This is a genomic window from Acinetobacter sp. ANC 3903, assembly GCF_002135315.1.
Classification (GTDB): domain Bacteria; phylum Pseudomonadota; class Gammaproteobacteria; order Pseudomonadales; family Moraxellaceae; genus Acinetobacter.
In genome coordinates, this window is the sequence record NZ_NEGA01000009.1 from 115343 (window position 1) to 166366 (window position 51024).

The 51024-nt window shown below is 41.8% G+C and carries 43 protein-coding genes and 1 pseudogene (1 of these 44 running past the window's edge); 25 read left to right on the top strand and 19 right to left on the bottom strand.

Features of this window, described 5'->3' with window-relative positions; genetic code table 11:
* Window positions 1-3368: the 5' portion of a phosphoribosylformylglycinamidine synthase gene (gene purL / locus B9T29_RS09015; RefSeq protein WP_086175597.1), read on the bottom strand. 466 nt of this gene lie to the left of the window's left edge; the window shows 3368 of its 3834 coding nt (coding positions 1-3368); the start codon lies at window positions 3366-3368; its stop codon lies off the left edge, out of view.
* Between the two features lie 450 nt (window positions 3369-3818).
* On the opposite strand from purL, the gene B9T29_RS09020 reads away from it, so the two are divergent.
* The 3 genes from B9T29_RS09020 to ruvB all read left to right on the top strand — a co-directional run bounded on the left by B9T29_RS09020 (window position 3819) and on the right by ruvB (window position 7137).
* Complete coding sequence (locus tag B9T29_RS09020) at window positions 3819-5159, top strand: deoxyguanosinetriphosphate triphosphohydrolase (RefSeq protein WP_086175598.1); 1341 nt, start codon at window positions 3819-3821, stop codon at window positions 5157-5159.
* A gap of 122 nt (window positions 5160-5281) precedes the next feature.
* Window positions 5282-5884, top strand: coding sequence for a Holliday junction branch migration protein RuvA (gene ruvA, locus B9T29_RS09025; protein WP_086175599.1), 603 nt, complete (start codon window positions 5282-5284; stop codon window positions 5882-5884).
* A gap of 251 nt (window positions 5885-6135) precedes the next feature.
* Window positions 6136-7137: a Holliday junction branch migration DNA helicase RuvB gene (gene ruvB / locus B9T29_RS09030; RefSeq protein ID WP_086175600.1), complete on the top strand. Its 1002-nt coding sequence runs from the start codon at window positions 6136-6138 to the stop codon at window positions 7135-7137.
* A 179-nt stretch (window positions 7138-7316) separates the two neighbouring features.
* Here ruvB and B9T29_RS09035 read toward each other — a convergent pair whose 3' ends face one another.
* A complete protein-coding gene (locus B9T29_RS09035; protein ID WP_086175601.1) occupies window positions 7317-7898 on the bottom strand; it encodes a hypothetical protein in 582 nt (193 codons plus the stop codon).
* Window positions 7899-8211: 313 nt separating this feature from the next.
* Between B9T29_RS09035 and B9T29_RS09040 the strand changes: the two genes are divergently transcribed.
* The 7 genes from B9T29_RS09040 to pal all read left to right on the top strand — a co-directional run bounded on the left by B9T29_RS09040 (window position 8212) and on the right by pal (window position 14768).
* A complete protein-coding gene (locus B9T29_RS09040) occupies window positions 8212-9561 on the top strand; it encodes an amidohydrolase (protein ID WP_171264019.1) in 1350 nt (449 codons plus the stop codon).
* Window positions 9562-9805: 244 nt separating this feature from the next.
* Window positions 9806-10216, top strand: coding sequence for a tol-pal system-associated acyl-CoA thioesterase (gene ybgC, locus B9T29_RS09045; protein ID WP_086175603.1), 411 nt, complete (start codon window positions 9806-9808; stop codon window positions 10214-10216).
* 25 nt (window positions 10217-10241) lie between these two features.
* On the top strand, window positions 10242-10940 hold the full coding sequence (tolQ, locus tag B9T29_RS09050) for a protein TolQ (protein WP_086175604.1): 699 nt from the start codon (window positions 10242-10244) through the stop codon (window positions 10938-10940).
* A complete protein-coding gene (gene tolR, locus B9T29_RS09055; RefSeq protein ID WP_086175605.1) occupies window positions 10940-11389 on the top strand; it encodes a protein TolR in 450 nt (149 codons plus the stop codon). Before tolQ ends, tolR begins: the two co-directional genes overlap by 1 nt.
* A gap of 3 nt (window positions 11390-11392) precedes the next feature.
* Window positions 11393-12661, top strand: a complete 1269-nt coding sequence (gene tolA, locus B9T29_RS09060) for a cell envelope integrity protein TolA (protein WP_086175606.1) — start codon at window positions 11393-11395, stop codon at window positions 12659-12661.
* A gap of 206 nt (window positions 12662-12867) precedes the next feature.
* A complete protein-coding gene (tolB, locus tag B9T29_RS09065; RefSeq protein WP_171264020.1) occupies window positions 12868-14151 on the top strand; it encodes a Tol-Pal system beta propeller repeat protein TolB in 1284 nt (427 codons plus the stop codon).
* Between the two features lie 47 nt (window positions 14152-14198).
* On the top strand, window positions 14199-14768 hold the full coding sequence (pal, locus tag B9T29_RS09070; protein ID WP_086175608.1) for a peptidoglycan-associated lipoprotein Pal: 570 nt from the start codon (window positions 14199-14201) through the stop codon (window positions 14766-14768).
* 39 nt (window positions 14769-14807) lie between these two features.
* Here the strand turns inward: pal and B9T29_RS09075 are convergent, their stop codons facing one another.
* On the bottom strand, window positions 14808-15002 hold the full coding sequence (locus tag B9T29_RS09075; RefSeq protein ID WP_086175609.1) for an NF038105 family protein: 195 nt from the start codon (window positions 15000-15002) through the stop codon (window positions 14808-14810).
* 186 nt (window positions 15003-15188) lie between these two features.
* Here B9T29_RS09075 and B9T29_RS09080 point away from each other — a divergent pair, with 186 nt between their 5' ends.
* The 5 genes from B9T29_RS09080 to B9T29_RS09100 all read left to right on the top strand — a co-directional run bounded on the left by B9T29_RS09080 (window position 15189) and on the right by B9T29_RS09100 (window position 18486).
* The gene (locus tag B9T29_RS09080) at window positions 15189-16163 is read left to right on the top strand and encodes a class 1 fructose-bisphosphatase (protein WP_086175610.1); all 975 of its coding nucleotides are present in this window, start codon (window positions 15189-15191) and stop codon (window positions 16161-16163) included.
* Between the two features lie 54 nt (window positions 16164-16217).
* On the top strand, window positions 16218-16994 hold the full coding sequence (locus B9T29_RS09085; RefSeq protein ID WP_086175611.1) for a TrmH family RNA methyltransferase: 777 nt from the start codon (window positions 16218-16220) through the stop codon (window positions 16992-16994).
* A 166-nt stretch (window positions 16995-17160) separates the two neighbouring features.
* The gene (locus B9T29_RS09090; protein ID WP_086175612.1) at window positions 17161-17775 is read left to right on the top strand and encodes an RNA polymerase sigma factor; all 615 of its coding nucleotides are present in this window, start codon (window positions 17161-17163) and stop codon (window positions 17773-17775) included.
* Window positions 17772-18092 (top strand): hypothetical protein, encoded by a 321-nt coding sequence (locus tag B9T29_RS09095; protein ID WP_086175613.1) that lies wholly within the window; start codon window positions 17772-17774, stop codon window positions 18090-18092. Before B9T29_RS09090 ends, B9T29_RS09095 begins: the two co-directional genes overlap by 4 nt.
* Complete coding sequence (locus B9T29_RS09100) at window positions 18082-18486, top strand: DUF3106 domain-containing protein (protein ID WP_086175614.1); 405 nt, start codon at window positions 18082-18084, stop codon at window positions 18484-18486. Before B9T29_RS09095 ends, B9T29_RS09100 begins: the two co-directional genes overlap by 11 nt.
* A 60-nt stretch (window positions 18487-18546) precedes the next feature.
* On the opposite strand, the gene B9T29_RS09105 is transcribed toward B9T29_RS09100, so the two are convergent.
* The 4 genes from B9T29_RS09105 to cxpE form a co-directional block, all read right to left on the bottom strand.
* On the bottom strand, window positions 18547-20958 hold the full coding sequence (locus B9T29_RS09105; protein ID WP_086175615.1) for a CSLREA domain-containing protein: 2412 nt from the start codon (window positions 20956-20958) through the stop codon (window positions 18547-18549).
* 10 nt (window positions 20959-20968) lie between these two features.
* Window positions 20969-22783 carry a rhombotarget A gene (gene rbtA, locus B9T29_RS09110; protein WP_086175616.1) on the bottom strand — a complete coding sequence of 605 codons (1815 nt, stop codon included), beginning with the start codon at window positions 22781-22783 and terminating at the stop codon, window positions 20969-20971.
* 119 nt (window positions 22784-22902) lie between these two features.
* Entirely contained in the window at window positions 22903-23607 is a 705-nt protein-coding gene (gene hda / locus B9T29_RS09115) for a DnaA regulatory inactivator Hda (RefSeq protein WP_086175617.1), read from the bottom strand.
* Between the two features lie 9 nt (window positions 23608-23616).
* Window positions 23617-24843: a chloramphenicol efflux transporter CxpE gene (gene cxpE, locus B9T29_RS09120; RefSeq protein ID WP_086175618.1), complete on the bottom strand. Its 1227-nt coding sequence runs from the start codon at window positions 24841-24843 to the stop codon at window positions 23617-23619.
* Between the two features lie 134 nt (window positions 24844-24977).
* Here cxpE and purM point away from each other — a divergent pair, with 134 nt between their 5' ends.
* Both purM and purN read left to right on the top strand, forming a co-directional pair.
* A complete protein-coding gene (gene purM / locus B9T29_RS09125; RefSeq protein WP_086175619.1) occupies window positions 24978-26045 on the top strand; it encodes a phosphoribosylformylglycinamidine cyclo-ligase in 1068 nt (355 codons plus the stop codon).
* A gap of 9 nt (window positions 26046-26054) precedes the next feature.
* Complete coding sequence (gene purN / locus B9T29_RS09130) at window positions 26055-26684, top strand: phosphoribosylglycinamide formyltransferase (protein WP_086175620.1); 630 nt, start codon at window positions 26055-26057, stop codon at window positions 26682-26684.
* A gap of 77 nt (window positions 26685-26761) precedes the next feature.
* On the opposite strand, the gene B9T29_RS09135 is transcribed toward purN, so the two are convergent.
* Window positions 26762-27565 (bottom strand): alpha/beta fold hydrolase, encoded by an 804-nt coding sequence (locus B9T29_RS09135; protein ID WP_086175621.1) that lies wholly within the window; start codon window positions 27563-27565, stop codon window positions 26762-26764.
* A complete protein-coding gene (sppA, locus tag B9T29_RS09140; protein ID WP_086175622.1) occupies window positions 27562-28587 on the bottom strand; it encodes a signal peptide peptidase SppA in 1026 nt (341 codons plus the stop codon). The genes B9T29_RS09135 and sppA overlap by 4 nt, the downstream gene beginning before the upstream one ends.
* A 131-nt stretch (window positions 28588-28718) precedes the next feature.
* Here sppA and B9T29_RS09145 point away from each other — a divergent pair, with 131 nt between their 5' ends.
* The gene (locus B9T29_RS09145; RefSeq protein ID WP_086175641.1) at window positions 28719-29687 is read left to right on the top strand and encodes a lysophospholipid acyltransferase family protein; all 969 of its coding nucleotides are present in this window, start codon (window positions 28719-28721) and stop codon (window positions 29685-29687) included.
* Between the two features lie 22 nt (window positions 29688-29709).
* On the opposite strand, the gene B9T29_RS09150 is transcribed toward B9T29_RS09145, so the two are convergent.
* The 3 genes from B9T29_RS09150 to B9T29_RS09160 form a co-directional block, all read right to left on the bottom strand.
* A complete protein-coding gene (locus tag B9T29_RS09150) occupies window positions 29710-32157 on the bottom strand; it encodes a DNA internalization-related competence protein ComEC/Rec2 (protein ID WP_086175642.1) in 2448 nt (815 codons plus the stop codon).
* An 84-nt stretch (window positions 32158-32241) separates the two neighbouring features.
* On the bottom strand, window positions 32242-32925 hold the full coding sequence (lolD, locus tag B9T29_RS09155; RefSeq protein ID WP_086175623.1) for a lipoprotein-releasing ABC transporter ATP-binding protein LolD: 684 nt from the start codon (window positions 32923-32925) through the stop codon (window positions 32242-32244).
* Window positions 32918-34153: a lipoprotein-releasing ABC transporter permease subunit gene (locus tag B9T29_RS09160; protein WP_086175624.1), complete on the bottom strand. Its 1236-nt coding sequence runs from the start codon at window positions 34151-34153 to the stop codon at window positions 32918-32920. The genes lolD and B9T29_RS09160 overlap by 8 nt, the downstream gene beginning before the upstream one ends.
* A gap of 23 nt (window positions 34154-34176) precedes the next feature.
* Here B9T29_RS09160 and B9T29_RS09165 point away from each other — a divergent pair, with 23 nt between their 5' ends.
* Window positions 34177-34746: a PilZ domain-containing protein gene (locus tag B9T29_RS09165; protein ID WP_086175625.1), complete on the top strand. Its 570-nt coding sequence runs from the start codon at window positions 34177-34179 to the stop codon at window positions 34744-34746.
* A gap of 5 nt (window positions 34747-34751) precedes the next feature.
* Here the strand turns inward: B9T29_RS09165 and B9T29_RS09170 are convergent, their stop codons facing one another.
* Together B9T29_RS09170 and B9T29_RS09175 are read right to left on the bottom strand one after the other, a co-directional pair.
* Entirely contained in the window at window positions 34752-35663 is a 912-nt protein-coding gene (locus tag B9T29_RS09170) for a DMT family transporter (RefSeq protein ID WP_086175626.1), read from the bottom strand.
* Window positions 35664-35675: 12 nt separating this feature from the next.
* Window positions 35676-36146 (bottom strand): YaiI/YqxD family protein, encoded by a 471-nt coding sequence (locus B9T29_RS09175; RefSeq protein ID WP_086175627.1) that lies wholly within the window; start codon window positions 36144-36146, stop codon window positions 35676-35678.
* Window positions 36147-36417: 271 nt separating this feature from the next.
* On the opposite strand from B9T29_RS09175, the gene B9T29_RS09180 reads away from it, so the two are divergent.
* A complete protein-coding gene (locus B9T29_RS09180) occupies window positions 36418-37347 on the top strand; it encodes a hypothetical protein (RefSeq protein ID WP_086175628.1) in 930 nt (309 codons plus the stop codon).
* A 490-nt stretch (window positions 37348-37837) separates the two neighbouring features.
* On the opposite strand, the gene B9T29_RS16285 is transcribed toward B9T29_RS09180, so the two are convergent.
* Window positions 37838-38017, bottom strand: coding sequence for a hypothetical protein (locus B9T29_RS16285; RefSeq protein WP_171264011.1), 180 nt, complete (start codon window positions 38015-38017; stop codon window positions 37838-37840).
* Complete coding sequence (gene serC / locus B9T29_RS09185; RefSeq protein WP_086175629.1) at window positions 37992-39071, bottom strand: 3-phosphoserine/phosphohydroxythreonine transaminase; 1080 nt, start codon at window positions 39069-39071, stop codon at window positions 37992-37994. The genes B9T29_RS16285 and serC overlap by 26 nt, the downstream gene beginning before the upstream one ends.
* 421 nt (window positions 39072-39492) lie before the next feature.
* On the opposite strand from serC, the gene B9T29_RS09190 reads away from it, so the two are divergent.
* The 5 genes and pseudogenes from B9T29_RS09190 to gltP all read left to right on the top strand — a co-directional run bounded on the left by B9T29_RS09190 (window position 39493) and on the right by gltP (window position 45911).
* Complete coding sequence (locus B9T29_RS09190; RefSeq protein WP_228146588.1) at window positions 39493-40914, top strand: TolC family protein; 1422 nt, start codon at window positions 39493-39495, stop codon at window positions 40912-40914.
* A gap of 241 nt (window positions 40915-41155) precedes the next feature.
* Window positions 41156-42106 (top strand): annotated as a pseudogene (locus tag B9T29_RS09195) (HlyD family secretion protein); the annotation flags it as partial.
* Window positions 42107-42108: 2 nt separating this feature from the next.
* The gene (locus B9T29_RS09200) at window positions 42109-43239 is read left to right on the top strand and encodes an ABC transporter permease (RefSeq protein WP_086175632.1); all 1131 of its coding nucleotides are present in this window, start codon (window positions 42109-42111) and stop codon (window positions 43237-43239) included.
* An 8-nt stretch (window positions 43240-43247) separates the two neighbouring features.
* Window positions 43248-44345: an ABC transporter permease gene (locus B9T29_RS09205; RefSeq protein ID WP_086175643.1), complete on the top strand. Its 1098-nt coding sequence runs from the start codon at window positions 43248-43250 to the stop codon at window positions 44343-44345.
* A gap of 270 nt (window positions 44346-44615) precedes the next feature.
* Complete coding sequence (gltP, locus tag B9T29_RS09210; RefSeq protein WP_086175633.1) at window positions 44616-45911, top strand: glutamate/aspartate:proton symporter GltP; 1296 nt, start codon at window positions 44616-44618, stop codon at window positions 45909-45911.
* 39 nt (window positions 45912-45950) lie between these two features.
* On the opposite strand, the gene B9T29_RS09215 is transcribed toward gltP, so the two are convergent.
* The 3 genes from B9T29_RS09215 to B9T29_RS09225 all read right to left on the bottom strand — a co-directional run.
* Window positions 45951-46796, bottom strand: coding sequence for a hypothetical protein (locus B9T29_RS09215; RefSeq protein ID WP_086175634.1), 846 nt, complete (start codon window positions 46794-46796; stop codon window positions 45951-45953).
* 82 nt (window positions 46797-46878) lie between these two features.
* On the bottom strand, window positions 46879-49890 hold the full coding sequence (gene gyrA / locus B9T29_RS09220; RefSeq protein WP_086175635.1) for a DNA gyrase subunit A: 3012 nt from the start codon (window positions 49888-49890) through the stop codon (window positions 46879-46881).
* Window positions 49891-50464: 574 nt separating this feature from the next.
* Window positions 50465-51024 (bottom strand): electron transfer flavoprotein subunit alpha/FixB family protein (locus B9T29_RS09225; RefSeq protein ID WP_213033303.1); only part of this gene is annotated, 560 nt, incomplete at its 5' end.

Genomic DNA, 51024 nt, shown 5'->3' on the forward strand with positions numbered 1-51024 from the left:
ATTTGACAACCGTTACAGATACCTAGAGAGAAAGTTTCTGAACGATGGAAGAATTTCTCGAACTGGTCACGAAGTTTAGGGTTGAACAATACTGATTTAGCCCAGCCACCGCCTGCACCCATGACGTCACCGTAAGAGAAACCGCCACAAGCCACAATACCTTCAAAGTCATCCAGGCTGATACGACCAGCAAGCAAGTCGCTCATGTGTACGTCAACAGTATTGAAGCCAACTTTGTCAAATGCCGCAGCCATTTCCACATGACCGTTTACGCCTTGTTCACGTAAAATCACCATGTTTGGACGGCGTGAGTTGATGTACGGTGCTTCAACAGGTTCGTTCAAGTCAAATGTAGGCTGAGCAATAATACCTTTATGGTTCTTGTCTGTAATCAAAGCAAACTCAGAATCCGCAGTTTCTACGTTGTCACGTAGACGCTGGATTTGATGCGATACTTCAGTCCAAGCTACTTGTAGATCAGCACGTTCAAGTACCAGACCATTGATAGTCAATTGGTCAGTATTGTTCACTTTACCTACTACAGAGATTGCATCTTTAAGTGAAGATTCAGCGATTTCTGCCTGTAATGCTTCCCAATCAGCAGTAGTGATTTGCAGAACTGCACCAATTTCTTCAGCAAACAGGCTTGCAGTAGATTGATCTTCTAAAGCCACACCTAAGCGTGAAGCGAACATCATTTCTGCAACAGTCGCCAACAAGCCGCCATCACCGATGTCATGGTAAGCCTTGATCAAGCCACGGTTATTCCAGTCTTGAACCAATGCGAAGAATGCTTTGAAGTCTTCAAAGCTGTCTACATCTGGAGTTACAGAACCAATGGCTTTATACACCTGAGCCAGAATCGAACCGCCTAGACGGAACTGACCTTTAGACAAGTCGATACGTACCAGCACTGACTCTTCATTTTTCAGTTCAGGAGTCAATGTTTGACGTACATCAGTCACCGGAGCAAATGCAGTAATTACACCAGACATTGGAGATGTTACTGCTTTATTTTCGCCTTCGTCGTTCCAGGTTGTACGCATAGACAATGAGTCTTTACCTACAGGAATGGCAATTCCTAGTGCAGGACACATTTCCATACCAATGGCTTTAACACCTTCGAATAGAGCTTGGTCTTCACCTTTTTGACCTGCTGCAGCCATCCAGTTTGCAGACAATTTAATGTCGCTGATCTGGTCGATTTTTGCAGACATGATGTTGCTGATTGATTCAGCTACAGCCAAACGTGCAGAAGCTGCCGGATTAAGAAGTGCTACTGGTGGACGTTCGCCCATCGCCATTGCTTCACCTGTGTAACCGACCAGGCTTGTTGTAGTTACCGCAGCATCTGCTACAGGCACCTGCCAACGACCTACCATCTGGTCACGCGCAACCATACCGGTAATTGAGCGGTCACCAATGGTGATCAAGAATGATTTAGAGGCAACGGTTGGGTTTTTAAGTACACGGAAAATTGCATCTTTCAAATCCACTTGAGCGGCATCAAAGTCATCGCCTTTGCGTTCAATCGTTTCATATGAACGGCTCATGCGTGGTGTACCGCCAAGCATTACTTGCATTGGCATATCCACGGCTTTGTTTTCAAACAATGGATCTTCAACGGTTAAGTGACGTGCTTCAGTCGCTTCACCCAACACTGCAAACGGACAACGTTCACGTGCACAAAGTGATTCAAACAGGCTTAAAGAACTTGGACGAATCGCCAATACATAACGTTCTTGCGCTTCGTTTGACCAGATTTCCATTGGAGACATGCCTGGCTCAAGCGATGGAATCTTACGCAGGTTAAGTACTGCACCCAATTCATGGTCGTTGACCAGCTCAGGCATCGCATTGGATACACCGCCCGCACCCACGTCATGTACAGACACGATCGGGTTGTAATCTTCCATGCGCCAGCAGGCATCAATCACTTCCTGGCAACGGCGTTCCATTTCAGGGTTTTCACGCTGTACAGAAGCGAAATCCAGGTTTTCACCCAACTTACCGCTATCTACTGAAGATGCAGCACCACCACCCAAGCCGATCAGCATCGCTGGACCGCCAAGCACGATCAGTAAATCGCCTGGTTGAATCGCATCTTTTTCCACATGGTCAGGACGGATGTTACCGTAACCACCGGCAATCATAATGGGCTTATGGAAGCCTTTGACTTCGCCATTGACGTTTTGTTCAAAAGTACGGAAGTAACCGTTTAAGGCTGGACGACCAAATTCGTTGTTAAACGCAGCACCGCCCAATGGGCCTTCAATCATGATTTGAAGTGGAGATGCCATACGTGATGGCTTGCCGTAGTTTTCTTCCCAAGGCTGTTCAAAACCTGGAATGTTCAAGTTTGAAACAGTGAAACCGGTTAAACCTGCTTTAGGTTTACCACCACGACCTGTTGCACCCTCATCACGAATCTCACCACCTGAACCAGTCGCAGCACCGGCAAATGGTGCAATCGCTGTTGGATGGTTGTGAGTTTCCACTTTCATTAAGATGTGAGCGGCCTGGCTCTTGTATTTATAAATGTGGTGACCGGTTGCTTCGTCTTTTTTAGGATAGAAGCGCTGCGTATCAAAGCCCACGATTACAGAAGCATTATCTTTATAGGCAGATAAAACGTCTGCTGGAGATTCTTTATAAGTATTTTTGATCATTTGGAACAATGACAATGGCTGTTTTTCACCATCAATTGTCCATTCAGAACCAAAGATTTTATGACGGCAATGCTCTGAGTTCGCTTGCGCAAACATCATCAGTTCGATGTCATGTGGGTTACGACCCATCTTGATAAAGGCTTCGGTCAAATAATCAATTTCTTCATCAGAAAGTGCGAAACCAAATTCAGAGTTGGCCTTAACCAGCGCTTGTTTGCCCTGACCTAAAATATCGATGCTATTTAAAGGCTTTGGTGCAGTCTCAGAGAATAATGCCGCAGCATCTTCAATTTGATTAAACACACTTTCGGTCATGCGGTCATGCAAAACCTGTTTAACTTGATCAGATACTTCAGAAATACCCTTTAAAGTAAACAAAACACCGCGTTCTAGGCGGTGTATCGGGGTATTACAGTTGGCAAAAATATCAGTCGCTTTAGAAGACCACGGCGAGATCGTACCTAAACGCGGTGTAACTAAAATTTGAATTTCATCATTTGCCGCTTGGCGAACTTCAAAAGAAGCACCATCGTTTAATAATTGTAATGCAGATTGATGCTGCTGCTCGTTGAGCGCTTGATCAAACAGATAAATCCATTGACTTTCAATTGATTGAACAGAACTCATTGACGCAAGACGGTTTAAGAGTTGAGTTTTCTTAAAAGAAGAGTGTGCTGATGCACCGGCCACGATAAACATGCTGATTTTGGCTCCACGGGCAGGTCTTTTGGACCATACCGCCAATGTGACTTAGAGAGAGCGCATATTCTACTGTGTATTGGCAAAATCAGCTAGATAGAAATTCACGAATGTGCCATCAATTCGCTCAAGAACACGCAAGAATATTTTATTTTTCAGATAAAAATTTTGAATCTTATATAAATTTAAGCCTGCACTATGTTGTTTCTAAATATTATTGCAACGACTTGAGTTTATTCCGAATCTTCAATTAGCCATTAACATTATGGCATCGTCTTCGAATCTTATTTTTTATCTCAATAGATACCATATTGTCGATTTATTCATATCATCTGCAATAAATCCATCTGTAGGCTGTTTTTATCAGAAAGACAAATCATGTCGTGCTGCTCTAGTCTATGGCAATTTTTTTTGGCATGATGAATTCAGGTCTTCACTGAATAACGATAAATGGAACAAATGCGTTGGTTAGAACTGCTTTCGACAGTTCGTATGGGTAGCAAAAAACAAAGTTCAGAACAGGCACGTAGCCCATTTCACAAAGATTATGACCGCATTATCTTTTCGCAAAGTTTTCGACAATTAAACCGTAAAACCCAGGTTCACCCGCTGACACAGCACGATGGCATTCACACCCGTTTAACCCATTCGCTTGAAGTGTCGTGTATTGGACGCTCCCTAGGCATGCTGGCCGCGGAAAAAATCAAAGATCAACTCCCGATTTGGATTTCCCCTGCCGATGTCGGTGCCATTATTCAGGCCGCATGTTTGGCGCATGATATTGGCAATCCGCCCTTCGGACATGCCGGTGAATATGCCATTCGTGAATGGTTTGATGATGCCTCACATGGCAATTTTCTGGAAAAACTCACTCCAGAAGAACAGGCCGATGTGCGCCAGTTTGAAGGCAATGCCCAAGGCTTACGTTTGCTGACTAAAATTGACTACCACCCAAATGATGGCGGTATGCGCCTGACCTATGCAACTTTAGGCGCTTATCTTAAATATCCGTGGCTGTCTAAAACAATTGCCTCACAAGGCGATCGTCCGGCCAGTCAGCGGGCAAAATTCGGTTGTTATCAGTCCGAAAAAGAGATTTTGAAGCAAATTGCTGAACAGCTGGGTTTAATTCAGTTGGGTGAATATCATTATTGCCGTCATCCACTGACCTATTTACTCGAAGCTGCAGATGATATCTGCTATGCCCTGATTGATCTGGAAGATGGCATTATTTTAAATATGCTGTCTTATGAAGAAGTTGAACCGATTTTCCTTGACCTGATTGCAGATTATGGCAGACCTAAAGAACTGTCTATGCCCACCACAACCTGGCAGCAAAAAATTGCTGCTTTACGTGGCCGGGTGATGAAACGACTGGTGGATGAAGTCACGACCGCCTTTGCCAGACACCATTTTGAAATTTTATCAGGTCAACTCAAAGGCAGCTTGTTGCAATATTGTTCCGAAGATATTGAACGTGGCATTGACCGAGCGAAGAATCTGGCGCGTGACAAGATTTTTGAACATCCGCAAAAAGCCGGTTTGGAAATTATTGCGCATCAGAGCCTGCAAAATATTTTAGATGCCTTTATTCCACTGACGACGCCACACAAGACTTTAAGCTTTAAAGAACAACGCCTGATGTCGATGTTGCAACGTGCAGGGGTAAATTTTCAAAGTAACCACTATGAAAATATTATGCAGGTGCTGGATATTATTTCTAAGTTCTCTGACCATCAGGCCTATAACCTGTCACAAGAGCTACAAGGCAATAAAGCAGGCTTGATATAAAGATTTTGCAGATATTTTGGCTGAAATTTCTGCTTATTTTAAAGAATTATGCGTGTGTATTTTGCCTTTCCTGCAAATGCTCACTACTATGCAAGCAACGATAGATAAGTGAAAAACTCAAAATGATTGGATGTCTCATTGGTGAAGTACTGGCTTTAGAAGCACCGACAGTATTATTAAATGTCAATGGTGTAGGCTATGAGGTAGACACACCGCTTTCTACATTTTGCCAATTACAGAAAGGCCAAAAAGTCACCTTATGGACGCACCTCGCCGTTCGTGAAGATGCTCAGCTTTTATATGGCTTCTTGAATGCTCAGGAAAAAATCATCTTCCGTACCCTGCTCAAAGTCAACGGCGTGGGGCCTAAAATGGCGCTCGGCATTTTATCGACCTTAAGTGTAGAAATGCTGATTCATACCGTTGAACATGAAGATATCAACAGCCTGATGAAAGTTCCGGGTGTAGGCAAGAAAACTGCTGAACGCTTGATGATTGAACTGCGTGACCGTTTTAAAGCGATGTCTGCCGGCATTGCCAATAATCCTGCATCAGCACAGCAAATCCAGTTTAGTGGTAACTCGGCTGTTGCTGAAGCCGAAGCCGCCTTGCAATCTTTAGGTTACAAACCTTTAGAAGCCCAGAAACTGGTGAATGCAGCCAAAGGTGACTTCACCGAAGCATCAGATATTATTCGCGCTGCATTAAAATCGATGAATAAATAACTGGAATATGACTTAAATTTAAATAAGTCTAACTATTTCCGTATTATCGCTACACGCTAAGCGACACGGATGTCGCTGGTTCAACTGCGGTACAAGGATGTATCGTCAGTTGAACAAAGGGGTTTTGTTACTTTTGTCCCGTCAAAAGTAAGGCATCGCCTACGTGAAAATCTTAGGATTCAGATCCATATTTGAGGCTGTATGAAAAACAGCAATTCAAAGGATCACCAAAACATTGGTAATTAAACGTTATGCAAGACCGTCTCATCAGTGGTTCTGAAAAACCCGAAGATCATTTTGATCGTGCCATTCGCCCGACTTCCCTCGATGACTACATTGGTCAACCGGTGGTACGCGAGCAAATGGAAATCTTTATTGGCGCCGCACGCGGACGTGGTGAAGCACTCGACCATACTTTAATTTTTGGCCCACCCGGTCTAGGTAAGACCACACTGGCCAATATTATTGCCCGCGAGATGGGCGGTAATTTAAAGTCAACTTCAGGCCCTGTGCTAGAACGTGCCGGCGATCTGGCTGCCATGCTGACCAATCTGGAAGAAGGTGACGTTTTATTTATTGATGAAATTCACCGTCTTTCTCCAGTGATTGAAGAAATTTTGTATCCAGCCATGGAAGATTACCAGCTGGATATCATGATTGGTGAAGGCCCTGGCGCACGTTCCATTAAACTGGATTTGCCACCGTTTACCTTGGTTGCAGCAACTACACGTGCAGGCTTGCTCACCTCGCCGCTACGCGACCGTTTTGGTATTGTGCAGCGTTTAGAATTTTATTCAGTTGCAGACCTGACGCACATTGTTTCACGTTCAGCCAGCTTAATGGACGTTCCGATGACGGCTGATGGTGCAAAAGAAATTGCCCGTCGTGCTCGTGGTACACCGCGTATTGCCAACCGTTTACTGCGTCGTGTTCGTGACTATGCGCAAGTGAAAGGTACGGGTGAAGTCACTCAGGATATGGCTCAACGTGCACTGGATATGCTGAATGTAGATAAAGATGGCTTGGATACCTTGGACCGTCGTTACTTAAGCATGTTATTAGAACGTTTTGATGGGGGCCCTGCCGGTGTAGAAGCTTTAGCTGCGGCAATGGCAGAAGATTCGGGTACATTGGAAGATGTGATTGAGCCTTATCTGATTCAGCAAGGTTATACCATGCGCACTGCACGAGGTCGTATTGCTACTAATATGGCGTATGTGCAGTTTGGCATGACACCACCAGAGCCGAAGTGATAAGTAATTTGAAAAGGCAGCTTAGGTTCATTAGTATTTCATAGCTTAATTTAAGCAAGCTTTGGATATACGTGTGGCAGGGATGCCACACGTTAGCCATCCATATTTGAAGGAGTGCATACAACCTAGTTCTATTAACTTATTTTCCTTACAAAATCATATCCGTACTTAAAAAAGATCTAAGACTTAGAAATCACCCTCACCTCTTCCACCAGCATCAACTCACACGCACCATTCCCTGTATCTTCACGACTTAAAGAACTGCGCCACTTCCAGCCATCCGCAGCCGTGACTTCAACCAATTGCCCTTTTAAATAAATCAAATCATCCTGATCAATCTCTTTCAGCTGTTTTGCAATCTGTTTCGATGCCGGAATCAAATGCGTATTGGCACTTTGTGCTGAAATTTCATTGACCGGAATGGGCGGTGCATTTTCATAACGCCAGTAATACCAGCGGTTGCTCTGACTAATCGACAACTGCTTATAAACAGCAGGATTGGTCATGCTGCCCCATCCCAAAGCAAAATCAACTGGACTAAGTTCCGCCTCTCGACCGAAACTATAGTCTTCTCTTGATAAAACCCGAAACTCGCCAGCATACGCTTCAAGATTTTTCATACTATAGCCATCAAACTGATGGATTCCTTGAGCAGATTGATAATCAGCAGCCTCTGAAATACCTTTATCCGGTTTCAGCCAGTAATTCCACAGTGCAAACCCCAAGGCTAAAATAATTATGTATTTCAAAAAGCGACTCATCTAAATCTCGTATGTTTAGTTATGCTGTAATAACTTAATAATAAATGGAATCGGATTAAATCTCGGGGTCACAGATCCGAAAATTGACTTTTACAACAACCACAATTTATAAAAGCGAATTCCAAAGTAAGATACATAAATTTACAAAGTAAAAGTATCAATAAAAACCTTATATTCCAATCACTAAAATAAAGTATACCTTAAAAGTATATTTAAGATACCTACAGAGTTTTGATTAAATTTAAAACAATATGCAATTCTAAAAAGTCACTTTAACTATTTCAAACTCTTAAGGTTCTCCCAAGATATGAACATGTACAAGCAGATCTCCCTTTGTCTTCCACTTATCTTTTGTAGCCAACTCAGCCTTGCTGACTGGATTGATGATTCCGTTAAAAATGTAGAAGCCCACACCATTAAGCTGCGGGAACATATTCATCAGCATCCTGAACTTGGCAACATGGAATTCAAAACTTCTGAGCTGGTACAAAAAGAGTTGAAATCCTATGGCATTGAAGTGCGTAAAGGTTATGCCAAAACCGGTGTAATTGGTGTACTGAAAGGCGCTAAACCGGGTCCAGTCATGGCACTCCGTGCAGATATGGATGCCCTTCCAATTGAAGAAAAAACTGCACTTCCTTTTGCCAGCAAAGCCAAAGCCATGTATCAAGGTGTAGAAACGCATGTCATGCATGGCTGTGGTCATGATGCGCATACAGCCATGTTGCTGGGTGCAGCCAAAGCACTCGCTGCCAACAAAGATAAAATTGCAGGCACCGTGGTATTCGTATTCCAGCCGGCTGAAGAAGGCGGGGCCGATGTCGATAACTTTAGCCAAGGACATTTAATCGGTTCACGTAAAATGATTGCCGATGGTGCATTGAACAATCCTAAACCGGAAGTCATTTTCGGTATGCACGTGATGGCAGGTATGCCTAGCGGCAATATTTTATATAAAGATGGTGCGATTCTGAACAGTGCCGATCATTTACGCATTCAAGTGAATGGTAAACAAGTCCACGGCTCCATGCCTTGGCTCGGTCGTGATCCGATCTATGCATCATCACAAATGATCAATAACATGCAAAGTCTGGTCAGCAGAAAGGCGGACTTGACCAAAGGTATGGGCGTGGTGAGTATTGGTAGCATTCACGGTGGTACAACAGGTAACGTCATTCCAGATCAAGTCAATATGGTGGGTACGATCCGCTCCAATAATGAAGATGTGCGCCAAGGAATATTAAAAGACCTACCGAAAATGATTGAGCATAATGCCGCAGCAAATGATGTCACTGCAAAAGTGGAAATTGCACCATACGCGCCTGTGACCACCAATGACAAAACCCTAACCAAGCTGATGCAGCCTACACTGGCTCTGGTGAATGGTGAAGACAAATTGCATGTACTGGACAACAATGCCAGTGCCAGTGAAGATTTTTCTTATTATGGTCAGCTCATGCCATCCTTGTTTGTTTTTGTAGGCGCAACGCCTGCCGATCAGGACATGGCCAAAGCCGCACCTAACCATAACCCTTTATTTATCGTCGATAATGCGACTTTAAAAACCGGGGTAGAAAGCCATGTACGCTTTATTCTGGATTATCCAAAAGTTGCCGAACAGGTACAGGCAGACTGGAAAAAGATGCAAGCTGCAAAAAAATAAAGTCTATTTTTTAAAAAGTGAGCATCCTTTGCTCACTTTTTTTATATCTAAAGGTTTTGAGGATTAAATAGAGAATAGATTTCATTTGAAACCTTGTGCCATTGGACTCAACTCTCATAATGATAAACTGCAATGCGTTATACAGCTTGACTCTTGGCAAAAAAAACGTCATTTTTCACAGTTTTTTTAATCCGCTAAAAGTACAGCTAAAACCATAAAACTGAATTGAAAAATGGGATCCATCATGGCGAATAAATTCGAATTCAACATTCGTGTATATATTGAAGACACCGATGCAGGTGGCATTGTCTATCATGCTAACCATATTCGTTTTATGGAGCGTACGCGTACTGAATGGTTACGTGCGGCAGGTGTTGAACATTACTGGCACCAAAAAGATTATCACTTTGTGGTCCATAAGATTAATGTAAAATATGCGCGTCCTATCCTGATGGATGACCTAATTACTGTTACCGCGAGTGTAGTTTCGTGTAAAGCGACATCATTTGTATTGCAACAAAATATTTATCGTGGTGAAATCATGCTTGCATCTGGTGAAGTCGAGTTGGCATGTATCAGTGTAGACGGCATGCGTCCAACACGACTTCCTGAGGAAATCCGTACACTAATTCTGAAAGAGTTAGGACAAGACTAAAAAAATTTATTGGCACATTGTAACTATGGCAACACAACTAGAATCTTCGCTACACGTATCAGATCTTATTTTACAAGCAAGTCCTGTCGTTCAACTGGTAATGCTGCTGCTCCTTCTGGCATCACTATATAGTTGGTATCTGATTGCCAAGTTACATATGAGTTATAAAAAAGCCCAGGCAGATGATGAACATTTCCAAAAAATCTTCTGGTCGGGTGCCGAATTAAATACCCTTTACAACAACGCCCAGCTCAATTCCAAACGTGTTGGTCTGGAAGATATCTTCTATCAGGGCTTGGGTGAATTTTTAAAGCTGACAAAACGCAATGCACCGGCCCAGCAAAGCATTGAAGGCACAGAACGCCTTTTACGCGTTGGCCTAAGCCGTGACCAGGGTAATCTGGAACAAGGTTTGGGTGTATTGGCAAGTATTGGTTCAGTTGCACCTTATGTCGGCTTGTTCGGTACCGTTTGGGGCATTATGAATGCCTTTATTGGTCTGGCAGATGTTGACCAGGTGACACTGGCCACCGTTGCTCCGGGTATTGCTGAAGCATTGATTGCCACTGCTATTGGTCTGTTTGCAGCCATTCCGGCTGTTTTGGCATTTAACCATTTCACTGCTAAAGGTGAAGCTGTCTATTCAGACCGTGCTTTATTTGCCGAAGAAATGGTGGCGCTATTACAACGTCAAACTGTGGGTTCTACACAGGAAAATGACTAATGGCGATTCAACGTTCCGGACGCTTTGAGCGTATCAAAAAACCGTTAAAAAGTGACATGAATGTCGTCCCTTATATCGACGTCATGCTGGTACTTCTGGTAATTTTTATGGTCACTGCACCCATGATTACGACCGGTGTAAAAGTTGATTTGCCTCAAGCCAATGGCACCCCCATGCAGGCCGAAGACCGCCCTGCCATTGTCACGCTTGAATCAGATGGCACCATTAAACTTGAAGATAAATCACATAGTAATGATGTGCTCACACTCAATGAATTAAAAGCCGTGCTGACTGAATCGCAACGTGAAGCGTCAGAACAGAAAAAACAAATGAGCGTACTGATTAACGGCAGTGAATCTCGTCCTTATGGTGAAGTCATGAAACTCATGTCTGCCCTACAGGATGCAGGATTAACTCAAGTAGGTTTACTGACTGAGCCATTAAAATAATTTATGAAAGATTTCACAAAGCCACAATCTAAAGAAAAAACGATTGCGCTTGGATTTACCATCGGTGTCCATGTGGTGGCAATGACTGGCTTACTTTTTTTAGGCATGAGTAAACCACCTGAGCCTCCTAAAAAGATCACGACGGTTTTAGTTAAACCTGAAGATTTATTGCCAGCTGAACCCGTACCTGTGGAACAAACCGATTCAGCAGAAACTACCCATGAAAAAGTAGCAGAACAGGTTCAACAAACAGCAGAACCAAATGTTGAGCCCGCTCCTGTAATACCAGTTGCCCCACCAGCTCCAGCTCCAGCTCCAGCTCCAGCTCCAGCTAAACCTGATACAAATAAAGCAGCAGAGCAAGCCAAAGCCGCTGCTGAAGCCATGCAAAAAGCCGAAAAACAAGCTGCTGAAAATGCAAAAATTGCTGCGGCCAATAAACTAAAAGCGCAAGCTGAGGCAGCCGAAAAAGCCAATGTAAAAGCTGCGGCTCAAGCTAAGGCTGATGCTGCTGCAAAAGCGGAAGCAGATGCCAAACGTAAAGCAGATCAGACTGAACGTGCGAAAGCAGAAAAAGTAAAAGCGGATGCATTAAGAAAGGCAGAAGCGGATAAACAGCGTGCTGAAGCCACCGCAAAAGCCAAAACTGATGCTGCAAATAAAGCCAAGGCTGACGCTGCTTCCAAAGCCAAGGCTGACGCTGCTTCCAAAGCCAAAGCCGATGCGGCTAACAAGGCAAAAGCTGACGCTGCTGCCAAAGCTAAAATAGAGGCAGCGAATAAGACCAAAGCTGATGCTGCTGCAAAAGCAAAAGCGGATGCCACTGCAAAAGCTAAGGCAGATGCGGCCAATAAAGCCAAAGCCGACGCTGCTGCTAAAGCTGATGCCGCTGCTAAAGCTAAAGCGAATGCAGAAGCCCGTGAACGCGCAGCTGAAGAGGCCAAAGCATCATCTGCTAAACAAGCTGCCGAAGAAGCCGCGACTAAAAAAGCTGAAGCCAAGAAAATTGCCTCAACTGCAAAACGTGATTTCACCAATAAAGTTCATCGAGCTTGGGATGTTCCTTCAGGTTCAATTGGAAAAACTGCTAGTGCCCGCGTGACTTTAAGTGATAGCGGTTCAGTTCAATCGGTGATTGTTAACTCGAGCGACCCTGACATGAAAGCCAGTGTAGAAGCAGCCGTTCGGGCAGCTGCACCTTATCCAATGCCTTCAGATCCCGATGCACGACGTGAAGCAAGAACTTTTACTTCAAGCTTTACGGCGAGATAACTAGAAGCCACATCAAATTTTGGTTGATGTGGCTTTTTTTGGCATTTAAACTGGACAGTCGATAAAACAGCTAAAATTTTATTCACTTTTCACAGTCTTATAACAGTTTAGTCCTTATGATGTGCTTTCAATCACTCAAAATCATGCCATTATGTGACACAAGCAGACCCACAATAATTTATATTTTTTAGAGTACGTAGCGGATGATGGAAATGACGCGTAAACATCTACTTTGCCTAACCGTTTTAACAGCTTTAAGCCCAGTTTTAGCGACACAGTCTTATGCACAATTGCATTTGGAAATTGCTAAAGCACCAGAAGAAGCACCAAAAATTGCCATTATTCCGTTTAATAATGATCAAAGCATCTATCCTATTGTCGAAAATGACCTGAACCGTTCCGGTAAATTTTCCAGCGCTTCCAAGAATCTCCCTGCAACAGCGAGTATGAATAATCCAAATGCCGAAGCCTGGAAATCTGCCGGTGTACCTTATGTGGTGACCGGTACGGTAAAAACTACCGACAATGGCAGTTTTGAAGTTCATTACCAGCTCTACGATATCGAAAAACAGCAGTATCTATTAAATGAATTATTGACTGTCCCTGCGTCACGTATCCGCCAAGCTGGCCACATGATTAGTGATGCAATTTATCAGGCATTAACGGGTATTGCAGGGGACTTTAGCGGGCGTATTGCCTATGTGCTGCGCAACCCGGCAACACCTGAACAGCGTTATACCTTGCAAATTGCCGATACCGATGGTGAACAGCCTAAAACTATTTTGACCTCACGCGATCCGATCTTGTCACCGGCCTGGACACCTGATGCCAAAAAAATTGCCTACGTTTCATTTGAAACAAAACGCCCGGCAATTTATGTACAGGACTTAGCGACTGGAAAACGTGAAAAACTGGCCAGCTTCCGTGGTTTGAATGGTGCACCAAGTTTCTCGCCGGATGGCAAGAGCATGCTATTTACTGCTTCCCTGCATGGCAATCCAGAAATTTATCAGATGAACCTGGATACGCGTGAACTACAGCGTATGACCAATGACAGTGCGATCGATACCGAAGCACGCTACGCTCCAGATGGTAAATCCTTTATTTTTACCTCAGACCGAGGTGGTTCACCGCAAATTTATAGCTATAATTTTGCAAATAGCACCAGTAAACGCCTGACTTTCCGCGGTGCATTCAATGCACGTGGGACATTAAGTGCAGATGGTAAAAAAGTTGCACTGGTACATCGTCCAAGCGGTAGTAACTACAAGGTTGCCATTCAGGACATCAATACTGGTATTACCAATATCCTCACCCCGACCAGTCTGGATGAATCACCAAGTTTCTCACCAAATGGTCAGATGGTGGTCTATGCCACACGTGAAGGCAACCGTGGCTTATTGTCCATCATGTCACTGGATGGCCGTTTCCGCATGAACTTGCCAAGTGAACAGGGCGAGGTTCGCGAACCGGCTTGGGCACCAAAATAACAATTTAATTTTATTAATCTAAAGTAATGATAATCATGGAGATAAAGATGAAAGCAGTTCAATTATTAGTACTTCCTGTTCTTGCTACAGCATTGGTAATGACTGGATGTGCCAGCCGCAAGCCTGCTGCTGAAATTCAGGCAGGACAAAATCCGAGCGGAGCCACTACCGTCAGCACTGAAGGTCTAAGTGAAGATGCAGCCTTGAATGCACAAAACCTGGCAGGTGCGTCATCTAAAGGTGTTACTGCGGCAAATAAAGCATTTTTAGCGAAACGTGTGGTTCACTTCGACTATGACAGTAGCGAACTGTCAAACGACGACTACCAAACCCTTCAGGCACATGCACAATTCCTTGTCGCCAATGCCAATTCTAAAGTGGCTTTAACTGGCCATACTGATGAACGTGGTACCCGTGAATACAACATGGCTTTGGGTGAACGTCGTGCCAAAGCGGTAGAAAGCTTCCTCATTACCAATGGTGTCGCTGCAACTCAATTAGAAGCAGTGAGCTATGGTAAGGAAATGCCAATTAATGCAGGTCATGATGAAAATGCATGGAAAGAGAACCGCCGTGTAGAACTTAACTACGAAGCAGTTCCCCCTCTATTAAAATAAGAGATCCAATAAAAAAGCGCTCAATCTTGAGCGCTTTTTTTAAGCTTTTTCAGATTCTTCGGAATCTTGTTTCGGGCTTTGCATAGATTCTATCAAATCATGCTTGTTGAATTTTTTATATTCCGCTTTCACTTCATAACCTTTCCAGGCTTCTTTCACTTTTTCGGCAGAAATATCTTCTAAATTCATAGCTTCATTTGGCGTTGGAGTCGCATCAAACTTTTGCGTTGTCATAACTGTGCTCCTATCACGTTTTCCATAACCTATAGACCTCAACATAGCATTTTTTACAGAACTTACAAGAGTAAAATCACGACAAATAGTCGAGTTTAATTGTTCTTTTGCTGCGTTCTCATCTAAAATGGTTGCCCATATTCTTTTGATAATTTTTTATCATTTTTTAATTGGAGTTTTCCTGTCATGTCATACCTCAGCCTTTCCCAATATTTACAACAACAAAACGGGAATCTAACGCCTGAACTGGCTCAAGTTATTGAAACGATTGGTAATACATGTAAGGACATCGATCAATTATTGCAAAAAGGTGCTTTAGCTGGCGTTCTAGGTAGTGCGCAACACGAAAATGTTCAAGGTGAAGAACAAAAGAAACTTGACGTTATTTCAAATGATTATTTAATTGATGCGTTAAAAGTACATGCTGAAGTTGGCGGTTTAGCATCTGAAGAATTGGATGAATTCACGCCTGCGCAAGAAAATGGGAAATATCTTGTATTGTTTGATCCATTGGATGGTTCTAGCAACATCGACATCAACATGTGTGTAGGTACTATTTTCTCAATTCTTCCTGCAAAACATGCAGTAACACAAGCTGAAGACTTCTTGCAAGCAGGTACCAACCAGGTTGCAGCAGGTTATGTACTCTATGGCCCCTCAACCATGATGGCACTTACTGTCGGTGCTGGCGTTGTATTCTTTACTTTCGACCCTGAAACCAAAGAATTCTTGCTCACTAAAGATGCGATTACTGTAGCTGCCGATACTAAAGAGTATGCCATCAATGCATCGAATCAACGTCACTGGGAAGCACCGGTAAAACGTTATATCGAAGAATTGCTTGCAGGTAAAACAGGCCCGCGTGAAAAAGACTTTAACATGCGTTGGGTGGCGTGTATGGTGGGTGATATCCACCGCATTCTTTGCCGTAGCGGTATCTTTATGTACCCATATGACACTAAAGATCCGAAAAAAGCCGGCCGTTTACGTTTAATGTATGAAGCGAACCCGATGAGTATGCTGATGGAACAGGCAGGTGGCGCATCTACAACGGGTCGTGTACGTATTCTAGAGATTCAGCCGACTGAACTTCATCAACGTGTACCTGTGGTGATTGGTTCTAAAAATGAAGTTGACCTCGTAACGCACTACCATAATTAATTTTTTATAGCGGAAGTAAGTCCTGATGACTTGCTTCCGTGGATTTGATCTCCCATGCCTACTATTTTTCTAGAATCAAAAGATAATCCTAAAATTAAGCATTTACGCGGCTTAATTGAACAAAATTCATATCGTAAAAAACAAGGTCAAACCGTACTTGAAGGTACCCATTTGTGTTTGGCCTGGTTAGCAGAAGATAGAAAAATCAAATCTATTTTTACCACCGAACAGGCTTTAAACCATCCTGATTTTGACCGGATTGCTGAACAATACCAAGGTGCAGTGTTTGTCATTAGTGAATCCTTGTACAAGGATTTAAGTACCTTGGGTACCACACTTGCTTGTCTTGCCATTGTCGATTTACCCAGTTCACGCCATGCCCTCGATTTTACGGCTGACACCTTAATTCTGGAAAATATCCAAGATCCGGGCAATGTCGGTACTTTGCTCCGCTCTGCAGCTGCAGCAGGTATTCAGCAAATTGTCTGTACCAAAGGTTCAGCTTCACTGTGGTCGCCACGGGTACTGCGTGCCGGAATGGGTGCACACTTCTCCTTGCACACTTATGAAAATGTGACACTTGAAGATATTTTGGATCAATTCAAGATTCCTGTTTACGTGACCAGTTCACATGAATCAGAGAGCTTATATTCCAAGGATTTAACCCAATCTTGTGTCTGGGTTTTAGGCAATGAAGGTCAAGGTGTTTCTGAATACGCCCTTGAACATGCACAGGCAGTTTCGATTCCCCAACCTGGTGGACAAGAGTCTCTAAACGTTGCCATTGCGGGTTCTGTCTGCTTCTTTGAAATGGTTCGTCAACGGTTATAAACGTCTCATTCGTTACTTTATTTTAAACATCCCTCGTCAATGTTTAAAAATAGATTACACTAGAAAAATAATAATTTTTTTGTCAACCAAACCATTATTTCCAGCGTTATAGGTATATGAATATGGAAATAATGGTGGGTATCCAATGACAGGATTTTCCATCTCTATGGATTCAGCACCGAGACAGTCTCAGTCGGAAAATTTGAGTACTCTGAAGAGTACGGCTGAACGACGCCTGAAAATTTTTATGCAGGATGTGACTGGACGTGCTTTAGTCATGATGGAGAGTGCAACCCAAGGTCAACAAGGCATTGCAATGGATCTCGTGCAGGAAGCATTTATTTCCTTGCATAAGGCATATGCCGATAAGTCGACCGATGAGTGGTATCCCCTGTTTTACACCATTTTGAATCATAAACTCCAAGACTGGCGTAGAAAAGAAGTCCGTCGGGCACAACCTTTTTCTTTTTTTAAAAAGGTAAGCTTGGATGATGACGATATCGAACTGAATGATATTGTTGACGAAAGTACACCTAGTCCATTCGATTTTCTTGATCAAGCCGTAACTGCCGAAGAAATACAGGAAGCTATCGCTCAGCTTCCTGTTCGTCAGCAACAAGCTTTTATGCTGCGTGCTTGGGAAGGTTTTGATACACACACGACTGCACAAATTATGGAATGCAGTGAAGGGAGTGTAAAAACCCATTATCACCGTGCTATTCAAGGTCTCCGAGCTTCGTTAGCACATTTGAATCCATATCGTGGAGGGTCATCAGAATGAAGCAAGATGATTTCTTAAAACAAGTTACTTCCAAACTCGATGGACTCGCACAACATCACAAAGCCAAACCTACTGTGATGAATCATGTGATTGAAGAAATTCAAGCGCGAGAAACATCCCGTTATGGACTTTGGAAAATGTCAGGGTTTGCTCTTGCCGCTGCAATTGCAGGATTCGTGGTGTTCCCAGATTCCATTGAAATGGCAACAAAACCTCAAAATCAGGTTGTGGTGACTCCGAAACTCTCTCCGCAAATGGTTGAAGATTTGGAGATGCTCATGGTTTTAGGTGAGGATAAGGTTCCACATGGCAGCTAAAAAATTAGCATTTGCTTTTTGTGCTCTCGGATTTTTACAAACCAGCTTTGCTGGCTTCGAACGTTTTTGGATTTTTTCCAAAGATGCCGACACACAAATAGCAGAAACCTGGGATACATTATCGGATAGTGAACAGCGCGCACTTATTCAGCGCTACCAATCACTCAAAGAAATACCTGAAGCACAAGGCACAACCCTACAGCAACGTATGGATTGGTTTACCCAGCTTCCAGAGCAAGAAAAACAAAAAATGCGTGAAACCTGGCAAAAAATGAGCAGCCAAGAACGTAAAGAGTTGGGTATCCGTATGCAAAAGGCCACACCCGAAGAACGACCTCTGATTCGCGCTGAATATATCAGTAAATATTTGCCCCAAACTGTAACCCATCATTAATTTGATATTATTGAAAAAGATTAAACTCATAAAAAAGCCGCTGAAATCAGCGGCTTTTTATTATTTCATTCGATAACGTCGATATAAACCTAAGCTTGCTAGAACAAATATCCCATAAATTCCAAATGAACCACCACCTGATGATGTATTGGTATTTTCAACAGTGTTCATCAAAAAGATAGTAGCAGTATTTGATCTCAGTTCCTCAGCATCATATATTTTATAAGTCACCGGATAATCAAATCGACTTAAATTATTTTTAACTGCGAAATGTAATTTTCCACCATAACATATCTCGCCAGCATGACTACCAGGACAAGGACCTTGTCGTTCTGCAGTTAAGGTTAAGCCTGCTGGTAATTTCTCAATATGAATCGGAATTTCACCAATTTCTTTATCAGAATAAAATGATTTTTTAGCAGTTGATAAATGAGTTGTTGAACCATCTCCATCATCGCTATCATTTTCCAAAGGATTAACAGTAATTTCTAAGTTAGAACTTGGACTAATAGAATAAGTATCATCATTTGCAATAGGTGCAATGTTAGTAAAGCGTGCCTGTAAAATCCCTGAAGATGAAATACCTGTTGCTTTATTTAGAATCGTATACTTACAATATTCTGCCTTTGAAGCTACAGTTTCTTTACCGTCTAAACGGTACATAATGATTCTTTTTAGGTCTGGCTTCCATTCACATTTTAAATTTGTATCAACTTTAATACTTGATAAATCTATACCACTTTGTGAGCCATTAAGGTCACCTACCCCTTGAGCTTCTGCAGTTATTTCATAATTATCACTATTTAGGGCTTTAAGTTGTCTAGCACCAGCCCCGGTAACTTCTACTTCATCTGGTAGTGCAAGCTTAAAAGGATCAACATAAATAGTACGATATTGCTGATATTGTTTTGTATATTTAAGCAGGTTTTCTGCCTTATTTAAATCATCGTTATACATCGTTAAATAATCAGGATCAGTATCTTTATTATTCACCAATGCTTTTAATTGTTCATAATCTGCTTGCAAAGCATTAATAGTAATCACAGCAGAACTATTAATCAAATCTCCAATATCGGCTGCAGTAAGATGCATCATTTCTACAGAACCAATATCACAGCTATTGGTTAACGTAGGATTAAATACTAAAGTTGAACTAGTAACACGTTCAATTGCTCTTTGATCAACTTCACTACACCCTGTTGCTAAAACATCCACTAGATCAGTATTTGTTTTATTATCTTTTGGATAATATAACGGTAAATACAAATTATAGTCTGAACCTTCCTGATAACTTGATAATATTGAAATCATACTAATGTTTGAAACGTCTATATTATTAGCAATATTTCTTGTACTTCCATTATTGCTAGCAGGATCAGGTAAAGTACACTTACTCACTCCATTTAATTCTACTGCATTATTAACTGCGGTCATATCTATATTATTTAGAGCTATATTTTTAGAACTTGTATAACTACAAGACTCTCCCACATTATAAGCAAGTACATTAAAATTTAAATTTTTATTACCATTTTCATCATAATACAATATATTATTTGCTGTGTTTTCTACTATCGTATTACTGTTTAAAATCAAAGAGGATAATGAGCTTAAAGGATGCCCAGTAGAGTCTACATTATTAATAATTGAACTATTGCTACTACTAGCAATATTTTTTGCGATAGTATTTGCACTTAAATTTGCCACAACATAACCACAAAAATCTAAAGTACTTGAACTATTATTCAAATTTCCATTTGTGACAATACTGCTATTGGTAATACTGATATTAGCTTTGGTTTTAATTAAATTTGCTGTACAGTCCATAGCCAGAACACTGCCAGTAATAGCGTTATTTCCTTCTACTAAAGTGTGATTAAGTGATAGAGACTTTTCAGAATTTTGCGCAACAAAATAAACTGCCCCACCACTTTTTTCTGATTTAGATGCTGTAATTGCACTATTATCCATAAATAATGGACCAGCCACATATAAAGCTCCCCCATCCCCTTTAGAATAGCCTTTTGTTAGCTCTACATCCAGAAGTGTTAATGCAGATTCACTTCCTAACGTATTAAAGAGACGGGTCTTATTTTGCCCACTAATTTTACTTACTAATTTCCCCATAAGTGGATAATCATTTGTTAAAGGACTCTTTTTACCCCAATCTGCTGGAGATTTTCCTTGTATAATGATTTGGCTTGTGGGATTAATTTCTTTTTCTAATTTATATTCTCCAGCTTCTAGTTGAATAATATCTTTTTGACCATTTAGTGTGTTTCCAGCACTACAACCACCATAAGCTTTATTTAAACTTGCAGCTTGAACTGCCTCACGCAATGAACATTTATCAGCGTTTATATTATCTTCATCATCAAATGTATTCACATAAATTGTCTTATTCTCTGCTGCAATTAATGGTATCGCAGACAAAACCATTATGCATAGTAATCCTTTCTTATAATTTTTCATGGCTATATCCTTATTTTTTAAAGCGACGCAATCCAAATAAACCCAAGACCACTATTACGCTAAAAATCCCAAATGAACCGCCGGAAGTTTTAACTGATTTATCTTCCATGTTATTTTCAGCTTCCTGCACAATTTGTACATTTACTTCCATATAAGGTTTACTTTTATTAAAGCGAGTAGAGGAAGTTACAACACGAATCGTGAAAATATCAGCCCCACGCCATGCACCATTTGGGGTATATACCAGATTCCCATCCAAATCAATTGTGAGTTTTCCTTTAGAAGGAGTCTGTGTTTGCACAATCATTAAACATCCATCTTTCCATGGCTCACCAGTTTGATTTTCCGGGTAAATTTTGTCACATTCTTCTTTGGGTATAGGATCACTATCTCCCAACATATCGGCAATAGAAATTTTAGCAACTTGCCCAATCAACAAATCCTTACCCACCAAACCAATTGTGGCGGGTACAACAATTTCAATAGCCCCACGATCACAATTTTCTGCTTCTACATCTCTGCTTTTACCACGTTGATCAGAACCTTCGCATCCGATATATACATCTGAACTTGTTACTCGTGCTCGCCCTTTATTCACGATTAAAGAATTAGCAAGGCTTGAATAGGAAAGTAAAATACGTGGACGGAAATAACCCAGGAAACTATTTTCAGACTGTTTATATGGACATAAAATTGACTGATCATCATCTTTCAATGATAAACAATTTCCTTCTATGTCATTTCCTGCAAATAATTGAGTACCTGTCCAAAATTCATTCTGATAATTTGCTGCCCCACTACCACAATCTTGGGAAACAACATTATTTAATAAAAAACTATGATCATTATTAAAACGACAGTCTAAACGACCCCCAGTAACTGGGTATGGGTTTCCTAAAAGGATACTATTACTTAAATAAGCTTTTTCTCGCGCCGCATTAAATATTAAACCAGCAGTATTTGCGACAATCGTTAAGTTATTTAATCCCATACCATCAATTACATTCGCCACAGTACCTATATTCTTAAAAAAAGTACTGTTTGATATAGTGTATTTAACGAATGGAAATGCAGCAATTTCTGTATCTTCAAGTTGCTGAGCTGAATAAATATTCGCAGAAGTATTAGAACGTGTTTCATTCCCGGAAAAGACTGTGTTCATAATTTTAAACCCAGGCTTTTGACTGTAAATGATTCCACCTTCATCTGCGTGATTGTTTACGATTAAACTATTACTGATTTCTATATAACTGGCAAATGCTGGATGAGCAGTATTTATAGCTACATTATAAATCGCACCACCTTGTTCAGCATAACCACCTGATAATTTGACATAATCTAAGTACAAGCTTTCATTGTTATAAATTAAACCGCCATTTTGAGCACAATTTTGGTCAGTACAACCTGCTAAATTTACTTCTTTTAAATTAACAGTAAATCTTTTCTCAGCATCAGCATCATCTATATAAAAGATTTGATCTTTCCCAGTCATCTGAATAGTTGCATTATTTAAACCGGGAATAGCATCTTCATTCACATTCGTTTCATAAGTGGTTTTAATTGTTAATTCGGCTTTAATAGGTAACTTTGAAGTAATTTTATAATTAGCTTTCTTTTCCAAAAGAATTGATGAGGTAGAATTTTCCCCACCACAACCATTATAACCTTCCTTAGGCATTCCCCGATTAACGTATTCTATTGCTTCACGTAATGAGCATTCCTTGTCATCTTTGGTAATATCTTCTGTAGTATTCACGATAATATCGGCACTATAAGCATGTCCTGCAACGCATAACATCCCTATACCTATGCTCCGTTTGAGCATACCTTTCTCCTTGTATTCTTTTATATATTTTTATTCTTAAGTTGCACATTCCCTGCAACATCGAACTATTTTGCTGTACTTTGTCACAGCTTGAATAATTTCTCAAGATTTTTTATTGTTTACCGATATTCATCAATCAAGGCATAAATTTGTCTCAAATTTGCATGACTAATTTTGGTCTTCTCACCTTTTAACAGTTGAATCAGTTGTTCTAAAGTTTGCAATAAAATAGAAGTCTGATGAGGCCCATGCACCAGTAAATAATCGATAATTTGTTGATCTATATGAATTCCGCGGCGTGATAACACTGAGGTGACCAGTGCATAGCGGTCAGCATATAAACTTCCCGATGGTACTTTAACACTGACTGCCTGGGTCAAACGTGACTGTAAATCTGGTAGTTCAAGTTTTAATTCAATCGGTGCCACTCGGGAAGAAAAGACCAACTGCCCACCGCCTTCATTATTGTAATTAATTAAATGAAAGACTGCTTTTTGCCAATGTGGAACACCACTAATCGCCTCAATATCATCTAATGCCACCAGATCATATTGATCTAATGAAGTAATCGCTTCAGTGGGTGCATCCAGCAATTCAAGCAGTGAAACCTGAATTGCCGACTTGCCAATTTCCAGATAAGAATCACAAATAGCAGAAAGTAAATGGCTCTTGCCAGATCCTGCACCACCATATACATAAAAGCGGTTCATTAAACCCGCATGTAATTGTCGAACTGCATCAATAACATGTCCCCATCCCGGCCCAGAAAAATCGCTGATTCTGGCATCCAGTTGAGGTTCAATATCTAATTGCAGTTGACGCATATATGAGCTTTAACCTTCAGATTCTTTATTATCTATCAGTCCAATCTTACTCGATTTTTCAGCATCTTGCAGATTTTTTACAGGCTGATCTTTTAGCTCTACATCAACATTCACCTGCTCGCTTTCAATTGAAACCGATCCGATATCTGCATTCTGTATCACCACTTGAGGTTGCCCATAAATACGACTCTTTTCATAGCACTCACGCGCATGACGTAACAGCACCACAATGATGGCGGCTACTGGCAAAGCAATCAACATGCCCAAGAATCCCGCAAGCTGGGCACCAGCCAATACAGCAAACACCACAGCGACAGGAGACAGACCAATTTTATCGCCCAATAAGAAAGGTTGCAGGATATACCCTTCAACAGCCTGACCGATCATAAATACTACACCGACCAAGAGCAATTGCATCCAGTCCAGTCCAAATTGGAACATTGTCGCAATAACTGCCGCAATAATACCCACAGCAAAACCCAGATAAGGAATAATACTGGCCAGACCTGCAACCATGCCTATAATCAGACCGACTTCAAGTCCAATCATTTGCAAGCCCCCTGCATAGACCACGCCCAGCAAAAGCATCACCAGAAATTGACCTTTGACAAAAGCACCTAAAACACTGTGACATTCACTTACAATATTTAAGGTTACCTTTTCATATGGGCGGGGAATCAATCTGCGGAAACTGTCCAGCATACGATCCCAATCCAGCAAAAAATAAAAGGCAATGATTGGAATTAATATGATGGTTCCACCAATTTGAATAAAATTCAGGCCAGACTGGGCGACTTTTAGCACCAGTGCTTGAACACTGTCTGCGCTGTAATTGGTTTGAATATAGTCCATAATTGCTGAGGACATCTGCTCGGTATCGATTTCCATCGGTGCGAGGTTAAATGTATGAGACAACCAAGGCAGGACGGTATAGTTCAACCAGTGAATGCCTGCGGGAATGCTGGTTTTAGCATACATCAGCTGTTTCCAGACCAATGGAGCCAGATACCACATTGCCCAAGTCACTACGACCCCAATCCCTATAAAAACCACACTAATTGCTAGCCATCTTGGCAAGCCAATTTTATGTAATTTATCCACCAATGGACTGAATAAATAAGCAATTAAAAATGCCCCTATAAAAGGCAATACCACCGGTTTAAGCAGATACAGAACCCAAAGGATAAATGCGATTGCTGCAAGTATAAAAATGCGTCGTGAAGTGCGGTCGACCATAGAAACTCGCCTTTTTTCGGTTTATTTGTTCTAGACAGTAAAATATTTTAATAAAGATAGCATTTTAGTGCATAAATAACATAAGAGTTTCGTATATTCGGGTATAATCGCGGCGCGAATGCGGAGACTTCATTATGAGCAACTCAACTTCCCCTAACACTGGTTTAAGCTATAAAGATGCAGGTGTCGACATTGAGGCGGGCGACTTACTCGTCGATCGTATCAAATCTGTCGCAAAACGTACTTCTCGTCCTGAAGTAATGGGCGGACTAGGCGGTTTCGGTGCACTTTGTAAAATCCCTAAAGGTTATGAAGAACCTGTTCTCGTATCTGGCACAGATGGTGTTGGTACAAAATTACGTTTGGCATTGAATTTGAACCGTCATGACACAATTGGTCAGGACCTGGTTGCAATGTGTGTCAACGATCTTCTTGTATGTGGTGCTGAACCATTATTCTTCCTCGATTACTATGCAACTGGTCATCTGAATGTTGACGTAGCAGCAAACGTAGTGACTGGTATTGGTAAAGGTTGTGAGCTTGCAGGCTGTGCATTAGTCGGTGGTGAAACTGCTGAAATGCCAGGCATGTATGAAGGCGAAGACTATGACCTAGCAGGCTTTTGTGTAGGTATTGTTGAGCAAAGCAAGATTATTGATGGCTCTAAAGTCAAAGCGGGAGATATTTTGATTGGAGTTGCTTCATCAGGTGCTCATTCAAACGGATACTCTCTACTTCGTAAAATCTTTGATGTAAAAAATGTTGATTTAACACAAATCGTGGATGGTCGACCATTAGCAGACACTGCAATGGAACCTACACGTATTTATGTTAAATCTATTCTTCAGTTGCTTAAAGAAGTTGATGTTCATGCCATGGCGCACATCACTGGTGGCGGTTTACCAGGTAACTTGCCTCGTGTACTTCCAAATGGTGCTCAAGCTGTAATTAACGAATCTTCATGGCAATGGCCAGAATTGTTTAAACTTCTTCAAAAAGAAGGTGGTGTTGAACAGTTCGAGATGTATCGTGCATTCAACTGTGGCGTAGGCATGGTGATTGCTGTCGACGCTGCGGATGCTGAAAAAACCATTGAAGTTTTAACTGCTCAAGGCGAAAAAGCTTGGAAAATTGGTCATATCCAAGAAAATGCTGAATCAGTGGAAGGTGCTGACGAAAAAATCCGTGTGGTTTTTGCATAAGTACTTCGCATGATTAAAATTGCTGTCCTTGTTTCAGGAAGTGGAAGTAACCTGCAAGCCCTGATTGATGCCAATCTTTCAGGCCAAATTGTCGGTGTTATTTCCAATAAACCTGAAGCTTATGCTTTGGAACGTGCTGCAAAAGCCGGGATTCAAACTGCGGTTATTGAACATAAGCAATATCCCAACCGTGAAGCCTTTGATGATGTGATGCATCAACAATTGCTGGATTGGGATGTTGATCTGGTGATTCTTGCAGGCTTCATGCGCATCTTAAGTGCCAAGTTTGTCAAAGACTGGGAAGGGAAAATGCTCAATATTCACCCGTCCCTACTGCCTTACTATAAAGGCATGCATACCCATCAACGTGTACTCAACACAGGTGATGTATTGCATGGCTGTACGGTTCACTACGTCACTGCTGAACTGGATGCAGGTCAGGCACTGGCGCAAGGTGTACTGAAAGTGAATTTGCATGATAATGCTGTTTCTTTAGCAAATCGCGTACATGTGCTTGAGCATGTGATCTACCCACAAGTGGTGGAATGGATTTGTACAGGAGCAATTCAGCATACTGCGCAAGGTGTGCTGTATCGCGGTCAGGCAATGAAAGAACCGGTACAATTCTGCAAGTTTTAAAGATATTAGCTCATAAAAAACGCATCCCCGGATGCGTTTTTTATTGCTTTGTTTTTATTCATCAACTGGCACAGAAATTAGGCCGACTGCTGTTGAATTAATTGCTTGATTAATGCAGCAACTTCAACTGGATGTTCCAGCGGAAACATATGCCCACCTGGTGTCAGAGTAAACGGAATACCAAATTTCTTTTTGACCTGCTGTGGAAATTTGCGGGGTAAAAATGGACTTTGTTCCGGTACCACCAGGTGCACTGGTCGCTTTGGCTTTTGCTGTGGCAGCCACCAAAGCGAAGGATTGGTTTGGAAGACCTTTACTTCATCCTGCTTGGAAATAGTCAGCTCTACGCCACCGCGAGCTTTATCTTCCGTCAAGGCATAATCGATATAGGCCTGAAAGCAGTCAGCATCAAAATCTCGATAAAAACCCTTAGGCCTAAGCAATTCTGCCGCCTGTGCACGACTCTCCCAATGATCACGACGACGCTTGGACAATCCGGCAGGTGACATTTTATCCAGTGCCTTTAACTTGAAAAGTTTAGCAAAATGTAGCACTAACGCCTCTTTGCCCATAATCAAAGGCGGATCCAGCATAATCACTTGTGTAAATAATTCCGGACGTTTCAGTGCAGCCTGGAAAGTCAGTACCGAACCCAAGGAATGCCCCAAACCAATAACAGGTCTGCCCTTGGCTTGACGTACAATACTATCAATGACTTGATTGGTCAGACTATTCCAGTGATTGTCTATGGGATAACGCTTGTCCGGTCCAAGCAATGGCACATAAATAATGTCATATTCATCTTTCAGTCCATCAAACAATTTTTGATAGACCTTCGATGGCACGCCATTGGCGTGCGCAAAGTGGATTACGGGTTTCATTGCAATTTTGTTGTTTGTTCAGATTGGACTTGCTGTGAAATTGAGCTGGCAAAACCCTGCCCCATTGAACTGCCTACACGCCCGAGTACAGAATCGAAAGGACTATATTCGATGGTGTAATTGACTGCTTTTTCTACTTTCAGCTCTCGTTTTAAACTATTTAAACTGCCAGTACGGTCTGCAATGCCCAATTTCACTGCTTGCTCACCGGTCCAGAACAGCCCTGAGAATATTGCAGGATCGGTCGATTTCAGCTTTTTACCACGACCCTGTTTCACGGCATTGATAAAGTGTTCATGTACATTATCCAGCACCCCTTGCACATGAGCTTTTTGCGCAGCATCCACCGGCTGAGTCATCGACAAGATGGCTTTATTTTCACCTGAAGTCATGGTGCGGTCTTCAACGCCTAATTTTTGCATTAAACCATTCACGCCATAATTCGGCATGATCACACCAATCGAGCCCACAAGGCTTGATGGATTGACAATAATTTCATCGGCAGCAGAGGCAATATAATATGCACCTGAGGCACCGGTATCACCAATGATTGCATACAGTTTTTTATCGCTATGGGCTTTCTTCAAATATTGAATTTCCTGCCAGATTTCATCCGATTGAACCGGTGAACCACCGGGTGAATTAATATTTAAAACCACGGCTTTGCTTTGCTTGTTTTCAAAGGCTTTCTTTAGCGCTTTGACTGTATCGGTGCTATTTACGGATTGTTTATCTGCAGCAATAGTGCCAATAATATCGACCACTGCAATATGAGAACTGGTGGTTGCTGTTGGATCTGCAGTAGATGTACTACAGCTTTTAGCCAGTAGCACTAAAATAAAAAGAATATAAGCAAAAGTTAGACATTTAAAGAAGATTCCCCAACGGCGTGCACGGCGCTGTTCTTCTACAGAAGCTAAAACGGCTTTTTCTAAAATATGCCATTCTTTTCCAGTTATATTTTGACTATTATGTTGTGTGTTCTGAATTTCATTTTCTGGTTTTGGTGGCCAATCGGACATGGAAAACGATCCACTGTTGAGTTAAATTGCACTCATTATATACACTGATCCGGGTAAATCTGTCTAAATTATCTGTTTTCCCTTATAATAAATTTATCTTTTCCATTTATGATGCAATTGACAATACAACAATGACCGATCGAAGCTCCCAGAATACAACCTATCGTCTTTTGCAGTTTATTAGCCGACAACCTATTCAAATTTCTCGATTTATAGCTCGTGGTTTAGCTGGTCTGGTCAATGCCCTTAAAATTTCTAAAACATCAGAAACCATTCGACTGAATTTAAATATTGCCTTGCCTGAACTGAGCGATACAGAACGGGAAAAAATTACTGCTCAAGCCATTCGCAATGAACTGATGTCTTATTTTGAATTCTTCAGTATCTGGGGTTCCAGCAATAAAGCCAATCTTGCACGCATTCACAACGTACACGGCAAACAGCTGTTACTGGATGCACTTGCCGAAAATAAAGGCGTGGTTTTAATTGTTCCTCATTTTGGTACTTGGGAAATCATGAATGCCTATCTTGCCCAATTTACCAAAATGACCATCATGTACAAACCGGTGAAAAATGAAGCGGCCGATCTGTTTGTCCGTAATGCCCGTAGCCGCGAACAGGCAACTTTAGTGCCTACCGATGAATCTGGCGTTCGTCAGATTTTTAAGGCTTTAAAACAAGGTGGAACGACGGTGATTTTGCCAGACCATACCCCAAACGTTGGTGGTGAAATGATTCCTTATTTTGGACTGCCTTTGGCCACCAGTAACTTAAGTGCCAAACTGATCCAAAAAACCAAAGCCAAAACATTATTTTTATATGCGCTGCGTAATGATGATCAGGGTTTTGATCTACATTTTGAAGCAATTGATGAACGCATCTATAACGTCAATACCAATCAAGGCACAGGCATTATTTTTCAAGCCATTGAAAACCTGATCCGTCGTTACCCTGAGCATTACCATTGGAGCTATAAACGCTTTAAAGCCAGCCCCGAATTGGATGCACTGTATCACCTCAATAAAACAGAGGCTTTAGCTTTGGTAGATAAAATCCGTGCCGAGACTGCAGCTCAAACTACAATTCGCTTGGAAGGATAAGCAGGTGCTAGAATTGGGCATCTTATTGAAGCCTTGGCGTTGTACGGTTTAACCATTGCCTATGTTCGCGCGCATAATGTAATTGCATTTGTCCATCGGCCTGTTGAGTAAATTGAATACTGCCCTGCTGAACTGTGGTCATTAAAGGAATATCTAGCTGCTGTAAACGTTGCAATGTCATTTTACTTGGATGTCCATAACGATTATTAAACCCAGCCGATGCAATCGCGAGTTTCGGTTTTAATTGCTTTAAAAAAGCATAAGCCGAGCTATGTTGACTACCATGATGCCCTAAAACCAGTACATCCACTTTTAAATCAGGATAATCCTGCAAAATTTGATATTCAGTTTGCCAGCCGGCATCGGCCATCAGTAAAAAGTTCTGATAAGGCTGGGCATTTTTCACCTGTAAATAAATCACGCAGGACATTTCATTTTTCTCAGCCTTGGCATAAGCCAAATTTTCAGCTTTGGGTGACAACACGGTCATATCCACATGGTTTTTCCAATGCCATTGCTGGCCCTGCCGGCAATAATCAAACTGGCTTGAACTCGGGATTTCAATTTGTTCATTGGAATAGACCTGCTTGATCGCCAAGTCATGTTTAATCGACTGATAAGCGCCATAATGATCCAGATCGAGATGGGTCAGAATCAGTTGATCCAATTGATGAACACCCTTCACAGATAGAAAGGGCAAAATGATTTGCTTGCCGATACTAAATTTAGCCTCATCATAGTTGCCCCCCATATCAATCATCAGGGTCTGATCTTGATCGCGGATAAAAATTGCTTGTCCTTGCCCTACATCCAATACATTCAATTCAAACTCATTTTTACTGGTATCTAATGTTACTAGAGGAATAAAACACAATACCGCCCAGGCTTTAGGCAACACGGCTCGCGGTAAAAACAGAATCATTAAGCCTAAACATAGACTGAGCCATACGGCAAAATTCATGGCAATGGGCTGTAATGTCGGAGCAAATAGCCAGTCTAAAAGTTGCAGTAACCACAGCAAAGCTGCAAGACACAGATCATTGAGTTGAAAAACCAGACCGCCCAAAGGTTCAGCAATGAAATAGCACAGCGCTGCAAGCAGATCCAAAGGCACAATCACCAGACCAATCCAGGGAATGGCAAACAGATTACTCAGTGGCGTAATCCATGCAATCTGCTTAAAAAACAGCATCATCAAGGGAAATAAAGCCAAAAATATTTTCCACTGTGATTCAACCAAAAGTTTCAGCTGCATTTTGATGCTTTGAATTCTGCTCTTTAGCTTATCCGTACCACTTTGCTGCTGCATGGTTTGATAAATGCGTAACAATACAAAACATGCGCCATAAGACAGCCAAAACGCAGCCGATAAAATACTGAAGGGATCAAAAATTAATAAAATAGATGCACTGAACAGCAAAATATTACGCGGTCGAACCTTTTGTTTGAATAAGATAAATAGACTGATCAATACACAGCTCAACAGCGTTCTTAACGCCGGAATTTCAAAGCCGACAAATGCACAGTACAGCGCCACACTCGCGCAAAAAGGCCAGATCAACAGATATTGCTTGGGCCATTTTAAATAAATCTGTGGCCGATAACGGCTGATGAACTGATGCAGGCTCCAACACAGCAGTACGGCAAAAATCAGCACATGCGGTCCAGAGATCGCCAACAAATGACTCATGCCAAAACGCTGAAATAACTGTTCTGTTTCAGGGTCAAGTAAACTTTTATCTCCTGTCAATAAAGCAAGCATTAAACCTTTATGCTGCACCGGCTGCTGATTGATAAAATTGCGCAATGCTAAACGCTGTTGTTCGACCCAGAGTTGAATCTGATTGGAAACAGAACCTTGTTGCCTAAGATATTGACCATAGCCCAAAGCAGCTACTTGCTGTTGTGACAGCTTTTCTATTGTAGAGACTCTAAATCCAGACATGATATTTTGCTGGATATACCATTGCTCTTGATCAAAGGCTCCTTCAGTTGCATAGCTATGCGCTGGCAAAATCTGACCATGCACGCGGTAATATTGCCCTAATTCAAATACGGTAGATGAATCTGCATCTGCCGCATTTTTTAAAAATGCCTGCCATTGCACCACTTCTGTATGCCGATTCAGTATCTGGATTTTTTGCTGTATTGAATGATCGCCTAATTCATTGATATTTTTAACATAACCAATCACCTCCACCGCTTCGGTCTGTTGTTCCCGCAACTGCAAGCGATCATTTAATTGAAGTTCCGCATAGTGATAGCCCAGCGTTATGCCCAGACAGAAGGCGATGCAAAGCTGCGAAAACCTAAAATACAAGCGCTGGACATGTTTGAGCACGGTCAGCTTTAACAGCAAAGTCAGGATAAACAGAGCAATACTGGGAACCAGCCATAACTGCAAAAGTGGAAAAGTTTTCCCCATTGTTGCAATACCCAGCACCCAGCCGATACAGATCATTTGAATCATTGTTATTATAATTTTTTTATTTTGTGCAATATTAAAGCCCACCGAAGTGAGCTTCAATTGATTTTTTAATTTATCGATCAGTGTCTAAGCATCGATCCAAATACCATCTTGCATATGCAAAATAGAATCACCAGCTTGAGCCAGCTGTTCATCATGGGTCACAATCAGCATCGCCATATTGAACTCATCACGTAACTCACTGAGCAGTTCAAAAATTTTCACTGCCGTTTTACGGTCCAGATTACCTGTCGGTTCATCTGCCAACATCAATTCAGGCTTTGCGACCAAGGCACGCGCCAAAGCCACACGCTGGCGTTCACCGCCAGACAATTCACCGGGTTTATGCGTCATACGGTGCGACAACCCGACACGATTGAGCAGATATTCTGCCTGCTCCTTAGATTGCTTGTAGTTGGTGCCTGCACGCAGCATCAGCGGCATGGCCACATTTTCCAGTGCAGTAAATTCAGGCAAAAGATGATGGAACTGATAGACGAATCCCAGATGCTGATTACGTAAATAACCGCGTTCAGCTTCACCCAACGTATCAAAGCGCTTGCCATTTAAAAACACCTGGCCTTCTGTTGGACCATCCAGCCCACCCAACACATGCAGCAAGGTACTTTTACCGGAACCGCTCGAACCGACAATGGAGACAAACTCACCTGCTTTAACCTGTAAAGACAAGTTTTTAATCACCTCGACCGTGGTTTTGCCATCGGTAAAGCTTTTCGAAATATTTTTGGCTTCGAGGACAATATTACTCATAACGTAAGGCCTCTGCTGGTTGAGTTTTTGCAGCACGTAATGCCGGATAAATCGTGGCAAGGAAACTTAAAACTAAAGACAGGCTCACAATCACCAGCACATCTTGCCAACGTAAATAAGATGGCAAGTAATTAATGAAATACGCATCAAACAGGTTCCATCCAAATGCGGTATTCAACCAGCCAATTACATTGCTAATACTTGAAGCAAAAATAATCCCTAAAATGGCACCTGAAACCGTACCGATCACGCCAATGATAGTACCCTGTACCATAAAAATTCGGGTAATGGTTGCAGGTGAAGCACCCAAGGTACGCAAAATCGCGATGTCGGATTTCTTGTCGGTGACGACCATCACCAGTGATGATACAATATTAAAGACAGCCACCAGAACAATCAGGAACAGCAGCAAGCTGACCATGGCTTTTTCCATCTGAATCGCGCTAAACAAATTACCGTGGGTATAGGTCCAGTTTGATGCATAGAAATTGTTGGGTAAGTCCTTAACAATATCATCAGCCACTTCAGGCGCTCGGAAAATATCATCCAGTTTTAGACGCACCCCTTGAGCACCATCCGGTAAGCGCAATAAAGTGGAGGCATCATTCAGGGCGATATAACCCATCATCGAATCCACTTCCGCCCCGATGCTGAAAATACCGACAATTTTAAAGCGCTTAAAGCGTGGCACCACCCCTGCAGGAGACGGCGTTGCTTCAGGCAGTACCAAAGTAATATTGTCGTTTAATCCCAAACCCAGTGAATCGGTCATTTGTTTACCTAAAACAATGCCGAATTCACCTTTTTTCAGACTGTCAATACTGCCTGCAACCATATGATTTTGGATAATCGAAACTTTCTTTTCGTATTCGGGTTCGATCCCTGTGACCATGATTCCAGCGACTTGTCCTTGCGCAGTCAGCATTCCCTGCAGTTGGGTAAAGGGCGCTACACCCCTGACATGCTCATGTTGCTCAACTTTTTTTGCAAGTTCTGGCCAATTTGTTAATATTTGTGTTGAAGAAACAGTCGCTTGAGGTATCATTCCCAATACACGGTTTTTCAGTTCTCGGTCAAAGCCATTCATTACGGATAAGACTGTAATTAATACAGCCACACCTAAGGTGAGACCGATCATAGAAACCAGAGCAATAAAAGAAATAAAGTGGTTACTACGCCGTGCGCGAGTATATCTCAACCCTATGTACAGCGAGATTGGTTTAAACATACCATTTAGTCCGAGGAATAATTATGGAAAATTTACAGCATCAAAGCGCCAATATGGAACGCCGCGTTATGTCGCGTATAGATGCTGCCTTGCGAGTTAATTATCAGATTATTTCTGATGATGTCGCGCTTAATGACCCTTATGATCCTAACTTTGTGCTGCCCCGCTATTTTCTACTACTCGCAGAATTAGATCAATTTGATCACGCAGTAAACTACGAATTAGAACAATTAACTGAAAAAGATCAACAAATTGCTAGAATATTATCCTTATTCAATCAAAAATTAAACCTTATTACCGGTTCTTTGTACGATGCAATTGTACAATCCATGTTACCAATACCGGAACATGTTAATTTTTCCGAAACAGGTTTCAGCTTCTTTAGCGAGCGCCCTATTCAGGAAGGAACGTATATTCATGTCACGCTCAGCCACCCTGAGAATTTCTTCCATATTGCCGCGACTGCTCAGGTAGTCTATAGCCGTGCAGAAGAGAACGGTAAATTCCGTACCGGTGCTTATTTTATTACCTTACACCCACAAGACCGGGTAAAACTTGCTGAATGTATTACGGTAAGCAAACCTAAAGATTAAAAAATTTAGGGATTAGACTTGATCTTGATGGCGAGATTCTGGCTCGCCTTAAGATCACGGTAAAAATAAACAAACAGGCCAAACAACAAAATAAAGGCACCAACAAAAACCATCAGCGATAATTTTTCATCATTCAGCATCGCACCAAACAGCATGGCCAACATAGGCGTCAATACAGTGGTCAACGATAAGGTGGTTGCCTTAATGTTCTGTACCAGTTTGAAATAACAGAACATCGCCAATAGTGAAGCCATAATCACCGCATAAAACAAACCGATCAATGCTTTGCTATTCGGGATATGATCTGGCGCATGCTGCCAGATAAACGGCAACATACACAGTGCAAACAAGCTAGAAACAAGAATAGATCCAGTTGCCTGAGCCATGGGTTTTAGCGGTGCATTGACTTTTTTAACCCAGAAAATGGATGCGCAATAGACAAAAACACTGATCAGCATTAGCCCTATGCCCATGGGCTGGACATGATGCTCACTGCCACCCAGACAGATAATACCCAATCCGAAGACCGCAATGCACATCCCCAGCCACTGCATGCGATGCAAATGGATGTTAAAAGCAAAACGGCCGATCAATCCGGTCATAATTGGTGCCAAACCAAACATCAAGGCAATAATGCCTGAGCTTAAATAGGCCGTGGCCAAATAAGTAAAGATTTGCGAACCAATAAAACTACAGGCACCGGCGACATAACTATGCAAGGAAATGGCATTGGTCGGTAACTTGATTTTCAGTACCACCAACAAGCCCAATGCTAAAGGCAAGGCAATGAAAAAGCGCAGTGCCAACGCCCACAAACTGTGGATGTCCGAAACACTCCAGACAATTGCCAGTGGCGTGGTAGCCCAAATAAACACCAATAAGGCATAGGTGGACATGATGTTGCTTTTTGACGGCATGATGGACTCAAATTACGGTGCGGTTTTACGTTTCTGTTTCTGAATGGTTTGATCAAGTGAACTGGAAAATTCGCGTTTATCGCGTTCAGAAATTGGGGGTGGACCACCGGTATTGACACCTGCTCCGCGTAAAGAATCCATAAAATCACGTAAATGCAGACGTGCTTTTACATTGGCAGTAGTATAGATTTCACCACGCGGATGAATGGCTATCCCGCCCTTTTCGATCACTTGAGCAGCCAAGGGAATATCTTGGGTCATGACAATATCATGCTCTTTCATGCGCTCGATAATTTCTTTATCTGCGGCATCTGCGCCACTCATGACCTGAATTGAGTTTATCCGTACTGAGGGGGTAATACCCACATTTTGATTGGCGACAAAAGTGACTTCCAGCTGATAACGATCAGAAGCGCGAATGATCACCTCACGCAGAATTTTAGGCAATGCATCAGCATCCACCCAAAGTTTAAATGGCAGCACACCACATCCATAGTCAAAAAAGAAGAGTGCCTAGTTTAGCAAATTCCATGTAACAGGAGGATGGCTAAATCGATTCAGCTGATGTGCTATTTTTTTATATTTACCCAAGCTAGTCATGTTTTCATGGCACAGTTGCAGATTTCATCGCATCCGGATTCAGGATTTTGAGCCCATTTCAGCGACTTTAATGGTTAAATTTAGCCATTTGACTTGAAATTTAACAATAACCCTCGATTTAATAGATAAATACAACCCAACATCAATTGTGAATATGAAAAATCAAAATAGACCGGAACTGATCACCATTGAAGACCAGAACTTTGGCAGTCATGTCGAACATTGGAATCTGCTCACAGATCACCCATGTACCGATGTGCCCAAGTGGTTAGGCCTGGCACTTGATGCACCAGTGATGCCAATGGGTTTATGTAAAGAAGAATGCGACATGGACGCATCCGCCTGGCTTATTCAGGGGCCTAAACAGGCAACCGTGAAAATGACCCAAGTCATTGCAGTTGAAAATAACAAACCCCAAGCGGTCAAAACAGCCTTTCCAAGTTTTGAAAGTCCCTACAAAGTTAAGGCCACAATTGAACGGATTATTACGTGTAAATCCAACACCCAGGCGGTACTGCGCCTAAACTTGGGGGCCAATACCATTGTGTACGCCTTTGATACGCTGTATAGCGTCAATCATGACCACTATGAAAAAGATCAACCCTATCTTGCACAGCTCAATGCCTGGGCCTATGAACTGGAAGCCGTTTCAGACCATGAGCAACTGGTGGTGGATGATCCGGCATCCATTAAGCATCACCGTGCCTTGAATGACATTCTTGCCGCCAATAACGGCGTGGCGCCTGCCAATTTACAAGAACAGATTGATGCCTGGGAACCAAAATCGGAAGATGACAAAGAACCGGTCACCGTCGATTTTTCCAGAATGGTGGCCTATCTGTATGGCGAAAATATGGGGCAGGAAGATGAAGCCTGGTTCCAGGGCAATATTGTCGGTAAAACCTCCATGTCATTTATGCAGCAGGAATATACCCTGTATGACGTTGCCTTGATTCATGATGAAAATCAGGAAGCTACCCTGATTCGTATTGCAACCAAGAATGAAGCGAATAAAGACTTTCAGATTGGTCAATTTATTCGAGGCAATTTATGGATTCAAGTGAATATTTACGCTAAAAAATAATCTTTTATAAATGGCAGCGCCATAGCAGGATTATCCCCCTGTACTATGGCGCTGCTTTTTTATGTCTTTGTTTTAAGTATCTGCATAGCTAATCTGATTAAAATTTATCCACAGCAGTACATTATATTTAATGTTTTTAAATTCAAATTAAAATGCACTTACCCACAATTTTAAATTCAAAAGTTTATTTTAAATCACCTCAGTCGCTATTATATTTTTATGAACACTTTTTAAGTCTTTTCTCCACAACAAGCTTGCAGTGACAACAATCTGGCAAAACCTCGGATATTCCAGCGGATAAACTCAATATTTTAATTACATATTTTTATTTAGTACTTTATTTAATCAATTTTTTATGATAAAAATAAAAACTATCCATATAAATTAACGATAAATAAATCGGAATAGAATTTCCATGAAAATCGTGCAAGAAGAAAATATACCCTCAGTTGAGCATCACCTGAGTAAACGCTTTGAATTAGACACTGTCTCATGCCTGTTTTTTGTACTGGGCATGTTTATGTCTGCCTATATTTTGCATCACTTTATTCTTTAATCCTGTTTCAAAGCTCATCTTAATACCTGTACATTTATTCAATACATAAAAAAGCCCATCATGTGATGGGCTTTTTAGTTTTAAGGCTTTAACCGTTGCGTTTTGCAAAGTCATCCATAAAGTTCACCAATGCCTGTACACCTTCTAATGGTACAGCATTGTAAATACTTGCACGCATACCACCCACTGAACGGTGACCTGCCAAGTTAAGCAAATGGTTTTGCTCAGCTTCTTTCAGGAACAATTTATCCAAGTCAGCATTGGCCAAGGTAAATGGCACATTCATGATTGAACGGTTTTGTTCAGCAATCGGGTTAGCATAGAAATCGCTAGAGTCGATATAACCATAAAGCAATTTGGCTTTTTCAAGATTTACTTTGTGAATGGCATCCACACCACCATTTTCAAGCAACCATTCAAATACCAGACCAGACAAGTACCAAGCATAAGTTGATGGTGTATTCACCATTGAATCATTCTTCGCCTGCGCAGAATATTTCAAAATGCTTGGAATTTCAGGTTTCGCTTGATCAAGCAAATCATCACGAATAATCACTAGAGTTAAGCCAGCAGGACCAATATTTTTTTGCGCGCCGGCATAGATTAAACCAAACTTGGACACATCAATCGGTGCTGAAAGAATGCTTGAAGATAAATCAGATACGAGTGGTGCATTCACTTCAGGAATGCCTGCAAACTGAAGGCCACCGATGGTTTCGTTATCTGCATAATGTACATAAGCAGCATCGTCAGACAAGTTCCAGGTGCTTTGCTCAGTAATCGCCAATTTACCGTTAATGCTTGTACCCGCTTCCACAACATTGATGTCGCCATAACGTTGTGCTTCTTTAAGCGCTTTTTCAGACCAGATTCCGGTATGAATATAATCAGCCTTGTTGTTTTTACCCAACAGGTTCAAAGGAATGGCAGAGAATTGTAGTGAAGCACCACCTTGCAAGAACAATACTTTGTAGTTCTCCGGGATGTTCATCAATTTGCGCAAATCTGCTTCTGCTTTTTCTGCCACAGCCACATAGTCACTGCTACGGTGACTCATTTCCATGATCGAAAGACCCTTGCCATGCCAATCGAGCAATTCAGCTTGAGCTTTTTCTAAAACGGCAGTCGGTAATGCAGCAGGGCCAGCACAGAAATTGTACGCGCGCATGATTTTTCCTTTCAGAGTGAAACACAATAAAATGATGGCATTTAACCACAGATAGCCGGTGCTTGCAGTAAATTATCCTGAAAATATTTCAATGCTGTCGGACATTTAAAATCAAAATCTCAATAAAGATTGGTTTTAATAAGTCCTTTTGCATTCCCTGCCAGTAGGCTTAAAGGTGCAACTGCATCTTATTTCTAATCTTTTCAAAATTGCTCCCACAATAGGCGGTAATAAAAATCTAATCACGTGATTGATATACAAATGCATATTAAACAATACAACAACTTATTGATTAGACATACAATTCAATCTATGCAATATAATTGTTACAAAGGAATTGAGAATCTGAGCGATGTCACTGCATGTACCTGCACAAGCCAAGAAAATTGCACTACTCATACAACATGGTTTTCGTCTTGGAATGTGTACGGCCAGCCTGCTTGGCCCAGCGCAGGTTTTTGCTGAAAGCATCAGTTATGTGCAGGCTGAACAGAGCGTGTTGAAAGACTCTTACACCACGCAGGCCAATCAGGCTTTACAGCAATCCGCACAGTTACAAGCTGAAGCAGTCAAGGGTTTAGGTCTGCCCCAGGTCGATTTAAATGTCCGTGCCTATTCCTTCCATAATGAAGTCGACATTCCACTGGATTCTTTTAAAAGCAATCTGGAACAAACCCTTTCTCAAGGCATCAACGATCGTATTAATCAAGAAAACCTTCCGTCCAATATTTCCGATCCTTTAAAACAAGGTCTTAATCAAACCATTCATAGCGGTATGGGTTTATTCCCCGACTCGGCTAATGTGGTTCTGGAAGATCAAGTGATCCGCCCTACCGTTTCAGTATTAATGCCTTTATATACCGGCGGCCTGACCTCAAGTGCCAAGGAAATGGCTGGTCTTAAGGCACAGCGCAGTCAATTGAATAGCAAACAACAGCAAGATACACAACGCTTTGAACTGATTCAGGCCTATTTTAATGCCCAATTACAGAGGCAACTTTTGGCTTCTAGTCAGTCCAATTTCAATGCCATGCAAACCCATTACGGTAATGCCTTAAAACTGGAACGCCAGGGATTTATCAGCAAAGGTCAGCGCATGCAGTTTGAAGTGGCAAAGAACAATGCCGAACGTAGTACGCAAAATGCAGCAGCCAATTTAAGATCAAGCCTGTTTCAGCTGAATAACCTGTTACAGCAAAGTCAGATTACCGAACTGAGCACGCCCCTATTTGTCAATTCCAGCCAAAATCAGAACCTGAATGCGCTGTTAAAAAGCTATCCGGAGCAATCTGCATTGATCCAGAAAATGCAGATGGATACCCAATTGGCCAATGCCAATGTCAAGGCTCAAAGCGCAGCGAAAAAACCCAACCTGTTTGCCTTTGGAGAATACAGTCTGGATGAAAAGCAAAACTGGATTATAGGCGTAGTGGCACGCTATAACCTGTTTTCAGGCGTTGATAAAAACAAAAATGTTCAGGCTGCGGAACTGCAACGTTATGCATCGCAACTGTTAACCGAGCGCACCAAGCAGGAAGTCGAAAATATTATTTACACCTCTTACAATGAGCTTTCAGCTGCGCAGCAAAGCCACCAACTGCTGCAACAGAATGTTCAGGCTGCACAGGAAAATCTGCGTATTCAGACTTTATCCTTTAAGGAAGATATGGGAACGGCCACCCAGGTGATAGATGCACAAAATAGCTTGAATGCTTTAAAAAGTGAGATGGCGCTGAATGCCTATAAATATGTCATGTCACTGGCGACTTTACTGCAAAGTCATGGTTCGATTGACCAATTCCAGAATTACATCAGTCAGTCTAATACCAGTTATATTCGTTAATTTTTGATGGGGGAACAGCATGACTCAAGATCAAAACAGGCCTGATCAAGATGTAGAAAATACCTCATCAGAAGGAACTTCTACCCCTATTTCAGCTCAAAGCAGTAAAGAAAAAACTCAAGAGACATCTGAACAGCAAAGCAACACAGATGATGGATTTTTCAGTTATTCAGAACAAGCGCAAGCCACTGAAAATACAGATTCAAAATCTTCAGCTGCCATGAAAGTGGTTGGCATCATCATACTGATCTTGCTTCTAGGCCTAATTGGATTTGGGTTATGGAAAAGCTATCAGCCCAAGGAAGTTGAGCTGCAAGGACGTATTGAAGCAGAAACTATTCATATCAGTACCAAAGTACCGAGCCGTATTGAAGAAATGTATATCCATGATGGTCAGAAAGTGCTTAAAGGCCAGCAACTGATCCGCTTGTTTAGTCCGGAAGTGGAAGCTAAAAAGCAGCAGGCTCTGGCCAGTCTGCAATCTGCTTTAGCCTTGCAATCCACCGCTAACCGCGGTTCACAACAGGAAAATATCGCCAGTTTATATGCCAACTGGCAAAGCCTGAAAGCCCAGCAGGATTTGGCCCAAACCACCTATCAGCGTGGAGCCAACCTGTTTAAGGAAGGCGTTATTTCACGTCAACGTCGTGATGAACTGCATGCAGCCGCACAATCTGCCGCGCAAATGACCGAAGCTTCTTATCAGCAATACGCACGTGCCAAACGTGGCAGCACCTCCGAACAAAAATCTTCCGCAGATGCACAGGTGGAAATTGCCAAAGCCGCCGTTGCGGAGGCCAATGCACTGGAAGCCGAAACCAAACTGGTTTCCCCGATCAACGGCACAGTGTCTAAAACCTATGGCAAGGTGTCCGAACTGGTGGCTATGGGTGTGCCTGTGGTCAGTATTATTCAGGATGATGAGCTCTGGGTCAGCCTGAATATCCGTGAAGATCAATATGCACAGGTCTATCAGGCCAAATCGATTGAAGGTTTTATTCCTGCATTGAACAAAAAGGCCCTGTTCAAGATTAAAAAAATTGATGCTGAAGGTGAATTCGCCACCATTAAAACCACACGCCAAACCGGTGGCTATGATATTCGCAGTTTCAAGATTCAGCTTACTCCAGCCCAGCCGATTGCAGATTTAAAAGTCGGCATGAGCGTGCTGTTTAAAATCAAAGAGTCTTGATCATGCTGCATGGCATACTGCGTGAACTTGGCTATTTGCTCAAGCATAAGTGGGATTTGTGTATGGTCACACTTGCCCCAGTATTGATGATTGTGCTGTTCGCCAGCATGTTTTCCCAAGGCAAACCCAGCCATCTGCCAATTGCGATTATTGACCAGGACCACAGTGAACTAAGCCGGACGATTATCCATCATGCCAGTCTGAATCACAGCCTGAGCATCAACAGCATTTCCAGCAGCCAGGATCAAGTTGAACAGCTGCTTAATCAAAATAAAATTTGGGGTTATATCACTGTTCCGGAAGGTGCAGAACAACGCTTGGTACAAGCCAAGGATGCTGAAATCAGTATTGCCTATAACCAAAGCTATTTTAGTGTCGGCAATAGCATTTCATCCACCATGCTGGTCAGCACCTTACAAGCGATTGCCGATTTTGGCGGTCAGCAATATTTACAAAACCAGATTCCTTATCTGGATGCACCAACGCCAAATGTCAAAATTTCGCCGCTGTTTAATCCCGGGCTAAGTTATGAGTTCTATTTAGAACCGTACATGATTCCTGCGATTTTACATTTATTGCTGTGTTGCTGCGTGGCTTTTGCCGTGGGACAGGAACTGAAATTTGGCACGGCAAAAACATGGCTCGGTGGGCAAAATTTATGGCTTGCCCTGCTTTCCAAGAATATGACCTATGTGCTGATTTTCAGTTTCTGGACCTGGTTATGGATGTTCTGGCTGATTGAATTTCGCAGCTGGTTTGTACAGGGACAGCTCTGGCCTATTCTATTGGGCCAATTTCTTCTCTATAGCGCTTATGCCTTTATCAGCAGTACCGTAGTTTTGGCCACGCATAATCTGGCCAAAAGTTTTGGTTTTATTGCCGTCTATGGCGGGTCATCTTTAAGTTTTGCCGGCGTGACTTTACCGCTGAACAATGCACCCCTATTCACCCAATTTTGGTCGAATATTATTCCTTATACCCCTTATGCCAAGTTACAGACCGAACAATGGGTGATTGGTAGTCCCGTATCTATTTCATTATTGCCACTTACAATATTAGCTATTTATTGTCTGTTCTATTTTGCTACTGCCTATTTCTTCCTTAATAAATATTTAAAGGGAGTTAAAGCATGAAAAATAGCATTAAAGACTTTCTGCACTTTTATTTTAAAACCTTTAAAGATATTGCTGCGAATAGCTCTATTTTCACCACTTTGGTGCTCTCGGTATTTTTATATAGTTTCTTCTATCCGACTGCCTATCAGGCAGAACATGCCGAATCGTTACCCATCATTATTGTCGATGAAGAACAAAGCATGGTGACGTCCAAGATTATTAGCGAAGTGGCTAAAAGCCCCAATGTTGAAATCCGTGCAGTGACCGGTAATTTTGCCGAAGCGCAGCAGATGATCAAGCTGCAACAGGCCGATGCTATTTTGTTATTGCCAAACAATTTATCCGGCAGTATCCGTCGTGGTGAAGTGGGCGGCATCGGTTTATATTTAAGTGCGGCCAATTTTTTAAAAACCCAAAAGATTGGTTTGGGTCTAGCGGCCTCTATTGAGCATGCGCTTGCCGAACAGGCGCAGAAATTTGGCAATATTTCGCATTTCTCCCCTGCGCTTTCCGTTCATCAAATTCCTTTATTTAATACCCTGTCCGGCTATGGCAGTTATATTTTCCCTGCCGTTGCACCGCTGATTATCCATCAGACCATCTTACTGGGTCTGTGCATGTTGATTACGGGCTATCGTGAAAAGAACTGGACACCGAGTCAAACCGAATTCTGGGCATTATTCAGTGCCATTTTAACCATTGGCTTCCTGGGCTGTTTATACCTGTTTGGATTTACCTTTTGGCTGAATGATTATCCGCGTGGTGGCAACTTCATCGGTATGTTGATTGCTGTGCCTGTATTTATAAGTTGCGTGATTGGCCTCAGCTTGTTGATTGCATCTTTTCTTGATATGCCTGAACGCGCAGGACATGTGATTGTTTTTACTTCCATTCCACTATTTTTACTATCAGGGATAGCATGGCCACACGCAGCCATGCCTGAGTGGATGCAATGGTTAGGAAATATTTTGCCTTCCACCCAAGGCATACAGATGTTTATTCAATTGAACCAGATGGGCGTGCCTACCCAGCTGGTCATTCCGAAAATAATTTATCTGGTGACTTTTGCCGGAATCTGTCTGGTATGGGGATATTTCCGCCTGACCAAAGCTGCTCAAAAATAATCTTTTAAGTATGACATTATAAAATTATTAAATAAAACTTTACAATTTGATCACCATTTAAACTAAAACTGGTTTTTTTTTAACCATTCAAATCAATTATGAAGAAAAAAGTTAGATTGAATATACTAATCGATGCAAAATAGCCCCCAGTTCATATTTCATGAATATTTTTTATATGATTCATTCCCACGCTCCCCGTAACATGCCGATGTGATATCGACAGTGTTATAGCAGCTTTTTTTATTAAAAATTTGATTTTAAGGGCTTAGCATGAAAAAGATTAAGATTAGTCTTGCTTGGCAAATCGTCATTGCGCTCATTTTAGGTGTGCTTGTAGGCTCTTTTCTACATTACTCTCCCGAATATCGTGAAACTCTGATTAATAATCTGCTGAGTCCTTTGGGTTCAATCTTTATTAATTTGATTAAGATGATCGTTATTCCGCTTGTAGTTTCAATGCTGATTTTAGGTATTGCCAATGCAAGTCATGGTCAAAATGTAGGTAAGCTTGGTTTCAAAACCATTGTTTATTTTGAAATTATTACCACAGTTGCGATTATTGTTGGTCTGGTTGCAGCCAATGTGTTCCAGCCGGGTGCCGGGATTGATATGTCGAGTTTGACGCAAACTGACATTTCTCAATATCAGCAAACTACACAGGAAGTGAGTAGCCATTCCCATGGTCTGGTGAATACCATTTTATCTTTAATCCCTTCCAATATTTTTGGATCACTGACTGATGGGCATATGTTGCCGATCATTTTCTTCTCTGTGATCTTCGGTATTGGTTTAGGATCTTTAGCTAAAGAAACCAGAAAACCGCTCATTGATGTATTGCATGCTGTTTCTGAAACCATGTTCAAAGTGACGCACATGATTATGCTTTTTGCACCTTTTGGTGTATTTGGCCTGATTGCGGTAACCGTTGCAAACTTTGGTTTTAGCTCGCTTCTTCCATTAGTGAAGTTGGCCGTTTTGGTTTATGGTGCTATTTTCTTCTTCATCTTTGTCATTTTAGGACTGGTTGCTAAATTCTGTGGTTTCAGTATTTGGGAAATTATTAAAATTCTAAAAGATGAACTGATTCTGTCCTATTCAACTGCCAGTTCTGAAACCGTATTACCGCGTATTATGGAAAAAATGGAAGCTTATGGTGCGCCTAAATCCATTACCAGTTTCGTAATTCCGATCGGTTATTCGTTTAACCTGGATGGTTCGACTTTATATCAAAGTATTGCGGCAATCTTTATTGCACAGCTTTACGGTATTGATTTGAGCATCACTCAGCAAGTCATTCTGGTATTAACCCTGATGATTACTTCTAAAGGGATTGCCGGCGTTCCTGGCGTGTCTTTTGTGGTGCTTTTGGCAACCTTGGGTAGTGTGGGTATTCCGCTTGAAGGTCTAGCATTTATTGCCGGTATTGACCGTATTTTAGATATGGCACGTACTGTATTGAATGTAATTGGTAACTCGTTGGCTGTTCTTGTGATCAGTAAATGGGAAGGCCAGTTCGATGCTGAAAAGCAAAAAGATTATCAAATTGAAATGAAAGAAGCTGCATAATTTATAAATCAAAAAAAAAGGAAGCTTCGGCTTCCTTTTTTATGTCTTAAGTTTATTTGCCAAGTCATTAATAACGGCTTGTACAACTAACCAAGAAATATTTGTTGTATCTTCATCAGGGCTAAATCTATACATCATTTGCTCATAGGGATGAATTAGATTTCGAAACTCTCGTAAAGAATGTGAATATTTTTTAACATCAATTCCTATCCAACCAAGCTGATGGGCTACATCTATCATTTCTGCCAACTTCCATTCAGCAAAATTTTTTATTTTGTCATTCTTATCCTTTGGGGCATTCTTAGCTTGATTACCTTCTTTCATATTTTTTTGAAAAACACCTAAGAGTACTCCTTCAAGGATACTACCCATTAAAATTATAGATGCTAAATATGCCTTTGACTCTATACATTTTTGAGTTTCATTCCATCTATTTTGAAGAATTTCACCTACACCTACGTCCAAACCCAGTACAAGAAAATCAGGTGTAGGTAATGGTTTTAGTTCTCTCTCTATTTCTCGAGTATTATTAAAATCTATCTGAATTTTTCTAAATTTTGGCTCAATACCTTCTAGATATATTTCGAAGCCTTCGACATACAGTATGCTATTTAAAGTCTTTAAAGCTTTAAAAACTATTTCTTTATCGCCACCATATTCTCGTGGAGAAGCAAGTCTTTTTAACACATTAGCTAATTGCTGATTTGTTAATTCATTTAATCTGTCTAAAACCCATTTGGCGCGAGTTGAACCATCATGAATATATGGCAAACCTATATTATGAAAAAATTTAGTAATCTTTGAACTTGATCTATATTCCGGATGAATTGCTTCATTATTTCCACAAATAAACTCTGCTATTTGTTCCAATGTCTTTTGATCCATATCCTCACCATTTTAATATTTATTAGATTATCTTCTTTTATAAAAAAAGAGCGCCTAAGCGCCCTTCTTTTTAAGTCAAAACTTACTCTTCCTCAGAATCTCTTAAATCCGATTCAGTGTCAGCTTCATCAGCAATGGTTTCATCATCTAGCAAAGTTTCAGAATCAATTAAAGCTTCAGAGACAACGACTTCTTCGCCTTCCACGGCTTCAATAAACTCGTCTTCTTCTACAGCTTCAACCGAAACCACGCCTACAAGTAACTCTTCGTTGCCTAAACGGATTAAGCGAACACCTTGTGCATTACGACCTGTGGTAGCAACTTCTGAAGCACGGGTACGAACCATCGTACCACCATCAGAAATCAACATCAGCTCTTTGCTTTCATCAATGGAGACTGCACCGACCAATTCACCGTTACGTTCAGAGGTCTTGATCGCGATTACACCTTTACCACCACGTTTTTTGGTTGGGAATTCGCCCACCGGGGTACGTTTACCGTAACCGTTGGCACATGCACATAACACTTCGCCAGTTTCAGGAACAACCACCAATGACACAATGCGGCTGATCAATGCTGAATCAGAACCATCTTCATCATCAGTCTCTACATCAGCTTCGTCGTTTTCTTCCAGTTGTGCGGCGGCACCAATGGTCACGCGCATACCGCGTACACCTTTCGCTGAACGGCCCATTGAACGGACATCAGTTTCTGCGAAGCGAATCGCTTTACCTTCGTTCGAGAACAACATAATTTGCTGTTCGCCATCGGTAATGGCCACACCAATCAAGGTATCGTCGCCATTCAGTTCAATCGCACGTAAACCGTTTGAACGCACATTCGAGAACTGTTCAAGCTCTACACGTTTAATCGTACCGTACTCAGTCGCCATAAACACATAGAAGTTTTTACGTACTGCTTCAGCTTGCTGTGCAAAGTCATTGATGATGTCATCATCAAGATCAGTCGTAGAAAGCTCTAAGCCCAATTGTTTCAATTGAATACGCAATGCATCAGAAATATCATCCGCACCATCTTCCAGTTCAGCAAGCGCTGCTTCCAGTTCAGCATAATGTGAATTGATGATTTCATTTTCTTGCAGTTTCGCAGCATTGGCTTTCACAAATGCCTTGAAATCAACCAGACGATCTTTAAATTTCTTCGGTACATCAATGACCGGAAGAATCGCTGTAATGGTTTCGTTTGCGTCAAGCGGCAACAGGTTCACCATTGGGCGACCTTTTGCACCACGTGATGCTTGCGGTACTTCAAATACTTTCAGACGATAGACTTTACCGACATCGGTGAAGCATAGAACCGTTGCGTGGTTCGATGTCACGATCAGATGCTGGATATAATCATCTTCTTTCATTGAAGTTGCAGACTTACCACGACCACCACGACGCTGTGCAGCGTAGTCAGAAAGTGGCTGGGTTTTCGCATAACCTGTTTTAGAAACAGTCAATACGACTTGTTCTTCTGGAATCAAATCTTCACGCGAGAAGTCGATACGTGATTCAACAATCGCGGTACGACGTGCATCGCCATACTGTTGCAGAATCAAGGCTAACTCTTCACGAATAACATTCATCAACAAATTGAAGTCATTTAAAATTGCAGTAAGTTCAGCAATTTGACCCAAGATTTCAGAATATTCCGCATGTAACTTGTCTTGTTCAAGACCGGTTAAACGGTGTAAACGAAGTTCCATGATCGCATTAACTTGCGTTGGTGACAGACGGTAAATATTACCTTCTAGACCAAATGGTTTCGCTGGATCTTCGCCTTCAATTTCGTCAGGTCGTACCGATACTGAACCTGCTTTTTCAAGCAATGCAACAACACCGCCACCCGCCCATTCACCTGCTTGTAAACGCTCACGCGCTTCAGCCGGATTGGCAGAAGTTTTGATGGTTTCGATAATGGCATCAATATTTGCCAGAGCAACCGTCAAACCTTCCAAGATATGACCACGTTCACGCGCTTTGCGCAGTTCGAACATGGTACGACGTGTCACCACTTCTTGACGGTGGCGAATAAACGCAGCAATGATGTCTTTCAGGTTCATCAACTTCGGCTGGCCGTTGTCCAGGCAGACCATGTTGATGCTAAATGAATTCTCTAACTGGGTATTCAGGAACAGGTTGTTGACAATCACTTCAGCGTTTTCACCACGCTTCAGGTCAATTGCAATACGCATGCCGTCTTTGTCAGACTCGTCACGAAGTTCAGAAATACCTTCCAGTTTTTTCTCTTTTACCAGCTCGGCAATACGCTCAATGGTTTTTGCTTTATTGACCTGATAAGGAATTTCAGTGAAAACAATGGTATTACGGCCGTTTTTCGGGTCTTCTTCAATATGATATTTACCACGGATATGCAGACGGCCTTTACCGGTACGGTAAGCATCTACAATGCCGGATTTACCATAAATAATACCGCCGGTAGGGAAATCTGGACCAGAAATGTGCTCCATCAACCCTTCAATGCTGATATTGGGATTATTTGCATAAGCCAGACACGCATTCACAACTTCAGTCATGTTATGCGGTGCCATATTGGTTGCCATACCGACTGCAATACCGGTTACACCGTTAATCAGCAAGTTAGGGACACGTGTAGGCATGACTTGTGGAATGCGTTCAGAACCGTCGTAGTTGTCTTCCCACTCGACTGTGTCTTTTTCCAGATCAGCCAAAAGTTCATGGGTGAGCTTACGCATACGGACTTCGGTATAACGCATTGCTGCTGCGCTATCACCATCGACAGAACCGAAGTTACCTTGACCATCCACCAATTGATAACGCAAGCTAAAGTCTTGAGCCATACGAACAATGGTTTCATAAACAGCAGAGTCACCATGCGGGTGATATTTACCGATCACGTCACCGACTACACGGGCTGACTTTTTGTATGCTTTGTTGTAGTCGTTGCCCAATTCGTGCATAGCGAAAAGCACACGACGATGAACAGGCTTTAAGCCATCTCTCACGTCAGGTAATGCACGAGAAACAATAACGCTCATGGCATAGTCGAGATATGAGCTTTTGAGTTCATCCTCAATGGCAATCGGTCGGATTTCCGATACGCTCATGCATACTCCTTATTACAAACAGCTGTTGCTAAAACTGTTCGTTTTATATAATCAATCTAGCAAAAAATTAACTCAAAATAAGCTGAGTTAAAGTCTAAATACAGCCGTAAATTATAGCATAAATTCTGTGGTTTTTGTGCCATATCACACATGTTAATCTTGTTAATTTTCTATAATTTATCGTTTATTTTTTCAGCACTTTCATTTGTCGGAATTTTATGTGATTTAGTTCATTTAATTTAGCATTCAACGGCCAATTTTAACCCTAAATTCTCAAGCTATTTATTCAGTTAAAATTGGGTTTTCGCCTTTTTAAAAATATAAATCGATTAAATCTGTCCCACCCTAGCTGTCCAAATGCATTAAACCTGAACCACCTTGTACCACCATAAAAGATGTACATTCGTTTGCTGCCCCTGCAATGCTATCTCTTGAGTCGGAATGACCACATTCAAACCCTGAAAATGGATGAGCTACAAACATCCAGGCATAAAAAAACGCTCCTGAACAAAACAGTAAAGCGTTGCTTTCACTGCTTGCGCAAGAGCGTTTTTTTTCGAACAGGGTTCAGAAATTAGATTTTAGAAACCAATTCTGGAACTACAGTGTTCAAGTCACCCACTAACCAGTAGTCAGCAACTGCATTGATTGGCGCTTCTTCATCTTTGTTGATCGCAACGATCACTTTAGATTCTTTCATACCAGCCAAATGCTGAATCGCACCAGAGATACCGACAGCGATATACAGGTCAGGCGCAACGATTTTACCCGTTTGACCCACTTGCATGTCGTTAGGAACGAAGCCAGCGTCAACTGCTGCACGTGAAGCACCTTGTGCAGCGCCCAATTTGTCAGCCAATGGATCAAGCACAGTGTGATAGTTTTCACCTGAACCCACACCACGACCACCAGAAACAACAATGCGTGCAGCAGTTAATTCCGGACGTTCAGATTTAACAATTTCTTCTGAAATGAATTTAGAAAGACCCGCATCGCCAGTAGACGCAGCAGCTTCAACGCTAGCCGAACCACCGTCGCTTGCTACAGCATCAAATGCCGTACCACGAACAGTCGCAACAACAACAGACTCAGCAGACTCTACAGTGGCAATTGCGTTACCTGCATAGATCGGAC

Bases quoted from the DNA above. Each gene is read 5' to 3' on its own strand.
- B9T29_RS09165 (WP_086175625.1), top strand. From the start codon at position 34,177: ATGGAAAATTTACAGCATCAAAGCGCCAATATGGAACGCCGCGTTATG.
- purN (WP_086175620.1), top strand. From the start codon at position 26,055: ATGATTAAAATTGCTGTCCTTGTTTCAGGAAGTGGAAGTAACCTGCAA.
- ybgC (WP_086175603.1), top strand. From the start codon at position 9,806: ATGGCGAATAAATTCGAATTCAACATTCGTGTATATATTGAAGACACC.
- B9T29_RS09035 (WP_086175601.1), bottom strand. From the start codon at position 7,898: ATGAGTCGCTTTTTGAAATACATAATTATTTTAGCCTTGGGGTTTGCA.
- B9T29_RS09190 (WP_228146588.1), top strand. From the start codon at position 39,493: ATGTGTACGGCCAGCCTGCTTGGCCCAGCGCAGGTTTTTGCTGAAAGC.
- B9T29_RS09080 (WP_086175610.1), top strand. From the start codon at position 15,189: ATGTCATACCTCAGCCTTTCCCAATATTTACAACAACAAAACGGGAAT.
- B9T29_RS09040 (WP_171264019.1), top strand. From the start codon at position 8,212: ATGTACAAGCAGATCTCCCTTTGTCTTCCACTTATCTTTTGTAGCCAA.
- B9T29_RS09135 (WP_086175621.1), bottom strand. From the start codon at position 27,565: ATGAAACCCGTAATCCACTTTGCGCACGCCAATGGCGTGCCATCGAAG.
- lolD (WP_086175623.1), bottom strand. From the start codon at position 32,925: ATGAGTAATATTGTCCTCGAAGCCAAAAATATTTCGAAAAGCTTTACC.
- cxpE (WP_086175618.1), bottom strand. From the start codon at position 24,843: ATGGTCGACCGCACTTCACGACGCATTTTTATACTTGCAGCAATCGCA.
- B9T29_RS09105 (WP_086175615.1), bottom strand. From the start codon at position 20,958: ATGAAAAATTATAAGAAAGGATTACTATGCATAATGGTTTTGTCTGCG.
- B9T29_RS09075 (WP_086175609.1), bottom strand. From the start codon at position 15,002: ATGACAACGCAAAAGTTTGATGCGACTCCAACGCCAAATGAAGCTATG.
- B9T29_RS09180 (WP_086175628.1), top strand. From the start codon at position 36,418: ATGAAAAATCAAAATAGACCGGAACTGATCACCATTGAAGACCAGAAC.
- B9T29_RS09160 (WP_086175624.1), bottom strand. From the start codon at position 34,153: ATGTTTAAACCAATCTCGCTGTACATAGGGTTGAGATATACTCGCGCA.
- B9T29_RS09150 (WP_086175642.1), bottom strand. From the start codon at position 32,157: ATGATTCAAATGATCTGTATCGGCTGGGTGCTGGGTATTGCAACAATG.
- gltP (WP_086175633.1), top strand. From the start codon at position 44,616: ATGAAAAAGATTAAGATTAGTCTTGCTTGGCAAATCGTCATTGCGCTC.
- tolA (WP_086175606.1), top strand. From the start codon at position 11,393: ATGAAAGATTTCACAAAGCCACAATCTAAAGAAAAAACGATTGCGCTT.
- sppA (WP_086175622.1), bottom strand. From the start codon at position 28,587: ATGTCCGATTGGCCACCAAAACCAGAAAATGAAATTCAGAACACACAA.
- purM (WP_086175619.1), top strand. From the start codon at position 24,978: ATGAGCAACTCAACTTCCCCTAACACTGGTTTAAGCTATAAAGATGCA.
- B9T29_RS09085 (WP_086175611.1), top strand. From the start codon at position 16,218: ATGCCTACTATTTTTCTAGAATCAAAAGATAATCCTAAAATTAAGCAT.
- tolB (WP_171264020.1), top strand. From the start codon at position 12,868: ATGGAAATGACGCGTAAACATCTACTTTGCCTAACCGTTTTAACAGCT.
- B9T29_RS16285 (WP_171264011.1), bottom strand. From the start codon at position 38,017: ATGACTTTGCAAAACGCAACGGTTAAAGCCTTAAAACTAAAAAGCCCA.
- rbtA (WP_086175616.1), bottom strand. From the start codon at position 22,783: ATGCTCAAACGGAGCATAGGTATAGGGATGTTATGCGTTGCAGGACAT.
- tolQ (WP_086175604.1), top strand. From the start codon at position 10,242: ATGGCAACACAACTAGAATCTTCGCTACACGTATCAGATCTTATTTTA.
- ruvA (WP_086175599.1), top strand. From the start codon at position 5,282: ATGATTGGATGTCTCATTGGTGAAGTACTGGCTTTAGAAGCACCGACA.
- ruvB (WP_086175600.1), top strand. From the start codon at position 6,136: ATGCAAGACCGTCTCATCAGTGGTTCTGAAAAACCCGAAGATCATTTT.
- B9T29_RS09215 (WP_086175634.1), bottom strand. From the start codon at position 46,796: ATGGATCAAAAGACATTGGAACAAATAGCAGAGTTTATTTGTGGAAAT.
- tolR (WP_086175605.1), top strand. From the start codon at position 10,940: ATGGCGATTCAACGTTCCGGACGCTTTGAGCGTATCAAAAAACCGTTA.
- B9T29_RS09020 (WP_086175598.1), top strand. From the start codon at position 3,819: ATGGAACAAATGCGTTGGTTAGAACTGCTTTCGACAGTTCGTATGGGT.
- serC (WP_086175629.1), bottom strand. From the start codon at position 39,071: ATGCGCGCGTACAATTTCTGTGCTGGCCCTGCTGCATTACCGACTGCC.
- B9T29_RS09090 (WP_086175612.1), top strand. From the start codon at position 17,161: ATGGATTCAGCACCGAGACAGTCTCAGTCGGAAAATTTGAGTACTCTG.
- B9T29_RS09170 (WP_086175626.1), bottom strand. From the start codon at position 35,663: ATGCCGTCAAAAAGCAACATCATGTCCACCTATGCCTTATTGGTGTTT.
- gyrA (WP_086175635.1), bottom strand. From the start codon at position 49,890: ATGAGCGTATCGGAAATCCGACCGATTGCCATTGAGGATGAACTCAAA.
- B9T29_RS09200 (WP_086175632.1), top strand. From the start codon at position 42,109: ATGCTGCATGGCATACTGCGTGAACTTGGCTATTTGCTCAAGCATAAG.
- B9T29_RS09095 (WP_086175613.1), top strand. From the start codon at position 17,772: ATGAAGCAAGATGATTTCTTAAAACAAGTTACTTCCAAACTCGATGGA.
- B9T29_RS09100 (WP_086175614.1), top strand. From the start codon at position 18,082: ATGGCAGCTAAAAAATTAGCATTTGCTTTTTGTGCTCTCGGATTTTTA.
- B9T29_RS09145 (WP_086175641.1), top strand. From the start codon at position 28,719: ATGACCGATCGAAGCTCCCAGAATACAACCTATCGTCTTTTGCAGTTT.
- pal (WP_086175608.1), top strand. From the start codon at position 14,199: ATGAAAGCAGTTCAATTATTAGTACTTCCTGTTCTTGCTACAGCATTG.
- hda (WP_086175617.1), bottom strand. From the start codon at position 23,607: ATGCGTCAACTGCAATTAGATATTGAACCTCAACTGGATGCCAGAATC.